Raw genomic sequence first — 55,733 nt, forward strand, 5'->3', positions numbered from 1 at the left:
GATGCCTGATTTAATGGCTGATTTTCTTCAATTACAACCACAAGCACATTTGCAACTTCAAGTGGGCAATACGCGTCAAATGATTGAAGCTGTTAATCAATTCCAACTTGATTTAGCACTTATCGAGGGGTCATGTCATTTACCTCAATTACAATCGATCCACTGGCGTGATGATGAGCTTGCTGTGTGTTGCTCACCAGATCATCCCTTGGCGAAATTAGACCGCCCTCTGACCATTGAAGACTTTAAACAGGCTGAATGGATTTTACGTGAAGAAGGTTCAGGAACTCGTGAAGTCTTTGACAACGCAATCCTTCAAGACTTACCGAATGCCAATATTCGTTTAACTTTGGGTCATAATGAAGCTATTTTGAAAATTGTTGCTGGTGGTTTAGGCATGTCATGTATTTCAAAATTAGCTATTGAACCATTAAGAGAAAAACAGCAACTGGTGATTTTAGAAACGCCGTTCTGGCAACTCACACGGCCTTTATTTATGTTAGTACACCGTCAAAAATATCAGGGACCTGGTTTAAAAGCCTTTATGAAATTCTGTGATGCTTAATTAAAAAAAGCTCCTCATCGGAGCTTTTTTTATTTCTCAGCTTCTTTCTTTTGTTCTTTGATAATGTGTTCTTGTTCTACCGCATAAATTTTTGCTTTTGCGTCTTGCTCTTCTCTGTATTGCTCATATTTTTGAAATCCCCAAACACCCAGATTAATGAACACTAAAATAGGGACAATACTTGCAAATATCCATGGATTAAATTGCTTGTTTGGATCTTTTATCTTCTTGGCTTTTTTCTTAGATTTTTTATCAGCTCCGAATTCATCAACACGCGAACTCGTAATGAATTTTTGCGCATTAAATTTTAATTGAAAATGCGTTTTAACATCAGGGACTTCTTTACGTACAACTTTTGGTGGGCGCCCTTTTGCATGGGTTGGCTCGGGTAAATGATCATCTACGTTCTCTTCAGGCGCACTCTCATTCAAAGGTTGAACTTTCGTGAGTGGTACGACAGCTGACTCATCTAAGACTGGCACACGGCGACTTGGCTTTGATTCGAGCATTTCTTTAATTTGCTCTTCCTCAAGAGGTTCACCTAAAGAAATTTTAGTTGCTGGATCTGAAACTTGATCTGCATGATGTTCAGCACCAGAACCATCTAGCACGATTGATTCTTTGCTCAGCGTATTGAAATTTAGTTCAAAATCTTGGATTTCTGTTGGTGAGTCAAGCGTATTTTCCTGATCTGCAAGACGCTTTTCGATCAGCTCATCTAGCTCTTGTTCAAACTTCTTAGACTCACCTTCTAAATCTTCGTGCGCACGATAAAAAAGTTGATTCAAGGGTTGCTCGACCCGTGCATGTTTATTGTCTAACCGCACGATAAATTTTGCATGACGTTGGTCGTCTTTATCGACCACGATACATTTCACACGCTCACCAATTTGAGGCGCGATACTGGAATTTGCCATGTCATTCAATACGAAATGTACATCAAAATCATGATCATTGATTTTGATAATTCCTGCTTTTAATGCAGGGTCGTACGAATGTAAAACACCCCTGTAAAACATGTTATTTCCCCAGCATAAAAAAGATTGATTCTTAGTAATTAGTTTTTTTAAATTTATCGATGAATCAAAATCTTAATAAAAAAGGAGGCCTTAGCCTCCTCTATAATTTAATCAAATTTTAATCTTTTTGTACAGAACCAAAAATTTTATCGCCAGCATCCCCAAGACCAGGAACGATATAACCATTCTCGTTTAAACCGTTATCCACAGCTGCGGTAAAAATGACAACATCAGGGTGTGCTTCTTCCACACGTTTAATGCCTTCTGGTGCTGCAACCAAAACCATCACTCGGATATCTTTACAACCACTCGCTTTAAGCACATCAATAGCAGCAACCAATGATGAACCAGTCGCAAGCATTGGATCAATAATCATCGCTATACGGTTTTGTACGTCAGGTACCAATTTCTTATAGTAAGTACGTGCTTCTAATGTTTCCTCATCACGCTCTAAACCAAGAACAGAAACTTTTGCACTAGGAATAAGATTTAAGAAACCATCAAGCATACCAATGCCAGCACGTAAAATTGGTACAACAGTAATTTTTTTACCTGCAATACGCTGTGTTGTCACCGGGCCATTCCAGCCATTAATTTCGTGATCTACAACAGGTAAATCTTTGGTTGCTTCGTAAGTCAGTAACATTGTGACCTCTTGCGCTAACTCACGGAAGTTCTTCGTGCTGATATCTGCACGGCGTAATAAACCTAATTTATGACGAATGAGCGGATGACGAATTTCTTGGATTGGCACGGGAGAACACCTGAAGCATAAATGTAAATTCTGTCTATTATAAATGTTTTTAATATAAGAAATAAGAAAAGCCCTCAATGAATGAGGGCTTTTTTTGTTAACAACAATAGTTTTTTTAGATTAATCGATCAACTATTGAAGAACGATATGTAATGGCGCGATCAATTGTGCTTGATTTGCCATCGCAATGACTGGATCTGGATATACACCGATTACAAGCACTGCAAGCGCAGCAAGCAATACCATAATACCACCCACTTTTTGACCCCAATGTTTATCAGCATCAATACGTGGAGTGTCTGGTGGCGTCATATACATGACGATCATGACACGTAGGTAATAGTATAGACCAATACCAGAACCCACAATAATCATCGCAGCGAAGAACCAATGTGCTTCAGACACAACTGTCATGATCAGCATGAATTTACCGATGAAGCCTGCAGTTAACGGAATACCTGCAAGAGATAGCATCATCACAGTCAGTGTTGCCGTCAATACTGGACGACGCCAGAATAGACCACGGTAGTCTGCAAGTGATTCTGCTTCGTCATTGTTGTTGTATGGGCTAGACATCAACGCTACAGCACCAAACGCGCCAATCGTCGTTAATACATACGTTAATACATATAAACTTACTGACGTTAAGCTTAAGAAAGATGTCGTAACAACAGCAAGGAATAAGTAACCAAAATGCGCAATTGACGAGTATGCCAAAATACGTTTTAAGTTCACTTGTTTCACTGCAAGCATGTTACCAATCAAGATTGATAACACTGCAATGACGATCAAAATCGTTTTGATCGATTCGATACCAATTACTCCTGAAGACAGTAAGTAACGTACGAATAAACCAATCATTGCGACTTTAGCTACAGTAGCAAGGAATGTTGCAATTGGTGCTGGAGCACCTGCATACACATCTGGCGTCCATTTATGGAATGGCGCTAAAGACAATTTAAATGCAACAGCTGCGATGATTAAACCAAGACCTAAGATTCCAAATACAGTGGTAAGTTTCTCACCAAATTGAGGAATATAAGCTTGCAGCGCCATCATCAATTGAGGATCTTGAGACTTAGTTAACGCCCAGAACATATCATCCACTTGACCCGCAAATGATAATGAACCTAGAACTGAGTAAACATAAGCCATACCCATCAACAACATTGCAGAAGCAGTTGCTGAAAGTACAAGATATTTAATACCCGCTTCGAGTGACTTACCGCGTTGGTAGGTATAAGCAATCAGACCGTACACTGGAATCGACATTAACTCTAAGCTAATGAAGAATGATGCAAAGTGTGAACTTGTTACCATTAACATTGCCCCTGAAACAGAGATCAACATTAATAGATAAAGTTCTTCACGATTATCTTTATAGGTTTCGATATATGCATGTGACAGTGTGCAACAAGCCAATGCAGCAATCAAAATAATCACTTGATAGAACAGACCAAAAGCATCAACCATAAATAGGTTCATGACATTTGGTGAGATCTGAGAACCTGTAAACAACGTGAATAGAATATTCAACAATGCAAGGTTAAGACCGATAACAGATACTGTCGCAATTAAATTATGATTACGTTTGATTGCAGTCAAAATCATTACGATGATTGCTGTTAAAGCAACAATCATCACAGGAGCTAATGGCATTAGCTCAGAAAATGATAGTGTGAAGTTCATGACTTATTGCATCTCCACATTTTCGAGTTGAGTTGTGGCTTGTTCAACCACTTCAACTACTTCTTGTACTGGAATGTAGCTATTCGCAATCCAAGCCAAACTTGATTCTGAAATATCAAGGAAGCTTTGTGGATACAAACCAAGCCATAACAGACCGAACGCACAAATTAACAAAATACCAAGCTCACGCGCATTAAGATCTTTTAATGGGTTCGCATAGTGTTGTTTTTGCTCTTCGTTTGGCACACCAAATAACGCTTTATGAATCAGGATTAAACCATATAGACCCGCAAATACTAAGCTGATCGCAGCAATAATCGTGAATGTAGGGAATTGAGCAAATGCACCCATCAAGATGAGGAACTCACCAATGAAGTTACCTAAGCCAGGGATACCTACAAGCGCAGCAATAAAGAACATCAAAAAGAATGGTAAATACTGGAATTGACCACGAATACCACCCATCAAGCGTAAATCACGTGTGTGAAGACGCTCATACACTTGACCACACATAATGAATAATGCTGCTGACGATAAACCGTGAGCCAACATCATGATCATCAGACCTTGGAAAGTCAGGATGTTACCTGCGTAGATTGCAAGTAAAACAAAGCCCATGTGTGAAATCGACGTATACGCCAACAAACGTTTCATATCGGTTTGCTGGAAAGCACACCAAGCACCGTAGAAGATACCGATTAAACCGAAAATGATTGCTACATCAGCAAACTGTGCTGAAGCAACTGGGAAGAATGGAATGACGAAACGAAGTAAACCGTAAGCCGCTGTCTTAATTAAGATACCCGCAAGGTCTACAGAACCTGCTGTAGGTGCTTGTGCGTGCGCGTCTGGTAACCAACCATGCAATGGGAATACTGGAAGTTTGACCGCAAAACCAATAAACAAACAAATCATAAATGCAAAGGCAATTGATGACGTTTGTGGGTTAGCATCCAATGTATTCGCAACAGCGAGTAAATGGTTATAACTGAAGCTGATTGTATCTGTCATCATGAAACCGTAGATCACAAGACCTAAGATACCAATCAACATGATCAGACCAGCCACCTGCGTGTAAATAAAGAATTTAGTCGCAGCGTAAACACGAGATTTACCAGAAGCACCTTTGTGGCCCCAGAGTGCAATCAAGAAGTAGATTGGAACGAGCATCATCTCCCAGAAGAAGAAGAACAAGAACAAATCAACAGCCAAGAATACACCGATCACGCCACCTAAAGACCATAAAAGGTTTAAGTGGAAGAAACCAACGTTCTTCTGAATTTCACCCCAAGAACAGCCAACCGCCAATACACCTAGTAAAGCAGTTAAACCGACCATTAGAAGTGAAAGACCATCCACCGCTAAGTGGATGTTAATGCCAAGGGTTTGAATCCAAGGTACATAGAACTCTGCAGACCAAGTCGGTACAGTTTCACCAATTTGGTAGCTGTAGGTACCTGATTGCCATAAAGCAACGGTGATGCCCAAAGTAATGAGCATACCCACAAGTGCGATATAACGTGGTAGGTGTTGATCTAATTTATCAACGACCCAACAAATAAAACCAGCAATGAACGGAATGAGGATCAGCGCGGGTAAATACCAGTTATTGATGTTTTCCATCTTATTTCCCCACGATCTGAGTCACGATCAGAATCATGATAATCACCACGATACCGAACGCCATGCTCGATGCGTACTCACGCAAAGAACCTGTTTGACGTGAACTAGTGAAGCTATGACCACCTTTAACAATCGCTGGCAATACAAGCCATACGCCATCAATCGGGTCACGACCAATCATTTTTGCAATAAATAAGTAAGGTTTTACAAACACAAGGCCATATAACGCATCGAAACCAAGCGCATTACGACAGATATTTGCAAGTCCAGCACCCAATGAAGTGCGAGCAAAACCTTGAACTGCTTTATAAGCAAAAGCAAATAAGACAACACCAACCGCTAAACCAGCAAGTGCGATTGCAATAGCGACATATTCTGCACCATGCGCACCAGCTTCTAGCGCTTCAGGAATAACAAATGCAGGGATTTGTGCAGCATCAAGAATACTCATGACTGGTGCTTTAAGTACGATTGCCAAACCTGTAGAAAGGACAGCAAGAATCGCTAAAGGAGCCCAGTAAGTTGCACCTTTGATTTCGTGATATGGCGTTTTCTCTTCGCCAAAGAACACAATCCAAATTAAACGGAAAGTATAGATTGATGTTAAGAATGCACCAGCAACACCGACCCAATACAATGTATTGAATACAGGTAAGCCTGCGATATGACTTTGTGTCCACACAGCCGCCAAGATTGCGTCTTTTGAGAAGAAACCAATCGTTAAGAATGGAATCGCTGCTAAGGCACCGCCACCGATCGCGAAACAAGCAAATAAGAATTTATTACGCTTGAACAAACCACCCATTTTGAAAATGTTTTGTTCGTGATGGTATGCAAGAATCACCGCACCTGATGACAAGAACAACAACGCTTTGAAGAATGCGTGTGTCAACATGTGGAATAGACCAGCTTGGTATGCTTCAGCACCTACAGCCATAAACATATAACCCAACTGACTCATGGTTGAGTAAGCAAGAATACGTTTGATGTCGGTTTGAACCAGTGCAGCAAAACCTGCAACTAATAATGTCACCGCTCCTGTGATTGAGATAAACACCATGACTTCTGGTGCCATTTCAAATACAGAGAACATACGGCAGCATAGGTAAACACCTGCTGTAACCATGGTTGCAGCATGGATTAATGCAGATACTGGTGTAGGACCCGCCATCGCGTCTGCTAACCATGTTTGTAATGGGATTTGCGCAGATTTACCTGCAGCACCCAAGAACAACATTAACGCAGTCCAAATGGTTAACGATGAGCTTTGTGTCATTACCACAGGCGCAGCAGCAACGATTTCAGCAATATTCAATGTTCCAAATTGTTGGAAAATTAAGAATAATGCGATGAGTAAGAAAACGTCACCGATACGTGTCACGGTGAATGCTTTAATTGCAGCAGCACCATTTGCTGGATTTTGGTAATAATAACCAATCAGCAAGTATGAGCACAGACCAACACCTTCCCAACCTAAGAATAACAACGCAAGGTTGTCACCCAACACAAGCAATAACATACTTGCAACGAATAGGTTGAAATAAGAGAAGAAACGTGCAAAGTCTTCTTCACCACGCATATACCATGATGCAAAGATATGAATTAAGAAACCCACACCCGTAATCATGCCAAGCATAAGTAAAGATAAACCATCTAAGTGCAAGCTAATGCCTGGTTCAAAACCACCCACACTGAACCAAGTCCAAAGGTGAGTCACTTGAGATGTTTCACCGCTGTTGATGAAATTCATACCAGCCAATAATGCACATAGTGCTGAAAGACCAACTGAACCCACACCAATAATGGCAGCTACAATTTCAGGAAGCTTATTACGCCCTGCCGCTAAAAGGATAAAACCAATGAGCGGAAATAATATGGTTAATGCTAATAAACTCATCCGCGCATCTCACTAGCAGCATCTACATCCAAATGATGGAAGCGATGATAGAACTGAAGGACGATCGCAAGCCCGATACACGCTTCTGCCGCAGCAAGCGTTAAGATCAAGATAAACATGATCTGACCATCTGGTTGCACCCATGCACTACCAGCGAGGACGAATGCAAGCGCTGCTGCATTCATCATGATCTCAAGGCTCATTAACATAAATAAAAGGTTGCGTCGCACCATTACACCGTAGAAACCGAGTGCAAAAAGAATGGTTGCAACAATCAAACCATGCTCTAAAGGGATATTACCCATTATTCTTTTTCCTCTTCTGCACTTGGTTCACGTTTGCCTAAGTGGAATGCAGCAACTAACGCAGCAAGCAATAACATTGCGGCAACTTCAACCAATAATAAATATTGTGTAAAGAGTGCTTGACCAACTTCTTTAGGGCCTACAACTTCTGTACCCATTAAAGGACCAGAAATGCTGTGCTCTGAAGTCATTGTCCAAACTAAAACCAGACCCATTAAAAAGCTCATCAATGCAGGGTAAGCCCAAGCATCAGATGTTAACCATTTACGTTCTTGTTCAACTGTTTGAGAACCAAGGTTCAACATCATCACAACGAAGACGAAAAGAACCATAATTGCACCAGCGTAAACAATAATCTCAAGTGCACCTGCAAATGGTGCACCCACGATCATGAACATACCAGCAACTGCAAGTAACGAAACGATTAAGCTTAAAAGTGCGTGTACTGGATTCGCATTAGTCACAACACGAACCGTAGAAACGATGGCCACAAGTGCCATCAAATAAAATGGCCACATCATGGTAATAAGCTCCGTACATCGACAGGTGCGCTTTCACGCTGAGCCTGACCTTTGTCTTTACCAGCTACAGCCATACCAGTTACACGGTAGAAGTTATAGTCTGGATATTTACCAGGACCAGAAATGAGTAAGTTTTCTTTCTCATAAACTAAGTCTTGACGAACGTATTCACTGAGTTCGAAATCAGGTGTCATCTGAATAGCAGTTGTAGGACATGCTTCTTCACACATACCGCAGAAAATACAACGAGAGAAATTGATACGGAAAAATTCCGGATACCAACGACCATCTTCTTTTTCAGCTTTCTGTAATGAAATACAGCCAACAGGGCAAGCTACAGCACACAAGTTACAAGCTACACAGCGCTCTTCACCATCTGGGTCACGTGTCAATACGATACGGCCACGGAATCGTGGTGGAACGATTTCTTCAGCTTTAACTTCAGGGTATAAAATAGTGTCACGTTTACGTGTTGCGTGGCTAAATACCATCCACAACGAACGTACAATTGACCCAAACCCAGCTAGAATTTTATACATAATGTTCTCCCTGCTGTCCTAGGCCTGATTCATCAGAATCACAGCACCAGTCACCAACAAGTTGACCAACGCTAAAGGCAAACAAATCTTCCAACCAAAGTTCATCACTTGGTCATAACGTGGACGCATTAATGAACCACGTGCCAAGACAAACATCATCACAAAGAATGCTGTTTTAATCATGAACCAGAATGCTGGAGGTAGGAAATCTAGACCAAATGGTGCTAACCAACCACCGAAGAATAAGGTTACGATCAAAGCTGAGATCAGGACAACGTTGACGTATTCCGCAACGAAGAACATCCCCCACTTCATACCACCATATTCGACATGGTAACCTTCCGCCAATTCTTGTTCCGCTTCTGGTTGGTCAAATGGGTGACGATGCGTTACCGCAACACCTGCAACCACGAAGATGAGGAAACCTAAGAATTGTGGAATAACAAACCATACATCTTTTTGAGCTTCTACGATTTCACGCATGTTGAATGAGCCTGCAATTGCAACCACACCCATCAACGAAATACCTAAGAAGACCTCATAAGAAATCGTTTGCGCTGCTGAACGAAGACCACCGAGTAATGCATATTTGTTGTTTGATGACCAACCACCAAATAAAACTGCATACACTGCAATACCCGCCATTGCCATAAAGAACAATAGACCGATACTCATGTCTGCAACACCTAAATAAGGTGATACAGGGATAACCATGAACGATAACACCGCAGTTGCCATCGCAACTGCTGGAGCTAAACGGAAAGTCAATTTATCTGCAAACTTTGGTGTCCAGTCTTCTTTGAACATGATCTTCAGCATGTCGGCAACAATCTGGAACATACCCCCAGGACCTACACGGTTTGGACCGTAACGGTCTTGCCATAAGCCAAGTAAACGACGTTCAATGAAAGACATCAACGCAGCAATCAAAACTACAACGAGTAAGATCACAATCGCTTGAACTACAGAGTAGGCAATTGGCCAGTTCTCAGCCCAAAGCGGCGTTTGACGGATTAATTCTTGTTCCATGAATTATGCTCCTACCGCGACTGATACAGGCTCAGCTAACGATACCGTTGGCGCGAGACCAATTGGGTAACCAATATAACCTGTAGGTAAATATTCAATGACTTGAACAGGAAGAACGATCGAAGCCTCACCTGCTTTCACAGTAATGTTTTGGCCGTCTTTCACATTCAAGCGCGCTGCATCTTGCTCACCCACTGCAAATACCGCCTCTGGAATACGGGACTCCATTGCAGGTGTTTTCACTGTGAATTCACCAGAACCAAAAATATGATGCATTGGAACAAGGCGGAAACTCTCAGCATTTACAAGAACTGGTGCTGGTGCAACGTATGTGCGTGCTGGTAATTTCGCAAGGCGATCAAATAAACGAATACCTGAATCACCGCCTTTTAAAGAACCACCCACTGATTCTTGAAACTTATTCCAAGCTTGTGGTGAGTTCCACCCTGCTGACCACGCAAATGGAACTAACGCTGACGGCGTTTGGTTCCCGACATAACCTTCCATAGAGAATGTTAATGCAGAGTCTTGATCTGTTGGTTGTTTAGGCTCATGAACAGACAACGGCGCACGAAGTGAAGTACGACCAGAGTAACGACGTGGTTCACGTGCCACTTTAAGACCATGGACACGGAAACCAGCATCTGGTGCTACATCTTGAATCGCTTCAAGCGCAGGTACATTCTTGGCAACTGATTCGATGACATCATCAAGCACAGTCCAAGAAATTGCTTTGCCTTTCACGCCAGTTTCAATGGCATGTAACCAACGCCAAGATTCTTTGATCGCAAGTTCTGGTTTGTAGTAACTTGGGTCATATACTTGATAGAAACGTTGTGCACGGCCTTCTTGAGATACCACAGTACCGTCACCTTCAGCAAAGCTCGCTGCAGAAAGAACGATATTCGCTTTTTTCACCGTTTCAGTTTCTGAATGGTCAAGCACGATCACGTCTTTACCAGACAAAGCAGCATCTACTTGCGCCGCAGGTAAACGACGATAAAGGTCGTTTTCTACAATCACGACAGTGTCATAGTCTTGTGCAAATGCTTGCTCAAGGCTGTTACCACCAAAGATTGCTAAGCCCATTGAGTTCACTTCAGGAACAGTCAATGTTAGACCCGCATTGCCCAGATTCTGTGCAACTTGTGCAGCAGCTTCCATAATTGCAGCTTCTTGCAAGCTTGTACCAGAGATAATCAATGGTTTTTTTGCAGCTTTTAAAGTGTCAGCAATGGTTTGAGCAAATGCTTTTGCATCTTCTTCTAAACCAGTAATACTTTCACCTTTCACCGCCGCAGCAACAGCGAAACCTAAACGTGCGATATCATTTGGAGAAGCAACGACTTCACCAGTAGCTACGTCAGATAAACGTGTTTGAGTCGCAGCCAAGATATAAATCGGTGATTTTTCGTCTTGAGCAATACGTTGTACTGGCTCAGCCAACCATTCTTGTGTACGGCGTTCTGCAGCCATTTCTTTGGCTTTGTTCTTCGCAGCTTGGCGTACAGACAATGCCATGCGTGGTGCAGTTTGTGTTAAATCTTCACCGAGAATTAAGACAGCATCGTAACTTTCAATTTCACGCATACCTGGGTTATATACACCCTCGGTTTGCATAATAGATGCAGCAAGTTCAACCAAGTTTTGCTCTTTTTGAGACATACCTGTTGAATAGTTTGCTTGTCCAACCAATTCACGAAGCGCAAAGTTAGACTCAAGAGATGCACGTGGAGAACCAATACCCAACACTTTTTTGCCTTGGATTTTCTCAATCACGGTGTCTAGCGCTGTATCAACTGAAACAGTTTCAACATTTGAACCTGAACGGAATTGCGGTTGACGTGGACGGTCTTCACGGTTCACATAACCCGTACCGAAACGGCCTTTATCGCACAGGAAGTATTGGTTGACTTCACCGTTAAAACGGTTTTCTACACGGCGTAATTCACCATAACGCTCACCCGGAGAGATGTTACAACCTGAAGAACAGCCTTGGCAGACGCTTGGCGCATACTGCATGTCCCATTTACGGTTATAACGTGCAGAGTGTGTTTTGTCTGTGAATACGCCCGTCGGACATACTTCAGTTAAGTTACCCGAGAATTCAGACTCTAAAGTACCTGATTCTGGACGACCAAAATAAACACGTGAAGCGTTTGCATACACACCGAAGTCTGTACCACCTGCGTAGTCTTTATAGTAACGAACACAACGGTAACATGCGATACAACGGTTCATCTCGTGTGCAATGAACGAACCAAGTTCTTGGTTGTAATGCGTACGTTTCGTGAAACGGTAACGACGACGGTCATGTTGTGTCATCACAGTCATATCTTGGAGGTGACAGTGACCACCTTCCTCACAGACTGGACAGTCATGTGGGTGGTTCGTCATCAAGAATTCAACAATAGACGCACGGAAATCTTTTGCTTCTTTGTCTTCAATCGAGATGTAGGTATTGTCAGCTGCAGGTGTCATACATGACATAACTAAACGACCGCGAGTATCTTCTGGATTCGCGTATTGAGTTACAGCACATTGACGGCAAGAACCGACAGAACCTAAGGATGGATGCCAACAAAAGTACGGGATATCAATACCCAAAGACAAGCATGCTTGTAGCAAGTTCTCTGAGCCATTGACTTCATACGATTTGCCATCGACATGAATTGTAGCCATAGTCGAATTCCTTAAGCTTGTTCTACGTTGCTAACTTGAGCAGCGGCATTCACCACTTTCGCTTCAAATTCGCCACGGAAATATTTGAGTGCACCCATGAGTGGTTCCATAGCACCAGGAGCGTGAGCACAGAAAGTCTTACCAATCCAAAGCTTACGTGTAAGCTCTTGCAAATGATCGATGTCTTCTTTCTTGCCTGTACCATCTTCAAGTGCTTTAAGCGCTTTAACCGCCCAAGGTAAACCATCACGACATGGTGTACAGAAACCACATGATTCACGCGCAAAGAATTCTTCTAAGTTACGTGTTGCTGAAACCATACATTGAGTTTCATCAACCACCATGAGCAAACACGTACCTAAACGCGAACCTGCTTTCATGATGCTTTCCGCATCCATTGGAAGATCGATGTGTTCAGCTGCCAAAAAGTCAGTTGATGCACCACCTGGTAACCATGCTTTAAGCTTTAAGCCATCACGCATACCACCCGCATGATCCTCAATCACTTCACGTGCAGTTGTACCGAATGGAAGCTCCCATAGACCTGGGAATTTCACTTTACCTGATGCACCATAAATTTTAGTGCCAGGATCTTTCGACTTACCTGCAGATAAATTGATATACCACTCAGGACCACGCAGCATAATTGCTGGTAAGTTATTGTAGGTTTCTACGTTGTTAACAATCGTAGGACGACCCCAAGCACCTGCAACTTGTGGGAATGGTGGTTTTGTACGTGGATTTGCACGGCGACCTTCAAGCGAGTTGATCAATGCAGTTTCTTCACCACAGATATAACGACCCGCACCAGTGTGCACATGTAGTTCAAAGTTCCAGCCAGAACCAAGGATGTTTTCACCCAAGTAACCTTTGGCACGAATTTGCTCTAAAGCTTGGTTCAAATACTTCGCAGCTTCGATGTATTCACCACGGATAAAAATATAACCATGGGTTGCTTCGAGTGTATAACCTGCAATTAACATCCCTTCGATCAATTGATGAGGAAGTTTTTCCATCAACAAACGGTCTTTGAATGTACCTGGTTCCATCTCATCGGCATTACAAATCAAGTAACGAGGACCTGAATTGTCATTTGGCGCCATGAGCGACCATTTAATCCCTGCAGGGAAACCAGCACCACCACGACCTTTAACAGTCGCTGCTTTAATGATTTCCAATACATCTTTAGGCGGCATTGTGAGTGCTTTCTTGAAACCCTCATACCCTTCAAGAGATTCATAGTCTTCTACACTATGAACAAATTCTTGCTTGCTCAAACGCCATGTTAATGGGTGAGTTTCTGGGTTACCGTCGCCATAAATCGGTTTTGGTTCAGTATTCATACATACTTCTCCAATAACTGTTTCACTGAAGAAACTTCTACTAGACCGTGAGTATCTTCATTAATCATCAAGGTTGGACCCTTATCACAGTTTCCTAAACAGCAAATCGGGAGCAAAGTAAAACGACCATCAGCAGTCGTTTGACCAAATGAAATCCCGAGTTCGCGTTGGAATGCTTCTGCTAAAGTTTCTGCACCCATCAAGAAGCAAGCAATAGAATCACAAAGCAAAATTACGTTGCGACCTACTGGCTGGCGGTAAATACGGTTATAGAATGTTGCCACACCTTCCAAATCAGCGAGGCTCATTGACAACATCTGCGCAATCGCATTCATTTGCGCATCATCCACCCAACCATTACGACGTTGAACGCATTTAAGCGCATCTAAACATGCCGCACGTGGGTATGGGTAATGACCAATGTGATGCTCGATTTCGTGGATTTCTTCCGCAGTTAAAATCCCTTCGACATTCACACGTGGCTTTTTATCAGTCAAAATCATCATAATGCGTACCCCTTAGCGATCCACGTCAGCCATTACGACATCAATCGTCGCTAAATAAATGATTAAGTCAGATACAAGACTGCCGTTAATTACAGAAGGAATTTGCTGTAAGTGCGTGAAGGTTGGTGTACGAATACGGGTACGGTAACTCATCGTTGACTTGTCTGAAGTCAAGTAGTAGTTAGATGCACCTTTTACCACTTCCGCCATAACAGATGCTTCACCTGCTGGCATGACAGGACCCCATGACACGCTTAAGAAGTGCGTAATCAAAGTTTCAATGTCTTGTAGTGTCTTATCTTTCGGTGGTGGAACAGCCAATGGGTGATCCGCTTTATAAGGACCAGATGGCATGTTATCCAAGCACTGCTTGATGATTTTTAAAGATTGTTCGATTTCACGGTAGTGAACGATCACACGTGCATATGCATCGCCTTCGTACTCTACAGGCACTTCGAAGTCGTAATTTTCATAACCGCTATATGGACGATATTTACGTACGTCAAAATCAATACCTGTTGCACGTAAACCTGTACCTGTTACACCCCATGCCAATGCAGATTTTGCATCGTATTGAGCAACATTACGGGTACGACCTTCAAATACCGAGTTTTTCAGTGCTGCAGTATGATATTCCTTCAAACGTTTAGGCATCCAATCCAAAATTTCACGGATCAAATGTTGCCAATTGTTTGGAAGATCATGTGCTGTACCACCGATACGGAACCATGCTGGGTGCATACGGTAACCAGTGATTGCTTCAATCGCGTCATATATCTTTTGACGATCGGCGAACATATAGAATACAGGGGTCATACCGCCGGCATCCTGAATCGCTGTACCGATGTAAAGCAAGTGGTTATTAATACGGAATAGTTCCGACATCATGACACGAATACATTGTGCACGTTCTGGCACAGTGATCCCTGCCATCTGCTCCACACCCATCACATAAGGCATGTTTTGCGCACAACCACCTAAGTAGTCAACACGGTCTGTATACGGAATGAATGAATGCCAAGTTTGACGTTCAGCCATCTTTTCCACACCACGGTGGTGATAACCGATATCTGGCACACAGTCTTTCACTTCTTCGCCATCTAACTGCAAGATCACACGGAATGCACCATGCGCAGATGGATGGTTAGGACCCAAGTTCAGGAACATGAAGTCTTCATCAGCATTACCGCGTTTTAGACCCCAATCTTCAGGCACAAAACGTAAATGCTCTTGTTCGAAATCTTGTTTCGCTTGGTTCTGACGATAAGGTGTGTATTCAGTCGCACGTGCAGAATATTCTTTACGCAACGGATGACCTTCCCAATACGTTGGCAATAAAATACGACGGAGCATTGGATGCCCTTCGAAGTTAATGCCGAACATATCGTAAGCTTCACGTTCGTACCAGTTGGCATTTGGCCAAATGTTGGTTGCTGTTGGAATATTGAGATCAGACTCATTCAACGCAACTTTAATACGAATATCCGTATTACGCTCTAGTGACAACAAGTGATAGAACACAGTGAAGTCAGACGCAGGTAACCCATCGCGGTGAGTACGTAAACGCTCATCTACCGCTGACAAGTCAAACAACATCACGTAAGGACGTGACACTGTACGCAAGAACATTAATACGTCTTGTACACGTGAGCGCTCAACCCAGACTGTTGGAAAGTCTTCAAAAGTCGTTTGCACGTAGAAATTCTCACCAAACTTGGTTTTGAGCTCTTCTACAATTGCAAATGCTGGGCGTGAATCAACTGGAGTTGATTCTGGCATAGCAATGTCAGTTTCAGCCATTGGCTTGGCTTCCTATTTAATACAAATTCATTCAACCAAAACGACAATTACACCCAAGCGGGTGCATCAATATTATTTGCCGTTAAGATTATTTAATTTCATCCATAGAGCGTAAGTGTTTTACTGCAATACGTTCAGCATTCTTACGGTCACGTTCAGGCTGCATCTTTGGCTTATAAACTGGCTTAAGATCATCACCGATCACCGCAGAAAGCGGACGACGCTCTAATTGAATTTGGTCTTGCAATAACATCAACGCTTGGATTAATGCTTCAGGACGCGGTGGGCAACCTGGAATATACACATCCACTGGAATGATTTTATCGACACCTTGTACAACCGAGTAAATGTCATACATACCGCCAGAGTTTGCGCATGCACCCATTGAGATCACCCATTTAGGTTCTAACATTTGCTCATAAAGGCGTTGAATTACAGGTGCCATCTTGACGAAGCATGTACCCGCTACAATCATCAAGTCCGCTTGACGTGGTGAAGCACGAATTACTTCGGCACCAAAACGTGACAAGTCATGCACGCCTGTTAAAGTCGTTGCATACTCTACGTAGCAGCAAGATGTACCAAAGTTGAACGGCCAAACTGAGTTTTTACGACCCCAGTTTACTGCTGTATGCGCCAAATCCTCTAAACGAGTCATGAACACATTCTTATTCACTTCTTCTTGTAGAAGCGGATCTTCTACAACGATACGCTCTTGAAGTGGATACTGATCAGCATCCGGATTCGCACGGGTTAATGTATATTTCATCCCGTATTACTCCTTATCAGATGATGTAGTCGTTGGCGAAGCTTTTACACGACCAGATGATTGCGCTGGAATTTGACCTGTAGGGTCAACCACCAACTCCTCAATTGAGTTGAAGCGAGTAATTTCTGCGAGATCCATATTTGGCGAACCAATTTTAGGTTTAATCCCTGCTGCTTTACGCTTATCAGATGGCGCCCAATTTAATGCACCAGTAGACAACTCATAAATCAAGCCAACGAGTAAAACTAAAATAAATACAGCTGCTGCTGCAAAACCGATCCAACCCACTTCACGAACTGACGTAGCCCATGCATAGAGATAGAGCGCTTCTAAGTCAAACACAACGAAGAAGATTGCAACCAAATAGAATTTTGCAGATAGACGAATTCGTGCTCCACCAGCACTAACTACGCCTGACTCGAACTGCTCTTGCTTAGCACGTCCCCACGATTTACCCCCTAGGAGTAGCGGGACAGTGAGCATAAAGACGCATAAAAATGTAACGCCGATCACGAAGGCAATTATTGCCCAATCGTATGGAGTAATGGCACTCATGCGGGGATAACTCCTGGCAGGCCTATTTATTAACAAAGAATGTATGTATTGGCCTTCAAATACACCAAACACAAAATTAATCCCGCCAATTGTACCTGATTTATGATTTCTGTTGCTAGCCAATCCCTCTAAGTCTTTAGGATGAATTTTGCCCTTTTTCCAGATTTGATGGTGATTAAAGTCAATAAAACCTTATTTAATCGTAGAAAGTTATCAAGGTGATAATACTGATTATTTTTTCCGAATAATCATTCAAAAAATTCAAGCGGCCTCAATCCACCTACTATTACTTTCTTAGTTTTACCATTCGTGTTAGGTCAGCTTTTTTTGCACCAATATGGCTCAATTATTTTTGATTTATTCTATTTTAAAAGTTTTAAATTTTAATTGCTTACAATGTTTTAATTAACTTTATACAAATCGTGCTGATTTTCGTTATATGCTCAATTAAATAATAAGGAGAAGATCTATGAGTCTAGAATTCACACACAAACCTAACTATTTTTTATTTGCTCAGTTGATCGTCCATCATTTAGACAGCTATATCAAAAAACATCCTGATGCAACGAATGCTATTTTTGATTTACGCGATATTTATCAAATTTTCCGCCAAGACCTCGCCTCTACAACCACTAATCTTGATGCTATTCTCAATATCGCAGATGAATATACAGTTGAGACCATTCACGGGGATCAAAAACTGATTAGCAATTATCATATTGATGCAACCAATAACAGTTTACTGATCGATTTCAATGCCGATGCCTTAAATGCACTTAAACAAGGAAAACGCATCATTGAACCGAATGCCAATAATTACCAATAAAAAGCAATATAAAATATAAAAAAAGCGCTTAATCGCGCTTTTTTAATTCTTGCTTTATTCTGATGTTTGACTGGTTTGAACAATCTTCTTCTTTTTAAATCTTTTAGCTGGCCATTGCATAGTAAATCGTGCACCGCCCATTTTAGGACTTTGATCCACTTGAATCGAACCGCCAAACCAATAAGCGATTCGACTTACAATAGACAAACCTAAACCATATCCGCCTGAGGCACGTGTACGACTATCATCCAAGCGAGCAAAAGCTTCAAAGACTCGCTTACGATCCTCTTCTGGAATCCCCGGACCATCATCTTCAACTGAAATATACGCCATTCCCTGCGCATCAATCCCACCAGTGATCAGCACTGTATCATCGCAGTATCGGATCGCATTTCCGACTAAGTTTTGTACTACACGATGTAAATAACGGCGTTCAGCATCCACCACCAAAGCTTGTGATGGCAAATGTAATTGAATATTTTTATTGGTTTTTAATGCTTTAGTTTCAATAGCGACTTGCTCAAGCACTTCGTATAGTCGAATTTCCTCAAAATCAATAGAAGGCATGCCTTGCTCAAGCTTAGCATAGGTCATGATTTCATCAATGAGGGTATTTAAAGCCTCAATGTCTTTATCAATCATTTCTACTTGTTGCTGACGATACTCATAATCCTCTTCATCAACCAACATTTCCATACCAAAGCGAATACGTGCTACTGGCGTTCGCAGCTCATGTGATACAGCTCTCATTAACTCTCGCTGAGCTTCGATCAAACGCTGTATATGATCTGACATACTGTTATAGCTGGCTGCCAAATGTGCTAACTCATCATATCCTTCGACAGGAACGCGAACGGACATATCCCCTTTTTGCATAACATTTAAGGCTGAGTTAACTTGCTTCAACTTGCGTTGCATTGGGACAATCAGACCATACACACCAAGCGACAAAATAAACATACTCAGCAAAGTAATCCCTGCCGCCAATTGGAATGGCATCCAATTGAACATTGGCACTGGTCCCATCACCAAGACATCACCAGACGAATTCGTCATTGGAGAAATGACAGAAATCGTAGTACCACGAATGCTAGCGCTATCCTGATACAGGATAACCCCTTGATCCGCACGTAAACGACCAATTTGCTCGGAATCTAAATTGAGATCAGAAAGATTTTGAATGCTTAAATCATAAGAAAAGTGTTGCTTAATTTTTGCAAGATATTCCCTTTCCTGCCCTGGATAATAAACCAAGTATTCCCATACAAAAATTGGCAAGGCCTTCATTTGACGCTCACCAATATTATCCACTTTCACATAAAGTAAATGCTCAGGGTCATCTATTAAACCAATAATGACATAAGCAATACTTTCTTTGGCGTCATACCGCACCACTGCTTTGCGCTTTTCTAAACGATATTTTTCGGTGCGTGAAAGTTCGACTTTATCAGATTCTAGATAATAGATTGGAAGTTCGAGCAAATCAGATGCATCTGATATCCAATCCATTCTTTGTTGCATGGTTTGTTGTCTTGAAACACCCTCGCTAATGACGTACGAAATCCCATCAGTCAATGACTCACGGTATTCCTGCGCGCGTTGATAGTTGATGATTTGCACAAGCAAATAACCAAATATGGCAACCAGCACCACCAAAATGACGAGACCTGCGTAGATACGCAGGAATATACTGTGTTTAGACACTAAGGTATGACCTTCTGAGGAGTGAGGGCATTACCGCGGGGATGTGATTACATCCCGTTGGTTTCTTTAACGAATAAATATCCTTTACTACGCACGGTTTTAATACGTTTAGGATTTTCAGGATCATCACCAATTTTTGGACGGATACGAGAAATACGAACATCAATTGAGCGGTCTTGACCATCATATTCAATACCACGTAGACGCTCAAAAATGTCTTCACGTGAAAGGATACGACCAGCATTAGATGCCAACAACCATAATAAGTCATATTCTGCACTTGTGAAATCTACAAGCTCACCGTTTAAGGTTACAGAACGACCACCATTATCAATCACTAAATCATCAAATTCGATACGTTGAGCAACTTCATCCTCTGGTGTTTTGTCTGTACGACGAAGCAAAGCACGAATACGCGCTAATAGAACGCGTGGCTGAACTGGTTTCGCAACATAATCGTCTGCACCCATTTCAAGACCCAATACTTGATCCATGTCTTCAGTACGAGCAGTCAACATTAAAATCGGTTGATGATAATGTGGACGAACCTCACGACAAACAGTTAGACCATCAGCACCAGGAAGCATAACATCCAGCACCACCATATCCGGTTGCTCTGCGATAATACGACGGATTGCACGATTACCGTCTGGTTCTACCCCAACTTCTAATCCATTACGAATTAAATACTCTTGCGTTAAACGCGCAAGACGCTCGTCATCTTCAACGATCAAAATCTTTGGTAACTTTTCTTCTTGGCTCATAGAATGCCCCTATATTGTTACGATATCTGCTGATTAAACTTCACAGATTTACATCGATATGTTTTGCAATATACACACGTTTACATTGTAAACAAGAGCCTGTTCACGAAACTGATACACGAGCGTAGTCTTTTGTTATCTTTTTATTAACTATTGATAAATAGATAGTTTTGCCAAGTCGATCAATATTTTCAATCAACTTTAAACTTTCAAACACAAATCAATTTGATGATATTTTAAACAAAATATTTCAAAAAAATTATTTTCGAGAAGCAATTTGCACTTTCAGAGTTATCCACAAACTTATCTATAAGCACTCTAAAAAGTCTCTGTTATGCTTAGCACCCTGTGACGCTGACTACATAACAAAATGGCTGAACATGGAAAAAGTATAGGGAAATTTGAGTGTTAAACTCAGAAAAAAAATTATCAAAATGTCAATATTGATCTACCCTGAAATTTACCGTATCTTGTGTCTTAATTTACATTAAACCACTAAGTCTTGTGTTTACCCTCAAATATCGCGATAGCTCATTTTTTGAGTTTGTATCCGATTCAAATGGTCCATAAGCATAAAAATGATGAGAATGGAGCGACGCTGAAATGAGCGCTAATACAACCCCTGGTCAACTTCAAGTGATTAAACGCACTGGTGATGTTGCCACTTTTGATGCAGATAAAATCTCTGTAGCAATTGGTAAAGCATTTTTGGCTGTTGAAGGTCAACCAAGTGCAGATTCGAGCAGAATTCACGATCGTATTACTCAGCTGACTGAGATGGTGATGAACACGTTTAAGCGTCGTTTACCTTCAGGTGGCACGATTCATATTGAAGAAATTCAAGATCAAGTTGAATTAGCTTTAATGCGCACAGGTGAACAAAAAGTGGCACGTGCATACGTGATCTATCGTGAACAACGTGCTGAAGCGCGTAAAGAGTTAGGTGCTCATCATCACCCTACTCTTCAGATCACAGGTCAAAATGGTCAGCTCCAACCATTAGATTTGAGTCGTTTACAAGCGAAGATTGAAAAAGCTAGCGAAGGCTTAGAAGGCATTGATGTTCAAGCGATCATCGATGAAACTGTAAAAAACCTATACAACGGTGTTAAAGCATCAGACATCTCTACAACGATGATGATGGCGACACGTACACGTATTGAACAAGAACCAAACTATACGTATGTCACTGCACGTTTGTTGCGTGACAACTTAGTTGCAACCGGTCTTGAGTTTCTTGGCCTATCTAAAGACACGCTTGAAAATGATGCGCTTGAAACCTTCTTGAAAAAAGGTGTTGAGCTAGAGCTTCTTTCTCCAGAATTATTAAATTTTGATCTTGTAAAATTAGCGGCTGCGATTAAACCAGAACGCTCTAATCAATTTACATATTTAGGTCTTCAAACATTATTTGATCGTTACTTCATCCACTCTGATGGCGTACGTTTCGAATTACCACAATTATTCTTCATGCGTGTTTCTATGGGCTTGTCGCTCAATGAAGACAACCGTGAAGATCGTGCAATCGAATTCTATGACTTACTTTCTAGCTTCGATTACATGGCATCTACGCCGACTCTATTTAACTCAGGTACATTACGTCCTCAGTTATCAAGCTGTTATTTAACAACGATTGATGATGACTTGTTCGATATTTATGGCGCTATGCGTGATAACGCAATGTTGTCTAAATGGGCAGGCGGTTTAGGTAATGACTGGACACCAGTTCGTGCCTTGAACTCATACATCAAAGGTACTAACGGAAAATCGCAAGGTGTTGTTCCATTCCTTAAAGTAGCGAACGATACAGCCGTTGCAGTTAACCAAGGTGGTAAGCGTAAAGGTGCGGTATGTGCATATCTTGAAACTTGGCACTTGGATATCGAAGAATTCCTAGAGCTTCGTAAGAACACGGGTGATGACCGCCGTCGTACACACGATATGAACACTGCAAACTGGGTTCCAGATTTGTTCATGCAACGTGTATTTGAAGATGCTGAATGGACACTCTTCACCCCGTCTGAAACACCAGATCTTCACGATTTAACGGGTGCTGAATTCGCAGAACGTTATGCTTACTATGAAAGCATCGCGAAAGAAACAGACATGTTGCATAAGAAAGTCCGTGCGAAAGACTTATGGCGCAAAATGTTATCAATGTTATTTGAAACAGGTCATCCTTGGATCACATTCAAAGACGTATGTAACTTACGTTCACCGCAACAACACGTAGGTGTGGTGCACTCTTCTAACTTGTGTACTGAAATTACATTGAACACAAGCAAAGATGAAATTGCGGTATGTAACTTGGGTTCAATCAACCTTGTTCAACACGTTCAAGGTGGTCAATTAGACCGTGAGAAACTTGCTCGCACGATTAAAACTGCAGTTCGTATGCTCGATAACGTCATCGACATTAACTACTATGCAGTTCCACAAGCGCGCAATTCAAACTTGAAACACCGTCCAGTGGGTATGGGTATCATGGGCTTCCAAGATGCACTATACGAAATGAAAATTGCTTACGGTTCTGATGCTGCGGTTGAGTTTGCAGATGAGTCTATGGAAGTGATTTCTTACTACGCGATTCAAACTTCAAGCGATTTGGCGGTTGAACGTGGTACGTATGAAACATTTAAAGGTTCATTGTGGGATCAAGGTATTTTACCAATTGATTCTCTTGAGCTGGTTGCAAAATCTCGCCCAGAACGTATGTTTGAAGTCGATCGCACACAACGTTTGGATTGGGACACGTTACGTGCCAAAGTCCAAAAAGATGGTATGCGTAACTCGAACGTGATGGCCATTGCACCAACTGCAACCATTTCAAATATTTGTGGTGTATCTCAATCTATTGAGCCAACATTCCAAAACTTATATGTGAAATCGAACTTGTCTGGTGAGTTCACTGTCATCAACCCTTACCTCGTTCGTGCATTAAAAGAACGTGGTCTTTGGGATTCTGTGATGGTCAATGACCTGAAACATTTCGAAGGTTCAGTACAAAAAATTGCGCGTATTCCTGAAGAGTTAAAAGCAATTTTCGCGACAGCATTTGAAGTTGAAGCACGCTGGATTGTTGATGCTGCATCACGTCGTCAAAAATGGATCGACCAAGCACAATCTCTTAACCTTTACATCTCTGGTGCAAACGGTAAGAAATTGGACATCACGTATAAGATGGCATGGTTACGTGGTCTTAAGACGACTTATTATCTTCGTGCATTGGGTGCGACATCTGCTGAGAAATCTACGATTAACACAGGTGCATTAAACGCAGTTAAACCTGCGACAGTTGCAGCAGCAGTTGCTCAAGAAGCTAAACCTGAAGCAGCAGCGTCAGAAGAAGGCTTCGAACAAGCAGCGCCAGTACCAATGGCATGTTCAATTGACAATCCTGATTGTGAGGCTTGTCAATAAGTTAACCGAATTAGGAATCAACCGAGATTTATCTCTTAATTGCGAATTAGCAATGGTTGATTCTTATGAGCGGTTAGCATAAGAATTCACTTTTGCTAATTCGTTATGAACGATTCCTTAAAAGGAATAGAACATGTCGAAAAAGCTTAAAGAATTTAAAAAGAAAGTTCGCATTGTACGCAAGGAAATTCAGATTTTTTGCTTCACATGCTTATTACCTTGCTCAGTTGCAATATTGGTTTCAATTAACCAAGCGAATGAACAAAAGATTGAAGATATTAAGCCAATTACTCAGGTAGTTGCTTGATACAAATCCCCCTACATCCCCCTTTTTCAAAGGGGGACCTCCGTGGAAGCAAAAGAATTCACGGAAAACCCCTCCTTTAATAAAGGAGGGGTTTGGGGAGGATTTAATTTTTTCTAACAAAAGGAAACCACCATGCACCATATGACCCATAACTATATGTTAGGACTAGCAGTGCTGGTGTTTGCCTTTATTTTCTTTTACACGCCGATGGTCTATGCATTTTTAGCCATTCGCAAACAACAGAAGCGTAAGCAAAATAAGTAGTGCGGAAATTCAATCTACTCAAACGAACAAATTGAGTACATTCATCGGCAAAACTTAATTTTGCTTACACAATATAAGCGTATAGTAGGATGTCTCACGTTGAGATGTCTGAATAAAAAGATATAAGCAACGTAGAGAGAATTGATATGTCTATCCTCAGTTGGGACGATTTCGAAGATGATGAACCGAAACAAACTGCACAAGCACAGCAGTCTGCGCCCATCGAACCGCAAAAAGCGCCTAATCCACAAGTGGTATCTGATGCACGCAACGAACCGACGCGTGTGGCAGCTGCACAACCCGCTCGAACCAGTTCAAACGGAACAACAAATTCAGCCGATCCGTTGGCAAGAGCATCTAACGCCTTAGAACATTTGGACGTTGCTCCAGGTCTTGAAGAGTTAGAAATGGGCGCTCAACGTGTTCAAGTTGATGATAAAGCAATGATCAACTGTCGCGCTGACTTGAACCAACTTGTACCATTTAAATATGAATGGGCTTGGCAAAAATATCTAGATGGTTGTGCAAACCACTGGATGCCACAAGAAGTTAACATGAACCACGATATCGCACTTTGGAAGTCAGAAGATGGCTTAACTGAAGATGAGCGTACCATCGTGATGCGTTCTTTAGGCTTCTTCTCTACTGCCGATTCGTTGGTTGCGAATAATTTGGTTCTTGCGATTTACCGACACATTACTAACCCAGAATGCCGTCAGTATATCTTGCGTCAATCATTTGAAGAAGCGATTCACACGCATGCTTATCAATACTGCATCGAATCTTTAGGTATGGATGAAGGCGAAGTCTTCAACATGTACCGCGAAGTTCCATCAGTTGCGCGTAAAGCTGCATGGGGCTTGAAGTACACTCAAGAATTGAGTGATCCAACATTCAAAACAGGCACCCCTGAAACAGATCAAATCTTGCTTCGCAACTTGATCGCATTCTACTGTGTTCTTGAAGGTATTTTCTTCTACTGTGGTTTCTCTCAAATCTTGTCAATGGGTCGTCGTAACAAGATGAATGGTGTTGCTGAGCAATTCCAGTACATCTTACGTGATGAGTCAATGCACTTGAACTTTGGTATCGATATGATTAACCAAATCAAGATTGAGAACCCTCATTTGTGGACTGCTGAGTTCCAAGAAGAAATCATTCAAATGATTCTTGAAGGTACGATGCTTGAAATCGAATATGCACGTGACACCATGCCACGCGGTGTATTAGGTATGAATGCTGCAATGATGGAAGAATACTTGAAGTTCATCGCAAACCGTCGTTTAGCTCAATTAGGTTTACCTGAACAATTTGCTGGTGTGAACAATCCATTCCAGTGGATGTCAGAAATGATGGACTTACGTAAAGAGAAGAACTTCTTCGAAACCCGCGTAACAGACTATCAAACTGGTGGTGCGTTAAGCTGGTAATAGATCCGTCACGCGACACATAAGTTGTCATTTGCGACACATAAAATGTCATTGCGCGACACATAAGTTGTCATTGAGAAACCGCCATTCATGGCGGTTTTTTCTTTAATCTAAATTGAATTTTGGTAACATGAGTTAATCTAATTTAACTATTTGATCACTTTTCCAGACATAAACTTGTTTATGTAAGTGTTGATTAGTTCTGAAATATTCATGTATCTCTTCATTCCCTTTATAGTTTTGTCCTCTTTCTCCCCATAAGATCCATATAAAAGTTTGTCCAGTTTCTGTCAGATATTTTTGGAAAAGATCTTTTCTCAAATATGATAAATGACCTTTCAGATTCCCAACATCGGTCTTGAATGTTCTGAAAATAGACGCGACTCCATGAATATCATATAAGTCTGGATCGCCATTATGATATTTTAAATTTAGTCTTTGACATAACTCAGGATTTGGAAAGTCAATTCCCCCTGCTTGATTCAATGAACTATGATAAGACTCCCAAGAATAAGACTGCACAGGCACTTCTATTAAGAAGCTTGATTCATCCCATTCATCAAATCTTACTCGACTACTTACATCTTGATTCAGATTTAAAAATGTATTGCCCAAAACCATTTCGCCTGCATATTTGTAATAGTTTTCAGGAATTTGTGGCAATGCATTATTACCAAGATAATCCGTATTTCTTACAAATTCACGTATTATAGATATATATTCATTTGCAACAAAAAAACCTCTCATAAATGTAAATATTTCACGATAATCTGTTTTTGAATCTTCTTGTATAAATCCGTTAAGTAAAATCCAACTATCACCTTGAGTAAACTGCTGAGTCTCCAAAAGATTAAAATAATCAGGGATTGGTCCATGTAAAATCCACTCACCAATATCATTTGGAGAATTAGTAAATATATCTGTAAGTTCTGGATTCCAAGAATTATCAATTTTAGGGAACGTTGGATCGATGCTCACATCGCTACATCTTTCATTGTCCCGCCATTCATCTAAAAGATCTCTATCAGACCGCCATCCATACATTTCGTAGAAAGCAATCCAACTATATTTTTTACCATATCTATCAATTTTTTTATCATTCTGATAGCGAGAGTTTGAGCTTGAGGATATATTTCTATCTATTTCTTGAAATTTTGCTGGAACATAACCAAGTTGTGCCATTCTTCTCAATATAGTCTTTCGTGTTTGGATGTAACCAGGATGTGAATCATCATAATTTCCCCGTTCAGGCACCAATCTACCAATAGTGTAGTTATTAAAATCCATACGTAAGGCTGATTCCTTTATAGCCTGAATTTCTTCATCACTTATATCAGGAAGACTATCGAACAGATCTGGTAAATGCTTATAAGGCTTTTGACAATAATCTAAATATTCTTGACTGACAAAATTTTGATTTACCGTTGAAGCATAATTAATAATACCTAGGAAATATTCTCTTAGAATTGTATGAGTAGTTGAGAATTTTGCATCTGGCTCAAAACAACATTCAATTATTCGTGTCGCAAAATCACAAATATTACTACTTATTTTTTCGCCATCAATAAAATCAGCACTTAAAATAGCCCCATACGCTGCAGCAAAAGTTCTTTCTGGCACATATGGATCGGTAATATCTAATGAATTAATTGCCATCTCAAAGAATGCTCTTGGATCTTTTTTAGCATATATAGAAAGTACTTTTGTTGCTTGATCTCTTAGATCTCTATGGTTAGTTGTTAATAACCATTGGACCCATATAGCTCGACCTTTTTCATTAGAACCAATTTGTATTTCAGACCATCTTTTTTCAAGGACCTCTAAGTCATTTTTAAGTTCTCTAGAATTTCTTCTTATCCATTCAGACCATGTTAAATCACGATATGTGTTTCCCATCGCTCTTAAAGCTTTGTCTAAAAAGTTTGCATCAAAGGGATGAGCATATGCTGACCGAGTTGTTTTCAGTTTTGTAAATGCTTCAAATGCAAACCTCTCTGAGGATAATAAATATTCCTGGAACTTCTCGATTGTTTCTCTATTGATAAGAGCCGCTTGCTCTTGAGTTGTTTGTAAAAGAGCTTTCTCTCTAAAAGCCCCTTCCAGTAATTGCCAAAATTGTTTTCTAGAATAATAATTAGGATATAAGCCAACTAATGAGTTAAAAACATCATAAGCCAAACTATTTGAATCTGGTTGATGATATTGAATTTTATTTATATTTTGTATAATCCAGCTATTAAAATCACCTTTCAATAAGTATTCAGCTATTTTAAAGCCAGCCATTAAATCATAAGCAAAACCTATCTCTTGATTACCATTTTGTGATCTATACTTTAATAATATACCCTCGGATTCAAGGTTTTTTATTAAGCTGCTTCCTGACCTCACGACTTCATTAGCAATACTACGAGCCTGATTAAAATCTAATGTCCTACGATTTTCTGTCCATAAAACTTCAGCAATTTTCAATAAAGTATCTTCAATATCTTCATGATATAACCTTTGATTTGACGGAGATAAATCTACAATATGATCAATTGCTTTTTCAAAATATTTCTCAAATATAGCAACTTGAGAACGGGGTAATGCTTCTACACCTACAACTATTCTTCTTTCTGAATTTGCTGATTCACAGTAAAGTCTTAATGTTAAAGGATGTGAAAGTAGTTCGATTGGTATATCTGCATCTAAAGCATCTATTTTGTAATGTTCAAAATAACAATGTATCGCTGCAATTGGATCATCTACAAACCCATTCAACTCAAAAGTTAGAATTTGTTCTGGAATACAATCTCTATAAAACTCCCCTCTTAAAGTTAACACTAGTAATATATTTGGATAGTTTTCTAGTAATACATTTGCTTTAGCTACTTCATTTCTCCAATTTCTTGGATCTTCAGATTCACTTAACCCATCAATTACAATTGGAATACGTTTACAAAGACGTTGACCTGCTGCATCTACAGCTTCAAAAAGATCCTCAAATGTATTAACAGGTCGTCCATATATCTTAAAACTTTTGACTAAATGATCTAAAGTTTCGCCTGCATTTAAATCTTTTCCTAAAAAAAGAACTCCAGCATTAATGCTATCTCTTGGTCTACATATGTCTAAAGCAAGATCTGTTTTACCATCGCCAGCCTTACCAACGATAGTAATGACCTTGGTATTTAAAGCATTCCTTACCCTTTTTATTTCTTGTGAAAAAGCATAAAAATCTGCTAACAAATTTGCTGCAAACATAGCAGTATGGCTTCTGTTAGCTCGTAATCGAGCTATCGTTTTCCTATATTTAGACCCATCACAACTTAAATCTTCAACCAAAAGCTCTTTTGCTTTTTCAAAATTTCCTACTGCCAACTCTGAAAATAAAGAATTTAAAAAATCACTCAATCTTTCCCCATCTGCTATAAAATCGGGCAAGGTTGTTTTGACATAGCTATCATCAAGATTAACTGCATCTTTGACTATTTTTAAATTATTGTTTATAGATTTTTCAAGGCTATCTAGTGAGTCCCAAGAAGAGTGTCTTCCTAAACATTTTTCAATTATCTTTTCAGCTTTAACCGTTTGGTGCACTTCCGGTTGAAACTTCTTACTATGAGTAGATGCTATGATTTGGTAATGTTGATTTAGTACTTGTTCATCAATTACCAACTCACCAAAATAAGCCTCTCGCAACGCTAATGCAGGCCCAATCAATAAACTTTCAATGTCATCACAAGTTTGAAGATGAAGTTTAAATGGATAGCTAGCTTGCAATCCGTAAAACCACTCTTGATCAACTTTAGTTAAAATATTTTTCGTCCATAGAACCCAATCGGTTAGTTCCTTCAAGGAATTTTTAGATTTTTCAATTGCATCAACAATTTGAGATCGTCTTGCTGCCCCAATATTGGTTGCTTTAGCGATCTCATACCATTTGCATTGCCATCCATACCATCTCGTTGAATCCCCCAATTCACACTCTTTATCTAACTTTAGATGGAACTCAACCCCAGCCTGATTAGCAAGCTCTTTGAAGGAACCATATTGACCATAGTGTCTTTTTATTAATGATCTACAAAGTTTTTCAAAATTAACATCAGCAGCACCAGATAAATTTTCAAATTTATTCCAATCAAGTTGAGACATTCTATTTTTCCTCAACTTGCTCAGGATTCTCAGGATAAAAATGCTTGGAGTAAACTTCTACTTTTGCACCAGCATCCACAAAAATTTTAATAAATGCAGAGATATCAATCTCTTCTGTATCAATCGTTATCTTATTTCCATCTCGTTCTAGATAATAATCAGAATTAAACTGATCTATTTCTAAAGGTGACAAATGATAAATTTTATGTTTTTTAAGAACCTCTAAAACTTCTTTAGAAAATCGATGATTTTCTGGAGGCTCACCAGATAAATAATAGCTTTCATGTTCAGAAATCTTTTGTAAACTCTTCACTAAATTTTCTACATTTTCAGCATCTTTAGCCTGAACAAATGAACCTATTAACACCAAATTCATTGAATGCTCTGAACCATAACTATTCCAAATTTTCATACTTATCCCTTACTTATCTTCTTTTAATAACTTAAGTGTATCTAAAATACTTTTGTCACCAATTTGCTGACCAATATTTGAATATGAGCTACTTTTTAATAAGCCTAGAGCATCTATATGAGCATAAGCATTAAGCCCAGTTTCCATCAAAAGTGGGTTACATATAAAATTTGACTCAAGACCGATATCACTTATAGTTAAGCGAGTTTCTCCACTATAGCCTGTTATCCAAATCTTCATTTTTTCATAAGAATCTTTTGATAAACCTTTGACATTTTGAGTGGCTTGCTGAGGTAAGAGTAGAACTTCAGATATATCAAACTTCCTTGCAATTTCCGTGACCTGATCAAGATTCTGTATTGTTGAATCATTAATTACAATATTAAAACCTAATGAACTGATTTCCCTTGCTCTTTCAATGCGCTCTATTAATTTATCAAATTTACGACCTCGAAAGCCCTCATAGGTCTGCCCCACTCCGTCAATACTGATCCTTATAAAATGTACATTTCCCTTCAAATTAGATAGTAACGTGTCTGTTAAACGATGCCCATGTGTTGTAAATGTCACCGCCAACTCTGTTTCATTTGCCGTATATTTACAAATTTCTGAAAAATGGGGATATAAAGTTGGCTCTCCTCCTCCAAATCCAATACCAAGAGTACCCAGTTGATCTAGCTCTTTGATCCACCTCTTTAATTGATCTAATTGGAGTGAAGCCTTTACTTTTGGCGCATAGCAAAATTCACAATGCAAATCACATACATTTGTGAGAGCAACAGAAACTTGCCTTGGAGCTTGTGACCACTCATTTTCAGGAGGTATAACTTCATCGATTAAAATATTTAAACCTGTGAATCTATCAAAAAAATGAATCCCATCTGGTCCTATTCTTTTTTTCATTTTAAATTTATAAAGTCATTAAGATAAAAGTATTCTAGCTTCAATTGTTAAGTTGACTAATAAATTCTATAGTTTTTTTATCTAAAGCATTAAGCCAATCTATTAATTCAATTACATCTATACGTCTTTCTAAAATTTCTACTTTAGATACATAAGACTGCGGCTTTACCAAACGACGCGCAAGCTCGACCTGAGTCACATTTTTTGACTCACGAAGTTCTATAAGTTTCTTAATAAGGTCTTGATACCTAGGGTCGTGTATTGAGCGCATGGCTCAATATCAGTTACAATTCAAAATATCCCAAAATAGGATATTTTCATTTAACCCTATCTGTTTATTGATGTTTTTATTTTGGATAATGATTGAACGATAGTTTAGGAACTCAATGTGAAGCAAAAATTTTCTGTAACTCAAATCAATAGCATTGTTAAGAAACATTTAGCAGGTGCTACTATCGAACAGGTTTGTCAGGAATATCAAATTAGTGTGGCAACATTCTATCGCTGGAAAGCAAACTATCTAGACATAAGTGAGCAAATTCTCACTCGTTTAGATAAACTAGAACAGGAAAATCTAGTTTTAAAACAAATGTATGCAGAAGAAAAACTTTCTAAACGATTAGATGTATGAATTAAGTATCATAGTAAGACTTACCATCCAAAGACTCTATACGAGTCTTTGAGGATCCAACCCTATTTTTACCATTATTCTTCTCTTCCAAATGTTGAGAAGCAACTTTTAAATCATTAGACCAATAGTTATCTCTGAAAGCTCGCCAAAAAACAACCATATCGAGCCTTATATTCGGTGCTAAAAAAACATGATTTTTAAAAGTAGAATCAATAAAGTCAAATAGGTCTGGATGTACTTTAAAATACAATGGATGCGCTGCGATCTTAGGTGTCAGCCCAAAGTATAAATTTAAAGCTAACTGCCTTAAGTCTGGTGAACACAAGTGTGTCGATTCATGTAACATCAGAATCGCAACAACTAAGCAGTCTACTTCACCTCTATTGATTAGAACTTCAATAATCTCATCGTTAAATGGTCTTCTTTTTACACCAAAATTTTCAACAGCTCTGACCAATAAAAAGTAAATTTCAGGTTTCATTAAACCAATATATTGATCAATTTTTTCATAGGTCATCCCATCTTGGACTAGAACATCCCAAAGAACATGGTTATATAAATCTCTTGATCCAGGGAATTTTTGATTTACAAAATCAATATATTCAGGTTTAGGTGAATGAAGTCCATTTTGGTATTTATCCCAACGATATAATTTTTCTAATGGTTCTATAGGTTTGTCTCTCAGAATTAGCTCGACTGAATATGTTGAAGCATCCACCGATTGTTTAATGTATTCAACCCAAACCCTTGTCTTCAGACTTTCTATCGGATGCCTAAGCTTGCGACCTCTTTTTTTTGGTTCAGTCATTATTATCTCTGTCAACACTGCAAGAAATTCAGCTATTTCGTGCAGTGTTGTAACACATATATGAGGGGCTAATATAGTGACAGTGCGCTACTAAGAATTATCAACATGCGAATTGAAAATCAAAGAGACGAAAAAGTTATTGAATTAAAAGAAAGATATGGAGAATTGATAGGAGGTTACGATTTAGCAAAATTAATGGGCTATAGATCAACTGCTTCATTTAGGCAAGCACTTTCTAGAAATCAAATATCAATACCTATTTTCTCAATTGAGAATCGTAAAGGAAAATTTGCCTACACAAGCGATGTAGCTAAGTGGCTTAAAGATTTAAATCATAAGGAAAAAATATGAAAATTATATAATTGCAATAAAAAACGGACCCTAAAAGGATCCGTTGGTGGCTCTATACAAAAAGTACAAAGACGTGGTAATCAAAGTATCTTCCGTATTCAGTCACCAGTCAAGCCTTGTAGCTTAATTTTAAGCAACAAGTAATTTCACTCACCCTAAATTTAGGGTGCTCCGAAATACTGGATACACATTTATGTACCTTAACCTAAACTATGAGCAGACAAAATCTGAACATTATATTTTCGAACAAATAAAAACGGCCTTTGCAACTGAGCCAAATATTGCAGCAACCATTCATGGACAACGTAAAATTTTCCAAGGCTGCTATGGACGTAGAACTGCCCTATTCCCAAGTAAAAAATGCAGTGGTGCTATTCCTACAGAAAGTCGCCTAGAGCTAGCTCATGCTATCTGCCTAGAAAGAAACCCCTGTGTAATCAACTATAGATCCCAAGCTTTAAAAATCAAACTCTCCCATGAACAATACTCCTATCCAGATTTTCTAATTCAAACGAGTGATGGTTGCTATGAAGTTCATGAGGTAAAACCATCAATAGCATCATTAGCTTTAGATGAATATGTCCGTTTTGATCGTCTTGCGACATTACTCACTTCAGTTGGAATTACATTCAAACTCATCGATCAAACTGAACTTCCTACAGAAAAACATCTTCAGCAACTTCTTTACTGGTATCAAAGAGGGCATCGTTTTGATTGGAGCAAATTTGAAATTGAATACGCTTTAGACCATTTAAAAACTAAGCAACCTTCAAGTCCAATTCAAGTCTACAAAGAACTTCAATCTATCGGTTTTAAACAAGAACTAGGGGATTACCTTTTTTTCCACAATAAATTTACAGAATTTCCCCCTAAATATAATCATCAAGGAATATTTTAATATGGAAACTCCTCTTTTTATCCCTCAATCAGGATATCGCTTTTATTTTGCAGAGCATCCAGATTATATTTTTGAAATAGCATCAATTGCATTAAACACAATTCGTTATGCCGCAATAATAGGAGGAAAAATATGCACCCTGGATCTAAATGAATTTGAAAATCGCTATAAATCTGGTGAAATCATTTGTAGTTTTGCACCTGAGAAGCTTGTTCTAAATCCTCAATGTAGTCAGGATATCCATAGAAAGGAACGTTATGTTTTATCTGCACTTCAGCAGTTAGAATACCCTACAAGCCTTAACCAACTCTCACCATTTATTCAAGAAATTGCGACTTTGATAGATGATAAATCTCCTCCTTCGCCTAGAACAGTTGCAAGATGGATTTTTAAATACAAAAGTTATTCTCATAATAAACTTTTTCTAAAAAACGAACGTAAGGGTAATAACTCATTACGTTTTAGCCCTGAAATTTATCAGATTATCAATCAAACCATAGAGGAAGTTTATCTAAAGCCCGAATTTCGAACGAGTAAAGATGTTCATGCAACCATGTTAGGTAAATTAGTAGAAAAAGGAATTTCTTTAGATCAATTACCTAGCCGCAGATGCATACAAAGGTATATTAAAAAGCTTGACCCATATCTAATCGTAAAAGCTAAGAATGGAAATCGAACTGCAAAAAAAACTTTTCAAGCTTCAGGTAGAGGTCTTCTCAGTCCTTTTGCTTTATATATGGTTGAAATTGATACGCACTATCTTGATGTTATTGTGATAGATCCAAAAACAAATGTCGCTCTTGGTCGCCCTTTTTTAGCTTGTGCAATTGATACACATACTCGGGCAATTGTAGGCACTTATATAAGTATGTATCCACCGAGTGCAACAACAACGCTAGCAGTCATCAAAGATATGATCACTCGACCGAATCAAAATTTACCAGGCGGTATTCCGAGCATTATCATTCCAGATAACGGAGTGGAATTTAAAAATAATTCCCTGGCAAGAGTCTGTGATCAGTTAAAAATTACTTTAACACCTTCTCAAATTGGTACTCCAAACAACAAGCCTCATATTGAAAGGTTTTTTAGCACCCTTACTCACGGCATTATTCAAAAACTGCCTGGAACAACTTTTTCAAATCCATCAACTAGAGGAAGCTACAATTCCACAAAAAACGTTCAATTTACGATAGAGCAACTTCAAAAATATATCGATATGTGGATCAGTGATGTCTATCATTGCTCAATTCATAGTATGACTGGTCGCTCACCATCTGTTATGTGGCAAGATGCTATTACCGATATTAAACCGAGCGATATTTCTGAAGTTGATGCGAAAATTTTATGTCGAAGACCAATCGAACGTACAATCCATCAGGGCCAAGTTAAAGTTGATGGCTTAAGTTATTTTTCTCATGCCTTAACTACTTTACAAATAAAAGGCATTAAGAAAGTCACCGTACTCATTGATGATCTTGACTTAAATGAAGTTTATATCGTTGATCCAAATGATATGAATACCGTAATACAAGCGAATTCTACCAACCAAGACTACACTTCTGGATTATCAAGGACAATTCATCTAGAGGCTCAAAAAAGAAAAAAACAGCTGTCTGAACAAGATCAACAAAAATTAGGAAAGTTTTCAGACTTATTTGGCCTCTACAAACTTTTACATGAAATTCAATCAGATTTAATTAGGAACAGACCAAAGTTAAAACCAATAAAACTTGAGCTTCCCCTCATACTTCAAAATATCGAAAAGAATTTATCACCTATCGTAGAGATTCACGAGAAACCGAATATTGAAGCCTCTTGTGATAACAAAAAGAATAATTTGAGTTTTGGATCATTTGAGGTGATGAAAAATGGAAAAATTTGATAAATATTTTGAACAAATTAACTCGATCAATAACATCGTAGTCACTTCAGATGAGTTTATGACAGCCTTTCAAGGAATACAAAATTGTGTAAAGAGAAGCATAGCCTATAAAGAGCCTATAGGAAGCATGCTTCTTGCGAAGGGAGGTTTAGGGAAAACGACTTTGTGTAAAACAATAGTCAGCCAAATGCCTAAATCTACTAAAATTGAAGAAGATCATAAAAAAACAATTATTCCAGCATTTTATGTTGAAGTTCCTTCTCCAGCCACTGTTAAATCACTCGCAATCACAATGCTGCAAGAACTAGGTGATCCAACTTATAACAGTGGTACAACATCCTACTTGACTGACAGATTAAGTTATTTACTCAGTATGTGTGAAACTAAGCTCGTATTTCTAGACGAATTTCATCATTTATTCGAGCGTAAACAATCATATACACGAATGAACGTAACCATAGGAAATTGGCTAAAAACACTTGTTAACCGAACAGGCATCAGTTTTTGCTTAGTCGGTCTTCCAGAATTTGCAGAAATATTACAAGTCGATAGCCAAATTGCCCGAAGATTTCCATTTATCTATACATTAAATCCTCTTTACATCGAATCCTCTCAAGGACATGGCACAATTTACGCATTTTTAAGTGAAATTTCTCGTAAAATGGCACAAAAAAATATTTCATTTTCACCACCTCTCGACAATCCACTCATGGGTATGCAAATTTACACGGCTACTAAAGGTTATCACTCTTATATTATTGGTTTAATTAGAGAAAGTATCGTTAATGCATTAAATGAAGGTCGAACCATCGTCAATAACCATGATTTTAGTGAGGCATGGAAACTTGGAATTACTGACTATATTTCTAAACTCAACACTGACCCTTTTAAAATGTCATTATCACAATTGACCACTCACGCAAGAAGTCAAATATGAATACAAACAAACGACTTCTTATTGAAGCAACACCTTATCCTGATGAATCAGCTACGAGTTACTTAATAAGAACTGTTAAATTAAATGGTCACACATCAGTCTATCAATTATTTGGCAAAGAAAAATTTAGTTTTTTGACTAAATTAGCACCTAATTACACTTTTTTAGACCAAAAACGCTTTAAATATGTATTAGAAAACTTAAGCCTTAACCCTGATTATATTACCCTCGCCTTTGATCGAAATAAATTAACCAGTAGATCACCCAGAATTTATAGGAATGTGATCATCGATCTTCGTTTGTTCAAAACTAAAGGCCATTCATATTGTCCACAATGCTTAAAGGAACAACCATACTTCAGAAAACTCTGGCTTTTAAGACCTGTATACTCTTGCCCTATACATTCCATTTTACTCTTAGACAGCTGTTACATGTGCGGTTATAAGATCAGCTTACAATCAGGCTCTATTGTAAAATGTTCAAAATGCTTAGCAGACTTAAGAGAGGCTCAACAAATTCACTATTCGGAAAATTTTTTAATTCATTGGTTTATCTATATTTTAAATCAAAATTCAAATGAGCTATTTCAAGAATTTACATCTTTTTGGTTTGCATTAGAAAAATTTGCAGCATTAGATGAACCACGCTCAGATAAAGATTACTTAAGAATAGTCTACGAATATTTCGTAGATACTCCCCATTCAATAATCACCATGAGTAATTGGATTAACAATAGAATTCAATTAGCTCATCCAAGAGTTCAACTATTACCATTTTACAAAGAAGATAAAACTGTTAGGTTTAAAGAGAATTATCTCTCAAATATTGAGAATAATTGTATTTCTTATCGACATAATACTAAAAGTAAAAATATCCACTTAACACTCGAAGAGTCAAGGCTTTTACTTGGAATTGGACGACTAAAACTAACAAACCTCCTAGCTTCTAACCGACTAGAATTCGTAGAGAATAATGATGGTAAACAACTTTTATCAAGCACTGATATCGAGATGTTTTTAACCGGAGAAAAGAGTTTAGAAATAGTAAATCGCCCCATTTCTACTTCCAACATGCAAAATGGATTACTTACAGTAGAGATAAAATTGGCAGCTGAAATACTGAATACAAATTCAGATACGATAAGAAAGTTAGCAAAATCCCATTGGCTCAATTATGATGAAAAAAAGAGCAATTTTCCGCTACAAATTCCTTTACATAAACTAGAAAGTTTTCATAAAAAATATGTAATCGCCTCTACTCTTGCAAAAACATTGAATGTTAATCGAGGAAATTTTGTAGAAAAAATGATAAGTATTGGAATCAAACCTATTAGTGGCCCTCATATTGATAAACTACCTGTAAATATTTTTTTTAGGGATTCTATTAAATATATTACTAAAGAACACATAGACCAGGTAAAAGAATACTCGACAAAAACTGGTCGAAAAAGAACAAATTTTAAAAGAAAAATGAATGATGATTCTTATTCACTGAATGAAGCATCAGTAATCTTAAAAATTAGTCCCAACCAAGTCATTACGTTAACACACTTAAAGATTTTAGAGCGGGAGAACGAGTTTTTAACCCCTATTAAAATTAAACGTATTTCTCTGGATAAACTAAAAAACATAATCGAAAGTGAAGACTATATTTCGACTAAGGATGCTTCAGAAAAGCTCAATTGTAGAATGAACTGGTTCAGTCAATATTGGTGTAAAACAGGCTTTTTAGACATTAAGGATTTAACTTATTGGAAACTTGTAAAGAAGAGTCAACTAGATGAAATCATTAAATTAAAAGAAGAGTATTTAACAGGAGCTGAAGCTAGCTCAATGTTGGGAATGCGCCATTCACATATTACAAATCTACAAACACAAGGGCTTATAACACCTTACTATTTTGGTAAAAATGATGAAAAGATTAGGCTTTTTAAGAAATCTGATGTCTTAATATTAAAAGCATAATATTATTTACAACTAGGAAAAAATTTATTAAAAATTGAACAATTAATTTTCAATTTAATTTTATTAAAATCTTGCTAAATTATTGGTTTTGAAAACTTAAAAAAATCATAAAAAAGTGCGATTACTCAAGCTTTCCTACAAAAAGCTCATATCCATTTTCTTGTTCTTTTAATGTCGAATATACGCCATTTTCATGTAATTTAAGCTTAACGTTTTTATCCATTTTTTCAAAATTCTTTAAATATGATGGCATGTATTGATAATCTGTTTGATAAGCAATAGCTCGAACATATTGAGGGGCATTTTGACGATAGTAAGACATAATTTTATCATGACTAGATGCAAATAAATAAATTGTGATCAGAGCACCAACGAAATGAAATATAGAAAAACTTTCAAAAAATTTTGGTTTAAAAAATATTGATAAAACAGCATAAATAATCATAAAAATAAAAAATGTTGCCACTCCAAGCCCTGTAGAAATAAATAAAAAAGCTGGCAGGTAACATAAAAAAGTAAAAAAGCTTACAGTATAATTAAAGTCAGATGAAGGTAATCCTAATCCGTAACTAACAACTTTGCTTGAGTATACAGTAGCTAACCACAACACTCCCAAATGAAAAAACAACCAGAAAAATTTAAAATATTTTAATTTTATGTATTTCTTTGAATTGGCATAAATCCAAATAATAAATCCAATTTCAAATAAGATCATTGAGATATAGGTCATTCCAAAAAAAATATTTGGTTTTTCCTGGCCTACAATAACTAACGCTGTTAAAAAAATAATTATCGCTACTATATAGATTTTAATTGATAAATCTTGCTGCTTGAAGTGAAGCCAAAACTTTAGAATCATTTTCTTCTTTTACCTTACGAGAATGACATTTTATAGATTGTCAGACGAACATTTAACATTGTTCAACACACAAGTTGTAAGTGAAAAATTTATTTTGCATATTGCTTTGCTTTTGCGACACATACCACTACTTGTAACCAAAACACCTTCAGCAATCATATATCCTAAAGGAAAATATTGGGAACGCTATGATGAGAATTGGAAATGCCCTGGTTGTTTTAGGAAGAAATATGAATGTGTAAGACCTTCAAATAAAAGTAAATGGGTTCTCGAAATAAAAAGTGCACCATTTTTTGATGAGATTTTAGATGTAAATAATCAAGCTGAGCCAATGTGCATAGATTGTATGAATACAGTAATAGAACTAGGTCGGGAAGTAATTAAACAAACTGGAGAATATTTTGACTTCCCTAGTTCTGCTGTCAGTCTAGAGAAGTTAAGACAAGTTGTAATCCCTAGACCTCATTCAAAACATTTGTTTAGAATTGAAATTATTAATCAAATTATTCCAAGTATGACAAACAGGTTTAAGGAATTTTTAGAACAAAGTAAAATTAAATAACTACCTGATTATCATATTCTAGATATATAACCCTGATCCTCTTATTCCTTAACTTTAAAACTAAGACAGTTTTTAGGCATTTCAACTTACATAAGAGATCTATATTACTTGAACAGTAACTTTGTTGAAATTTCTTTGAATTCTAAGGTTATATTTTGTTTATTCGGGATATGCCCATAAAAATATTCATCTTTTTTCTGAAAAAATAAATCAAAGCTTTGACTCATCATTGAGTCAACTTGGCTCTGCTTTTGATAGATAGGTGCAATACGGTTAATGTAGTAATTCATCCAGTCAGTTTGATTCGTAAAAGATGCATAGTCTTTTAGGTCAGCATAAAGGTTTTGTAGGTCTTCAGAAATGGCTTCAATATTTGGGTGAAACAACCAAACCGTGATATTCATTGGCTTTATTGCTGTAAGCTCATAAGGCTCCAATGGAGAAAAACGTTGAATGGTATAAAGTTGTGCACCATATTCACTGTAACTTGAACAAAGTAATTTTGTGTTTTCGACCTGAAAGTAGCCTCTACCTAATTCTAGTTCTCTGATTTGCCGTGATATTTCTAAACATTGAGGAAGCTTATTCATGTCTGATTGAGTAAGTTTCTTAAATAACTCAATGGCTCGACTAATCACATAGTTTTCGCCCGTTCCAGTGATAATCCCTTTATCCCATGATTGAGTTTTAGCAATTTTTTTAGTATCAAATTGAGCTTCGCCTGTCTCTTTTAAAATAATTTTCTTATTGTCTGTAGTGACAATAATGCTATCATTTAACTGAATTGCTATGATAAATGTCATACTTTTAGAAAAATTAGTGAATTAACAACATTTATATTATGCCAAATTAAGGTTGAATTTTATAAACTTATAATAAATAGGTAAATCTATGGCTGGTGGCTCTCAGATCATCATAAATCAAGCTGGAATAACTATCATTACGCCTGCAAAGTTTGAGGCTAAAGCAGGACAACATCTTTTTCAGTCAGGTGCTCAAGTTCCAATGCTTAAAAATGTTCTACCTGAACCTATCTGCATTGAATGTCTTGTGAAAGCAGCGAGAGAAGGTTTAGGGATAGTTAGAAGATGAATTTACAAAATTATAATCTAGATCAATTAATTAATAATCAAATTATTAAAGATTCATTTTTCTTATTAGTTGATGGGGCACAAATTGATCGTACTGGGATACACAATATTTCCTACACATATGGGGATGGTATTTATTTATTCAAAGGAACATATGAAGAGGAAGCCCATGAATATGGACCGATATTGTTTGATTTATCAAAACTAAGACAGGATCAAATAAGTAATCACATAAAACTTATGAAAGCTAAAGACTCTATGATTTTGATCAGAAGTTTTTTGGATACAAAACAATTAAAAAATAAACTATTAGAAAAACTCTATCTTGAATTGGAGGATGGTGGAATTGGAATTCTTAGATATTACGACCCTCGTGTAATAAATCGTTTTTCTTTGATTTTTACAAATGAACAAAAAAAACAATTCATGGAGGGTTTGGAATCAATTTCTTATTTACTTAACCACCTTATATACGAGATAAAAAACGATGCTTAAGTTAAATAAAAATCAAATAGATAGCTTAGAAAAAGTAAAAAATAGAGAAGAGTTATGTGAAAAAATTTATCATTATCTCTTAGATAACAAACAATCTTTTTTTGAGTATCAAGTCAATTATGAAAAGTTAAGGCCAGCAATTTATGAAAGTTTTGATTTATTGATTTCATTGTTATTAACAGATAACGAAGTAATTTCACAACTTATTGTATGGAATACCATCATAAGAAAAGATCTGCTCCAGGATGTAGATGTACAGAAATTTATATATGCGTCAAATCTTAGAGGAAAAGATCTATTGTCGACCTTAGAATTTCATGAATTAAGGGAGAGTTAAAATGGCATGGGGTTTACTTTTAAGATTAGCTACAGCTGGTGGTAGAAGTGCATCAGTTGGAGGTAGAGTTGCAACAACTGGAGCAAAAGAAGTAGTTTTGACACAAGGTGGAAAAACTATTGGTATTGAAGCGACTAAAGGAATGGCTGCTGTTGTTTTAGCTAAAGAGGTCACTAAAGATAGAACCAAGCAAGAGCGATGCAATAAGTGTGAAGCCTATCAGTTAGGTAATAAACATCTGATTAAGCGTTCAATGGGCGCCGAAGTTAATACAGAGTATCAAATAAAAATATCAAATTTATCTAGTTATCCCTTAACATTTAACTCCTATACGCCATATATAGCAGATGGAAATACAAAGGCTACTACTCCAATCGAAGAGTGGAATTTGGTTGGTACATCATTTGATGGGCTATGGCCAATGGAATGTATTTTGGTCGAAGCAAAAGGACAATATTCACAATTTTTAGACCCTAAAAAACCTAGATTTCTAAAAATGGATGTTTTTAATGGGTTAGTTTTAGAAGCCAGAAGGCAAAAAACTGTAATTACTCCATATAAAACAACAAAACTTACTTGGTATTTTTATGAGAGAGAAGCAAAAACATTCTTTGATAGTAATGGAGGGCTTATTGTGACCTCTATATACATGCCATTATAAATAGGATCGAACATGAGCGAATTTTTTCTTAATACTCGTTTTTTTAAACGACTACCATCATCAAGCAGTGATATTCAATCACAGTTGAACACATTAAAAGAAATCGTAAAAAAAATTGTTGTAATCGATCCTATTTTTTCTACATGGTATATTAATAATCCAACTGGGAAAAACCCTCCTCTTGATTATCCATTTCCTTCAGAAAAAGCGGATAATTTTTTAATAACATTAAGAGAAAATGATCCATTTCAAAGTTTTTCCTTATGGAATGGCGAAGATAACTCAAATTTCGGAAGTATTAATTTTGATACTTTTGACTTCAGAATGAACTTTGAAAAAATAATGACATATGAGCAAGTAGTGGAAATTCTGAAAGTTCTACTTGAACATATCCAATTTAAATATATGTACCTAAGTAATAATTTTTTTTCAGAGATAAATGTATACCCTCATAGACTTGTAACCACTTCAATTTGTTATGTATCTAAAACTATTGATATAGACTCTATTCCTCATTTATATAAAAATATTGAAATAGATAATGATTTAAATAAAGGTAATATCCTTGTTTTTGATAAAAATTGGACAAGTGAATTAGATGAAATGAAGAGAAAAGTACAAGAAAACTCTTTAGCCTTAGTTGAACTTGGAGTGATTCCTGAAGCTGAATTACCTGAAGATTTTTTTGAGCAATAGCAATTCCTAAAATCAAAGTAATAGGTGTTATAGACAATTATTTTCATTTATTAGTTTAAATCACACTCTTATGACACAACGAAAAAACCCGATCATTTCTAATCGGGCTTTTTTGTCGTAGCCTTCCGTGATTTCTTTTTAAAGACTGTTACACGGTTTTATGTGGTCTATCATAACTTGCAAGTGGCCAAACTCCCACTTTGACTAAAATAGTTATTATTTTCATAACTTTCTTAAGATGTTTAACTACATTCACGATATTCACACTTCATATAAATCAATTATCTAGAGGTATTTTTAATAATACCTTTAAAACCCTGTATTTATCAAAATGACACAGGTTGTGTCGTTTTATCCAAAAAATGACATAGGTTGTGTCGCTAAAAATGTCATTATGTGTCGCAACGATCGTTAACTTATTGATTTACACTTAGCAAAATGACAACTTATGTGTCGCGTGAGGAGATCACGCTATCGTTAAATGACAGTTGATATGAGATTTTTGACACATATTTCAAGATTGTTACCTTAAGATGTTTCAAACTTGTTACATTAACCCTTAAAAAAAATAGAGCCTAGATGGCTCTATTTTTTTACATATATTTAAATAATCAAATAGCACTAGTAAAATGTTACATTACTATTTAACACTACAAAGATAGATATTAAAAAATTCAAACAAAGATACTATGGTAAAAACAACACCTAAAATAGAAGTAAATAAAAAGGTAGAATTAAATAACACTCTATACGAATATTTTTTTGTAAAACTACCAAGATTAGTATTACTTTGTGCAAATTCCACATCTTCATTACTAAATAAATAATATTTAGCATCATATTCTTTTTCTAAATTTTTTAATACTCTTTCAGCCTGTTTAATTAAAAAAGCTGTTCTTTGATCAAGTTTCCAAAATATGTATGAAACAAAAACTAGAAACAAACCTAAAAATACCCCTAATAAACTTTGATTTTTATTTTGAAGTATATAAGTCAAAGCAGATCCACTTGCTGCAATAATTACTAAATAGAAATTAAATAATTTAATACGCTGATCAGAATGGATTTCAAAATATTTCCAAGCATGATCAAGAAGGGTTTGATTTATTTCGAGCCTATTCATATTTTACCTTAAGAGTTTAAGTAAATTTTTTTTAAAGTATAAATCCAAAGTAAACGCACTATTTTTTGCAGCATACTCTTGAAAATTATCATTTTTTTCAGAATCAGCAAAATCACAAACACCTTTAATTGCAAAATAATAAACGTTCTCAAAATGATAATAGCAAGCACTGTACAGACCAAAAACTTCCATATCAATGCCTAATAAGTTTCGATTTTGGGTACTTACAATGGTCGTTAGAGTATCATTATCTGCTAAAACTGTAGAACTTGAAGCCATCGGACCGATGCGCAATTTAGGAGAATAAGAAATACCTTTAATTTCATTTTTTAAACTTTCAAAAGCATTTTCTTGAGAAAGATTTTGAAAGTCACGTTTAATAGGATCTTGAAGTGGAATATATTTCGGTGAATATTTAAATACAACCCCATCCGTAGAAAGTTCCCTTTTACCACTTTGATGATCCCATGATGTAGAAGCAACAATTACATCACCTAACTTTACTTCATTGGAATTGCCAGCACATATACCAGTCATACAAACAACTTGAGGTTTTAATACCTGAAAAAGTTGTGTTGTTAAAATTGCTGTTGGAACCATTCCCATTTCTGTAGCATGAATAGCTGCAATTTTAACTGTATTGTTCTCAATAGTAATATCACCACTATGAATTAAAAGCCCATTGTCTGAAATTACTATTTTTTTCCAATTCCAAGGCAACTCTAAAATAGCAGTTAATTCAGGCTCGAGAAGTGCATTAACAATTAATACAGCATGATGATAATTATTCTCTACACTTTGATTTTTATGAATTAAATAATTAATATAAGCCAATAATGTTTTTAACCATTCATCATTGGAATCCGAATATTCAATAATCTGCCAAGTAAAAGCTTGAAACTTTGATTGGGTATTTTCTAAAATTGATTTATCAGAGGTTATTCCTATAATTTTTTCTGGTTTTTGAGTACATTCATCACTATGTAAATAGTCAAAAAAATCTAAAGAGACTTGTTTATCTGCATCCCCATAATTGTAATAAGGAATTAAAATATCCAAAACAATTAAATCATAATAATTAGATTTAATTAAATTTTCTGCAGTATTTACACAATCAACGATTTTATAATCATCCTTAGCTAAACCTAAATTATCTAGTTGAGTAGCCAGCTCAGAATATCTACGAGGGTTATCATCAATAATAAGAATTTTCATAACTTAATTAGATCTTCGATAGAGTTTTTAAGTTTAATTTTCCAAGTATCATATGTTGAATTAAAATGTAAAACATCAATAATATATTCAGGATATTTAACAAGAAGATCAGCTTTTATCGTATTAATATCTACAGGTTTAGAGTTCTTTTTACTAAAAGCTTCATAACCAGTGATAATTAATGTTTTACAAATTATTTTATCAATCTTTAAATTTTTTAACACCTCAATTCCTCCAAAACCTTGAGGATTACCACCAAATTCTTTTTTTTCTAGGTTAATATCAAAAGTTGGAAGTGACATATCTAGAATCAGTAAGTCAGGAACTACTTCTTCAATACGATCTAAAGCAGAATTTACTGAACATGCAAACTCAATACTGTATTCATGTTGAAATTCAATAAAAATTGTCTCAATAAAAGATTTAAGATGTTCTTTTTTAGGAATTTCATCCTCTACAAGCAAAATTTTCATTATTCCTCCTCTAAATCAAATTGTTTAACTACAAATGAAAGTACTAAATCAACTTTGAACTTAGTATCTCCAATATAATCAAATGTGATTGAACTTTGCTTAGACTGAGAAGCTAAATTTGCTAATTTAATTAAGCCACTTTTACCTTCTAAACGTGTTCTAGATGAGAAGTTATTACTTTCTATAAGTTGTCTAATTTCATTAACAATTGATATATTTTTTGACTTAGATTTAGGACTACAAGTATTTTGCATTGATATATTTAATGTTTTCAAATATTCATCAAATGAAATAACACAATCGATTTCAGGATTTTCTAAATATGAATGACGAAGTACATTATTTAATAATGTAAATAGTACATCATTAATAAATGGAAGATTAGAAAAAGGAATACTAAGTTGATTAGTTGATTTAGAAGTATCTACATTATAATTTAGATTATTTAATGGTTTATCTAAACATTTTTTAGCAGTATCAAATGCTAATTGTATTATTTCGTCCGGCGAAAGATATTTTGTATGTGCTTCTAAATCACTTCTTGTAAACCAACCCCCTACTTCTACCAAAGCTCCTTGAACATCTCCACCACATTCAGTTATCTTTAAATCAAAATCGTAGAACTCAGATTCAATATGAGGTAACTCTCTTTTTACTTGTGCTTTTAACTTATCGAATTGCAACCCTATCTGTTTACTTATTGTGGCAGTAATATATTCTCTTGTGGTCATTAATGACGTATTAATCGAGGCCCATAATAAGTCAATAAATGTATCTAATGAATCACTTAAAGAAGAATCAAAATATACTTTTAAAATCTCAATTAAATTACTAGAAAAAGATGATTGAATTAAACCTGCTGGTTTTTCATCTGAACGTAATTGAAGTTTTTCATCTTTGAGATTTATCAGACATTCATCAAAAGATTTTGAAAAATCATTAAAAATTGGGCGCAGTTTTTCTCTACAACTATTATCTGAATTGCAAAGGTTATCTAACCAATATTCATTATCTCGATAACTACCATTCTCAGTAGTTTTAGTTGTTATTAATTGGCTTTTTTCAAGTGGAGCACGTAGTTTCCCAATAAATGATTGGTGTCTAATCCTTTTACTTAAAAAGAAATCTAACCCGAAACTCGAATTAAATAAGAATGCATTTTGAAGTTTTCTAACAATATTCATCAATAATGCATCAGCATCACTTGTAGGTTTGAACGAAGATTCAGACGGGCCACCATCAATCATATTCTGAAGAATTTCAGAATAGTCTGTATTTTGGATATTTCCTTCAATCTTTAATAAATCAAGATATCGTTCAAAGTCTTCACTAACTTCATCTATAGCCCATTTTTTAAAACCTTCTGTATCAACATGTATTCTTGAAGCAGCAACTAACCGTTGTCCTTCATCCAATAGCATTCGATATCTAATTTTCATAATTTCTTGTTGATAAATCTCACTGTACTTTTTATCTACTACTGTCAGATTTTCTAATATTTTAATACGTTCTTTATTAACCTCCTCAGTACTAGATAAAATCTTAATACGTGAAAGTTCTAAATTACTAGGGATACAAACATTACTTAAAAAATTAATTAATTCTTCATCCTTATCAGAAATATTTTTTATTTCTGATGGTAGATTTACTCTATAAAAATTACACACTTCTTTTATACATCTTCTAGTATAAGTCGATAAATCATCATTACTAAGTAATATGGAAGCAAAATGCAAAAGATTAACCTTTTTCAGAGGATTACCTATTTCAATATAATGCTCTTCAGTAAATTCATTTAATAATATTTTCAAATATGAGCTTCTATCCTTATATTCAGTAATAATATTTTTATCTAGAATAAGCCGAAGAATATCATCAATATTATTATTTAAGAAATAATTATTAATAAGTATCTCATCCTTAAGATTATTAATAATAATTGATTCAGTAGATATCGAATCCAAAATTTTTATGGATTTTGGATAATCAAGATTTTTAGCTTGCACTGTTGATTCAATTAAGTTTGATATATCAATAGCTTTTTGAGGATCAGTACTTAAAGTTTTATAATTCCATACCCTACTAGCAAGTGATTCATAATCATAATCACACCCTTCCTCAATACCTATAAGAGGACTATTGAGGGAAATTTTTTTAATTTCATAATTATTACTAGGTCTATCACTATAAAATTGATCTAAAAAGTTCCTTAAGTCCTTTACTGACTTAAGTAAATTGAAATTTATAGAAGTTTTAATTAAATCATTATGTGTTTTACTCTTGTTCTTTGTAGAACTTAAAAAAACAAATAGATTTTTACTCAATATATCAATTAGGCTATCTTCTTCCTTATTATCTTTTTTAATTAGGCTTAAATATAAATTCAACCAAATATCACTATAATACCTATTAGATATAATTTTATTTTTTTGCTCACTATAATATTCCTCTATATCATTAAAAATACTGTGAAAGATAGAGTTATCTCTTTCCTGAATATCATGAAACGACATAATTTTACTTTTTTTGCCATTTAGGAAAATTTTAATTTTCTCTAATCTATGATCTTTAATTCCATCAAAATGGATCAAGCTATTATCAATTAAATTATAAAATTCTGTTTTATTTTCATAAATACATTTTTGAAAAAAACTTATTGTAGTTTCATATATATCTATAATAGAGTTTGTTTGCTCTACCATAAAAATATCAGAAATTTCATCGATATTATTTGGCCAAATATTACCCAACCTATATAACAAATAATTTTGTGTCCATCTTGTCTTTTTATAATATAAATGATTATTAACTCTTTCTTTAATATCATCCAAATATTTTGAAAAAATAGTTTTATCTTCGTTTCTTACACTTGTAAAGTAAGTAATAAAGGATAATAAACCTTGTTTATGTTTAGTTCTTATTTGATTTGAATATGTTTTTTGTGCTTGAAGACCATTAAAAAAATGTTCAACAGCGATTCTGAATTGTATAGTTGTAAGTGATGCTCCATGCTCTAAATCAAATTTTTCTAATAATTTAACCGTAAGAGCATAATCGTTATTAAATATATAATTTTCTAATTCAGAATTTACCTCAATAAAAGCATTAATCTTATCTTTATTATTTTTTATCAAATAACTGATCCATTCAACTTCTTGATGTAAAGGCAATTTTTCCATTTTTTTATAAAGACCTGCCGCATCACAATATGTCGTAGTTGAATAATCATTGTAATCCTTGACTTGTGACGTTACTTGGGTATATGTCCAATTAATAAAGTAATTCCACTTATTTGGTGGTACTGCAAGTCTTGCATTAAATAAAGTTTCAGAGACATCACGTCTTAATTTTTCATTTAAGAGATCTACATTCTTACCTTTATAAGTTTTAGAAGAGTCCTTTCTAGTAGCAATATGCCCTCGAATTTTATTTTGAAATTTAATAAGTCTCTGATCTTGCATAATTTTCTTAAAATAAATAATGTTCTTTTTATAGTATATGTAATTTTATGTATAAGAGACAATTAATATATTTCTAAATCACTCAACTTTATGATTTTCAGTTTATTAGGGCTTTGTTGAACAAAGATTTAAAAAATAGAGTTTTCCTAATCTACTCAAATTTAAGTGACAACTTGGGTATGAGCTCAGCCTAGTTCCGTAAATTTATTTAATACTGCCACACGTGCATGAATCTCTTTCACTTTGCTTTAAAAGTTCCTAGCACTAAGTTTATCTCCCAATAATTTGATGCAATGCATCTTGGTTTCTACTAAGCTTCGGCGATGATACCCAGACCACTTTTTCCAAATGGTTATTCCTAGGTGCTTGAGCGTTTTCAATAATTCATTTCTCTCTAAAGATCTCAGCTTTTTGTCTTTCCAAGGCTTCGCATTTTTTCTTGATGGAATCACCGCATATGCCTATCGATCTGAAATGACTTTTCTGTAATGTTTCGTGTCATAAGCCCCATCTGTATAGACAGAATCAATCCGCTCATCAAGTGAAATTTGATCAAATAAATCCCCGAGTACTTGTAAATCACTGACATTATTTATCGTGAGCTGAACTGCCCTTATTTGCAGCGTTTCAGCATCTATACCAATGTGAAATTTACGCAATTGGTGACGATATTGAGGCTGATGTTTTTTTACATTTACATTCACCTAAAAACTTCAAGCCAGTAGAGTCGACGAGTAGGTGGAGACCATCACGACTTTTTTAATAGCTAATTGCAATATCAATATGCTTTTGTCTTCTACAAATAGTTGAATACGAATATCACTGAATTCGGGGCTGCTAATCCACAAAGTTTAATGAGGCTCTGAACAAAGCCAGTGATCATGCATAAAATAGAGATTTAATAATAAGACAGCATTGAACAGCGGCATCGGAATAGGTTTAATTTCTACCATGTTTGCCTTTTGATTGTGCATACCATTGAGTAGTCGGATCAAATCAGATCGAGAGGTTTCCTCGATTTATTAAAGCTCGGTTGTAAGAAAACCAATTGGTTGTACGATAGGTTTTAGGAGTAGGTTTATTCATTTTGAAATTATAGGACTGAATAAATCTTCTAGGCTAGGTTTGTGCAACAAAGCCTATTCTATTTAATAACGTTTAAAAAACAGGTCTAAATATAGAGATGAAAATCTCTTTGGAGTAGGAATTTAATTTTTTGAATCATTACTATTTTTTATTATCAATAAATCCTAAACAACATTTTTTTATGATTAGGTCTACCCCTGATAACTAACACATAAAGCTCTATAAAATGGTGCTTGGATATGATTTTTTTGTTGCAATCGCGTCTCCATAATGAATTTTCTTTTATTAGAATATTTTCCAAATGACGAAATAACAAATAAAATGTTTGTTCTTCAAAAATTAAGTTATTCAAATTATTAGTATTTTATTTTTTTATACCAATTACTTTTGATTTCACATTTTTTAAAAATAAAAAGAGGTCTCGAAAGACCTCTTTTCATTTGTTTAATTAAATTTGATTATATTTTAACAGTTCATCGATCGCATAAAGACTGCTATCTGTATTTTGCAGAACAATAAGCTCAGTTGGGTTATATTTCGTTTTAGCCCCATCAGTATCAACACTAATCACCGTATTTGCACCATCTTGTTTGATCGTTACAAATTCACCAATGTTAGACGATGTAACATTCTGATCTTTTAATAAAGCAGAAATATCAACTCGATCACCTTCAGCTTGATTAAAGTCAGTCCAAATATCTGGACTTTCGGTATGTTGAGCTTGATTGAGCACATCATAAAGGACTGTATCAGCACCTTCACCAAGAGTAAAAGTATCGATTGAAGCAGATGCTTGTACGGTATCTGCCTCATCACTTCCAGTTAACGTCATCGAAACATTAATTTCAAGTGTTGCAGATTGTGATGTTCCCGCTTTAGAAACTGTTGTATAGGTGAATGTTTCCAGACCTCCACTTAAACCTGATGGTTGATACTCATAGGTGCCATCTTTGAACACAGTAAGGACACCGTGCTTACCTTGAACTGTGAACTCTTGACCACCTTTAGCTGGATCATTTACATAAAGCTCTTTAGATCCAATTTTCAGAATATCAATTTGGTCGATAGCTGTATCATTTTCAAATAAATCACCCTCAATCAATGGTGTATCAGTTGGAGTAATATTATTGATCATTATTCCAGTAATTGATGCACTAGATACATTCACTGAATTAAATGTACCACTCGTTGTGTTAATTGAAATAACATAATCACCTGCATCGAGCACTTTGCCATCATCTAAAATAATTTCTGAAGCATAAGTCGTTGATGTCGAAGGATTAAATGTTGTTCCAGCTGGCCATGTAATACTAACATTTCCGGTATAAACTTGTTCAAGCACTTGTTGTTCAACGCCGTTGACAAGCTGAGTAGTCACCTTATTAATCACAACACTCATTGAAGGATTATCATTAGTTAAAGTACGAGTGATATTCCCTTGGAGATCTAAGCTACTAATATAAGATCCTTCTTCAACTTTAAATTCTAATGTACGACTTGCAGATCCAATAATTCCAGACTCTACAGATTCATTGAGCGTTGAATAGTTTGCAGCTTGAACGTCTACAACTTCTGCATCGTTAGCTACTGTATTGGTATCAATCTTAATATTGAGAACTTCAATGTAAGTTGTGCCATCTGCTCGTTCCACTACAACCTCAAAACGATCAATCTCACCATATGGTGGAGTCCAACCTACTGTACTTTGTGGAACTGTAACATTGTATGTATAAGTACCGTCAGTATTAATATTGAGTGAGCCATATTGACCCTGTACAACTAAAACTTCTCCTTCCACTACATCAGTGTTATTCACCAATATTAATTTATCTGTCGTAATCGGGGTTGCATCACCTTGAACTGATCCAGTTATCGTTTCTGGGTTTGCATAATCATAAATATTGACATCTGTAACTTGAGCCGATGCTCCTCCAATTACGTTTACACCACTAGTTTGTTTGATAATACCAACGTAAGTACCCTCACCAAAACTCAATGTTACCGGAGTTGAAACACCACCGCCGATGATCACTTGAACAAAATTCGGAATTTCATGTACTTGAACCAACTGTTCAGTATTCTCATCTAAACGATAGATAACCAAACTAAATGTTGAAAGTAGCGTTACCCCGCCCGCGGAACCAGTAAAGGTCATTTCTTGGAAAGTACCGTCTTCAACAGTAAAGTCCATGACACCTTCCGTACCAATTACACTTGCAGACAACACATCACCAGCAATACCTAGATCAAGTAAATTCAATGCGACTGCATTTGAAATACCTAATGCTTCGCCTGTGGTTTCAGTTAAATCAGGAGTAACATCAAGTAATACTGTATTATCAATGATGGCATTTTCATCTGTGGCAACACGCACTAATTCAATATTTAATTCAGCTGTGCGTTTTTCACCATTTGGTGCCGTTACCTCATATACAAAACGATCAACTTCACCGTAATCTCTAAATGATGGATCTACTGTATATGTATATTGTCCATTTTCAGAGATAGTTAAAGTGCCATACTCCCCTTTAATTGTTGCAATACCATCTGTAAATTGATTAATGGTATCTTCACCATGAGTAACTCCACTGATTTTACTACCCTCTGGGACGACATCTGTACCATTTTGATAATCCTGATCCGTAATCACATTACCGTTTATTGTTCCTGTCACAGCTTCTGGATTATTAAAATCACGTACAGCATCTGATTCAAATCTTAATGTATACCCCGTAACAGCTGACAACCCTTGGCCGTTACCTAATACAATGAGCCACTCTCCTTCATCTAAAGAACGACTTATCGTTTCTGACACACCACCTAATACAACGAGATACCAATTATCAATTTTTTCTTTTAATTCATATTCACCAGTTGACTCATTTAACTTATACATAAATAAGTTCATCGTCCCTGCTGTAAGACCACCAGCATCAGCATAGAAACTAATATCTCTTTCGGTGCCTTCTTCGACTGAAAGGGAAACTGAAGAGCTAAATACGCTTTCAAGCACACTTGCATTTAACACTGGACCTAAGCCAACAGAACCCACTGTAAATCCTGTTGAGTTAAGCTCTGTTGGTGTTTCATTAACATCTACAGTCGGTGTGATATCCAATACCAATTGCACATCATTATTCGCTGTTGCAAATGGCTCAGGTACCTCAATATCTACGAGATCATCTATTCTTTCTTGCAATAGAGCTTTTGCAGCTTCAATCGCGTCTGAAGTTTGATCAATATTGTCTAATGCTTGTTGTGCAAGAGTTTTTGCTGCCTGAGCAGCTTCTAGGGACTCTTGCAATTTATCAGCCTCTGCCTGTGTTACAGTACCGTCTTGCAAGGCGTCAGCTAAATCCTCTTCAGCCGTTGTATAAGCTTCTTCAGCACTTTCTATTAAAGCTTCGACCCCCGCTAGTAAAGTATCAATATCATCAGAAATATCATTTTCATTTTGATCATTTACTGTTGGTAAAGTGATATCAACCAGATCATTTAAACGACCTTGTAGCGCATCTTTTTCTGCTTGTACTGCCTCAGGTAACGCTGTCACTTTTGTTTGTGCTTCTGTTTTCGCAGCAAGTGCATCATCACGTGCTTGAGTCAGTGCAGTAAGTTCTGTTGGGGTGATGAGGCCATTGGCATTTGCATCGATCAGCGCTTGTTCTGCCGCAGCGTATGCTGCTTCAGCCGCCTCTACTGCTGCTTCAGCATCTGCCAATACTTGTTCGTACTCATCTGCTATGCCATCTTCGTTTTCATCATTTACAGCTGGTAAGGTGATATCGACTAGATCATCTAAGCGTGCATCCAATGCGTCTTTGTCTGCTCCTTCTGGAAGTGCATCAACTTTCGCTTGTGCATCTTCTTTAGCAGTAAGCGCATCATCACGTGCTTGAGTCAGCTCAGCAAGTTCTGTTGGCGTGATTAAACCATCTGCTTCGGCATCTGCTAGTGCTTGCTCTGCCTCAGCATATGCTGCTTCAGCCGCCTCTACTGCCTCTGTCGCTTCTTCAAGTGCTGCAACTGCATCATCCACACCATCTTCGTTTTCATCATTTACTGCTGGTAAGGTGATGTCGACTAGATCATCTAAGCGTGCATCCAGTGCGTCTTTGTCTGTTCCTTCTGGAAGTGCATCAACTTTCGCTTGTGCATCTTCTTTAGCAGTAAGAGCATCATCACGTGCTTGAGTCAGCTCAGCAAGTTCTGTTGGCGTGATTAAACCATCTGCTTCGGCATCTGCTAGTGCTTGCTCTGACTCAGCATATGCTGCTTCAGCCGCCTCTACTGCTTCTGTCGCTTCTTCAAGTGCTGCAACGGCATCATCCACACCATCTTCGTTTTCATCATTTACTGTTGGTAAAGTGATATCAACCAGATCATTTAAACGACCTTGTAGCGCATCTTTTTCTGCTTGTACTGCCTCAGGTAACGCTG

The 55,733-nt window shown here is 36.8% G+C and carries 47 protein-coding genes and 1 pseudogene (1 of these 48 only partly in view); 18 read left to right on the top strand and 30 right to left on the bottom strand.

Annotated features, from left to right (window positions below; genetic code table 11):
• Positions 1 to 565 carry the 3' portion of a LysR family transcriptional regulator GigC gene (gigC, locus tag AC1M9P_RS08280; protein ID WP_481587293.1) on the top strand. Its footprint begins 314 nt before the window's first position, so 565 of the gene's 879 nt are visible here — the last part of the coding sequence; its start codon lies beyond the left edge, outside the window; the stop codon is at positions 563 to 565.
• Positions 566 to 594: 29 nt separating this feature from the next.
• Here the strand turns inward: gigC and AC1M9P_RS08285 are convergent, their stop codons facing one another.
• The 15 genes from AC1M9P_RS08285 to AC1M9P_RS08355 form a co-directional block, all read right to left on the bottom strand.
• Positions 595 to 1,584, bottom strand: coding sequence for a hypothetical protein (locus tag AC1M9P_RS08285; RefSeq protein WP_481587294.1), 990 nt, complete (start codon positions 1,582 to 1,584; stop codon positions 595 to 597).
• A 118-nt stretch (positions 1,585 to 1,702) separates the two neighbouring features.
• Entirely contained in the window at positions 1,703 to 2,338 is a 636-nt protein-coding gene (upp, locus tag AC1M9P_RS08290) for a uracil phosphoribosyltransferase (protein WP_035267277.1), read from the bottom strand.
• 132 nt (positions 2,339 to 2,470) lie between these two features.
• Positions 2,471 to 4,027: an NADH-quinone oxidoreductase subunit NuoN gene (gene nuoN, locus AC1M9P_RS08295; protein ID WP_035267275.1), complete on the bottom strand. Its 1,557-nt coding sequence runs from the start codon at positions 4,025 to 4,027 to the stop codon at positions 2,471 to 2,473.
• A gap of 3 nt (positions 4,028 to 4,030) precedes the next feature.
• Complete coding sequence (gene nuoM / locus AC1M9P_RS08300) at positions 4,031 to 5,650, bottom strand: NADH-quinone oxidoreductase subunit M (protein ID WP_481587295.1); 1,620 nt, start codon at positions 5,648 to 5,650, stop codon at positions 4,031 to 4,033.
• 1 nt (position 5,651) lies between these two features.
• Positions 5,652 to 7,547, bottom strand: coding sequence for an NADH-quinone oxidoreductase subunit L (gene nuoL, locus AC1M9P_RS08305; RefSeq protein WP_481587296.1), 1,896 nt, complete (start codon positions 7,545 to 7,547; stop codon positions 5,652 to 5,654).
• Complete coding sequence (gene nuoK, locus AC1M9P_RS08310; protein ID WP_004695395.1) at positions 7,544 to 7,852, bottom strand: NADH-quinone oxidoreductase subunit NuoK; 309 nt, start codon at positions 7,850 to 7,852, stop codon at positions 7,544 to 7,546. Before nuoK ends, nuoL begins: the two co-directional genes overlap by 4 nt.
• Positions 7,852 to 8,370: an NADH-quinone oxidoreductase subunit J gene (nuoJ, locus tag AC1M9P_RS08315; protein ID WP_171076777.1), complete on the bottom strand. Its 519-nt coding sequence runs from the start codon at positions 8,368 to 8,370 to the stop codon at positions 7,852 to 7,854. The genes nuoK and nuoJ overlap by 1 nt, the downstream gene beginning before the upstream one ends.
• A complete protein-coding gene (nuoI, locus tag AC1M9P_RS08320) occupies positions 8,370 to 8,912 on the bottom strand; it encodes an NADH-quinone oxidoreductase subunit NuoI (RefSeq protein ID WP_035267267.1) in 543 nt (180 codons plus the stop codon). The genes nuoJ and nuoI overlap by 1 nt, the downstream gene beginning before the upstream one ends.
• Positions 8,913 to 8,930: 18 nt before the next feature.
• Positions 8,931 to 9,941: an NADH-quinone oxidoreductase subunit NuoH gene (gene nuoH, locus AC1M9P_RS08325; protein WP_035267266.1), complete on the bottom strand. Its 1,011-nt coding sequence runs from the start codon at positions 9,939 to 9,941 to the stop codon at positions 8,931 to 8,933.
• Positions 9,942 to 9,944: 3 nt separating this feature from the next.
• The gene (gene nuoG / locus AC1M9P_RS08330; protein ID WP_481587297.1) at positions 9,945 to 12,623 is read right to left on the bottom strand and encodes an NADH-quinone oxidoreductase subunit NuoG; all 2,679 of its coding nucleotides are present in this window, start codon (positions 12,621 to 12,623) and stop codon (positions 9,945 to 9,947) included.
• Between the two features lie 11 nt (positions 12,624 to 12,634).
• Entirely contained in the window at positions 12,635 to 13,966 is a 1,332-nt protein-coding gene (nuoF, locus tag AC1M9P_RS08335) for an NADH-quinone oxidoreductase subunit NuoF (RefSeq protein ID WP_481587298.1), read from the bottom strand.
• The gene (gene nuoE, locus AC1M9P_RS08340) at positions 13,963 to 14,472 is read right to left on the bottom strand and encodes an NADH-quinone oxidoreductase subunit NuoE (RefSeq protein ID WP_035267260.1); all 510 of its coding nucleotides are present in this window, start codon (positions 14,470 to 14,472) and stop codon (positions 13,963 to 13,965) included. The genes nuoF and nuoE overlap by 4 nt, the downstream gene beginning before the upstream one ends.
• 12 nt (positions 14,473 to 14,484) lie before the next feature.
• Positions 14,485 to 16,272 (bottom strand): NADH-quinone oxidoreductase subunit C/D, encoded by a 1,788-nt coding sequence (gene nuoC / locus AC1M9P_RS08345; RefSeq protein ID WP_035267259.1) that lies wholly within the window; start codon positions 16,270 to 16,272, stop codon positions 14,485 to 14,487.
• An 88-nt stretch (positions 16,273 to 16,360) separates the two neighbouring features.
• Entirely contained in the window at positions 16,361 to 17,041 is a 681-nt protein-coding gene (locus AC1M9P_RS08350) for a NuoB/complex I 20 kDa subunit family protein (RefSeq protein WP_035267257.1), read from the bottom strand.
• A 6-nt stretch (positions 17,042 to 17,047) separates the two neighbouring features.
• Entirely contained in the window at positions 17,048 to 17,596 is a 549-nt protein-coding gene (locus AC1M9P_RS08355) for an NADH-quinone oxidoreductase subunit A (RefSeq protein ID WP_481587299.1), read from the bottom strand.
• 469 nt (positions 17,597 to 18,065) lie between these two features.
• On the opposite strand from AC1M9P_RS08355, the gene AC1M9P_RS08360 reads away from it, so the two are divergent.
• Complete coding sequence (locus tag AC1M9P_RS08360; protein ID WP_092766947.1) at positions 18,066 to 18,422, top strand: hypothetical protein; 357 nt, start codon at positions 18,066 to 18,068, stop codon at positions 18,420 to 18,422.
• Between the two features lie 54 nt (positions 18,423 to 18,476).
• Here the strand turns inward: AC1M9P_RS08360 and bfmS are convergent, their stop codons facing one another.
• Entirely contained in the window at positions 18,477 to 20,126 is a 1,650-nt protein-coding gene (gene bfmS / locus AC1M9P_RS08365; RefSeq protein WP_092766946.1) for a sensor histidine kinase BfmS, read from the bottom strand.
• A gap of 47 nt (positions 20,127 to 20,173) precedes the next feature.
• The gene (gene bfmR, locus AC1M9P_RS08370) at positions 20,174 to 20,890 is read right to left on the bottom strand and encodes a response regulator transcription factor BfmR (RefSeq protein WP_035267251.1); all 717 of its coding nucleotides are present in this window, start codon (positions 20,888 to 20,890) and stop codon (positions 20,174 to 20,176) included.
• A 603-nt stretch (positions 20,891 to 21,493) separates the two neighbouring features.
• Between bfmR and AC1M9P_RS08375 the strand changes: the two genes are divergently transcribed.
• The 4 genes from AC1M9P_RS08375 (at position 21,494) to AC1M9P_RS08390 (ending at position 26,311) form a co-directional block, all read left to right on the top strand.
• Positions 21,494 to 24,310, top strand: a complete 2,817-nt coding sequence (locus AC1M9P_RS08375; RefSeq protein ID WP_481587300.1) for a ribonucleoside-diphosphate reductase subunit alpha — start codon at positions 21,494 to 21,496, stop codon at positions 24,308 to 24,310.
• 133 nt (positions 24,311 to 24,443) lie between these two features.
• Complete coding sequence (locus AC1M9P_RS08380; RefSeq protein ID WP_481587301.1) at positions 24,444 to 24,617, top strand: hypothetical protein; 174 nt, start codon at positions 24,444 to 24,446, stop codon at positions 24,615 to 24,617.
• Positions 24,618 to 24,749: 132 nt separating this feature from the next.
• The gene (locus AC1M9P_RS08385) at positions 24,750 to 24,881 is read left to right on the top strand and encodes a preprotein translocase subunit YajC (protein WP_481587302.1); all 132 of its coding nucleotides are present in this window, start codon (positions 24,750 to 24,752) and stop codon (positions 24,879 to 24,881) included.
• Positions 24,882 to 25,027: 146 nt separating this feature from the next.
• Positions 25,028 to 26,311 (top strand): ribonucleotide-diphosphate reductase subunit beta, encoded by a 1,284-nt coding sequence (locus AC1M9P_RS08390; protein WP_035267248.1) that lies wholly within the window; start codon positions 25,028 to 25,030, stop codon positions 26,309 to 26,311.
• Positions 26,312 to 26,446: 135 nt separating this feature from the next.
• Here the strand turns inward: AC1M9P_RS08390 and AC1M9P_RS08395 are convergent, their stop codons facing one another.
• From AC1M9P_RS08395 to AC1M9P_RS08410, 4 genes are read right to left on the bottom strand one after another with little or no spacing between them, the layout of a single operon-like run.
• The gene (locus AC1M9P_RS08395; RefSeq protein WP_481587303.1) at positions 26,447 to 30,445 is read right to left on the bottom strand and encodes an NACHT domain-containing protein; all 3,999 of its coding nucleotides are present in this window, start codon (positions 30,443 to 30,445) and stop codon (positions 26,447 to 26,449) included.
• 1 nt (position 30,446) lies between these two features.
• Positions 30,447 to 30,857 carry a DUF6375 family protein gene (locus AC1M9P_RS08400; RefSeq protein ID WP_481587304.1) on the bottom strand — a complete coding sequence of 137 codons (411 nt, stop codon included), beginning with the start codon at positions 30,855 to 30,857 and terminating at the stop codon, positions 30,447 to 30,449.
• Between the two features lie 9 nt (positions 30,858 to 30,866).
• Positions 30,867 to 31,760 (bottom strand): radical SAM protein, encoded by an 894-nt coding sequence (locus AC1M9P_RS08405; RefSeq protein ID WP_481587305.1) that lies wholly within the window; start codon positions 31,758 to 31,760, stop codon positions 30,867 to 30,869.
• Positions 31,761 to 31,800: 40 nt separating this feature from the next.
• Entirely contained in the window at positions 31,801 to 32,031 is a 231-nt protein-coding gene (locus AC1M9P_RS08410; protein WP_004638035.1) for a helix-turn-helix domain-containing protein, read from the bottom strand.
• Positions 32,032 to 32,148: 117 nt separating this feature from the next.
• Here AC1M9P_RS08410 and AC1M9P_RS08415 point away from each other — a divergent pair, with 117 nt between their 5' ends.
• Positions 32,149 to 32,391 (top strand): transposase, encoded by a 243-nt coding sequence (locus AC1M9P_RS08415; protein WP_481587306.1) that lies wholly within the window; start codon positions 32,149 to 32,151, stop codon positions 32,389 to 32,391.
• Position 32,392: 1 nt separating this feature from the next.
• On the opposite strand, the gene AC1M9P_RS08420 is transcribed toward AC1M9P_RS08415, so the two are convergent.
• Complete coding sequence (locus tag AC1M9P_RS08420; RefSeq protein WP_481587307.1) at positions 32,393 to 33,199, bottom strand: hypothetical protein; 807 nt, start codon at positions 33,197 to 33,199, stop codon at positions 32,393 to 32,395.
• A 105-nt stretch (positions 33,200 to 33,304) separates the two neighbouring features.
• On the opposite strand from AC1M9P_RS08420, the gene AC1M9P_RS08425 reads away from it, so the two are divergent.
• The 5 genes from AC1M9P_RS08425 to AC1M9P_RS08445 all read left to right on the top strand — a co-directional run bounded on the left by AC1M9P_RS08425 (position 33,305) and on the right by AC1M9P_RS08445 (position 39,234).
• Positions 33,305 to 33,550 (top strand): hypothetical protein, encoded by a 246-nt coding sequence (locus tag AC1M9P_RS08425; RefSeq protein WP_481587308.1) that lies wholly within the window; start codon positions 33,305 to 33,307, stop codon positions 33,548 to 33,550.
• 193 nt (positions 33,551 to 33,743) lie between these two features.
• Positions 33,744 to 34,448 (top strand): PDDEXK family nuclease, encoded by a 705-nt coding sequence (locus AC1M9P_RS08430; protein ID WP_481587309.1) that lies wholly within the window; start codon positions 33,744 to 33,746, stop codon positions 34,446 to 34,448.
• Position 34,449: 1 nt separating this feature from the next.
• Positions 34,450 to 36,333, top strand: a complete 1,884-nt coding sequence (locus AC1M9P_RS08435) for a Mu transposase C-terminal domain-containing protein (RefSeq protein ID WP_481587310.1) — start codon at positions 34,450 to 34,452, stop codon at positions 36,331 to 36,333.
• Positions 36,320 to 37,270 (top strand): TniB family NTP-binding protein, encoded by a 951-nt coding sequence (locus AC1M9P_RS08440; RefSeq protein WP_481587311.1) that lies wholly within the window; start codon positions 36,320 to 36,322, stop codon positions 37,268 to 37,270. Before AC1M9P_RS08435 ends, AC1M9P_RS08440 begins: the two co-directional genes overlap by 14 nt.
• A complete protein-coding gene (locus AC1M9P_RS08445) occupies positions 37,267 to 39,234 on the top strand; it encodes a TniQ family protein (protein WP_481587312.1) in 1,968 nt (655 codons plus the stop codon). Before AC1M9P_RS08440 ends, AC1M9P_RS08445 begins: the two co-directional genes overlap by 4 nt.
• A 121-nt stretch (positions 39,235 to 39,355) precedes the next feature.
• Here AC1M9P_RS08445 and AC1M9P_RS08450 read toward each other — a convergent pair whose 3' ends face one another.
• Positions 39,356 to 40,093, bottom strand: a complete 738-nt coding sequence (locus tag AC1M9P_RS08450; RefSeq protein ID WP_481587313.1) for a hypothetical protein — start codon at positions 40,091 to 40,093, stop codon at positions 39,356 to 39,358.
• A 37-nt stretch (positions 40,094 to 40,130) separates the two neighbouring features.
• Between AC1M9P_RS08450 and AC1M9P_RS08455 the strand changes: the two genes are divergently transcribed.
• Positions 40,131 to 40,655, top strand: a complete 525-nt coding sequence (locus AC1M9P_RS08455; RefSeq protein ID WP_481587314.1) for a hypothetical protein — start codon at positions 40,131 to 40,133, stop codon at positions 40,653 to 40,655.
• A gap of 104 nt (positions 40,656 to 40,759) precedes the next feature.
• Here AC1M9P_RS08455 and AC1M9P_RS08460 read toward each other — a convergent pair whose 3' ends face one another.
• A complete protein-coding gene (locus AC1M9P_RS08460; protein ID WP_481587315.1) occupies positions 40,760 to 41,458 on the bottom strand; it encodes a hypothetical protein in 699 nt (232 codons plus the stop codon).
• Between the two features lie 88 nt (positions 41,459 to 41,546).
• Here AC1M9P_RS08460 and AC1M9P_RS08465 point away from each other — a divergent pair, with 88 nt between their 5' ends.
• The 5 genes from AC1M9P_RS08465 to AC1M9P_RS08485 are packed head-to-tail and all read left to right on the top strand — an operon-like array spanning position 41,547 to position 43,935.
• Positions 41,547 to 41,747: a hypothetical protein gene (locus tag AC1M9P_RS08465; RefSeq protein WP_481587327.1), complete on the top strand. Its 201-nt coding sequence runs from the start codon at positions 41,547 to 41,549 to the stop codon at positions 41,745 to 41,747.
• Positions 41,744 to 42,241 carry a DUF4123 domain-containing protein gene (locus AC1M9P_RS08470; RefSeq protein ID WP_481587316.1) on the top strand — a complete coding sequence of 166 codons (498 nt, stop codon included), beginning with the start codon at positions 41,744 to 41,746 and terminating at the stop codon, positions 42,239 to 42,241. Before AC1M9P_RS08465 ends, AC1M9P_RS08470 begins: the two co-directional genes overlap by 4 nt.
• Positions 42,234 to 42,578 (top strand): hypothetical protein, encoded by a 345-nt coding sequence (locus AC1M9P_RS08475; RefSeq protein ID WP_481587317.1) that lies wholly within the window; start codon positions 42,234 to 42,236, stop codon positions 42,576 to 42,578. The genes AC1M9P_RS08470 and AC1M9P_RS08475 overlap by 8 nt, the downstream gene beginning before the upstream one ends.
• A gap of 1 nt (position 42,579) precedes the next feature.
• On the top strand, positions 42,580 to 43,239 hold the full coding sequence (locus tag AC1M9P_RS08480; protein ID WP_481587318.1) for a Tox-REase-5 domain-containing protein: 660 nt from the start codon (positions 42,580 to 42,582) through the stop codon (positions 43,237 to 43,239).
• A 12-nt stretch (positions 43,240 to 43,251) separates the two neighbouring features.
• Complete coding sequence (locus AC1M9P_RS08485; RefSeq protein ID WP_481587319.1) at positions 43,252 to 43,935, top strand: hypothetical protein; 684 nt, start codon at positions 43,252 to 43,254, stop codon at positions 43,933 to 43,935.
• A gap of 640 nt (positions 43,936 to 44,575) precedes the next feature.
• On the opposite strand, the gene AC1M9P_RS08490 is transcribed toward AC1M9P_RS08485, so the two are convergent.
• The 6 genes and pseudogenes from AC1M9P_RS08490 to AC1M9P_RS08515 all read right to left on the bottom strand — a co-directional run.
• Entirely contained in the window at positions 44,576 to 45,058 is a 483-nt protein-coding gene (locus AC1M9P_RS08490; protein ID WP_481587320.1) for a RipA family octameric membrane protein, read from the bottom strand.
• A 3-nt stretch (positions 45,059 to 45,061) separates the two neighbouring features.
• Positions 45,062 to 46,273, bottom strand: coding sequence for a 5'-methylthioadenosine/S-adenosylhomocysteine nucleosidase family protein (locus AC1M9P_RS08495; protein ID WP_481587321.1), 1,212 nt, complete (start codon positions 46,271 to 46,273; stop codon positions 45,062 to 45,064).
• On the bottom strand, positions 46,270 to 46,746 hold the full coding sequence (locus AC1M9P_RS08500; protein WP_481587322.1) for a PleD family two-component system response regulator: 477 nt from the start codon (positions 46,744 to 46,746) through the stop codon (positions 46,270 to 46,272). Before AC1M9P_RS08500 ends, AC1M9P_RS08495 begins: the two co-directional genes overlap by 4 nt.
• Entirely contained in the window at positions 46,746 to 50,207 is a 3,462-nt protein-coding gene (locus tag AC1M9P_RS08505; protein ID WP_481587323.1) for a hypothetical protein, read from the bottom strand. The genes AC1M9P_RS08500 and AC1M9P_RS08505 overlap by 1 nt, the downstream gene beginning before the upstream one ends.
• 185 nt (positions 50,208 to 50,392) lie before the next feature.
• A pseudogene (locus tag AC1M9P_RS08510) lies at positions 50,393 to 51,293 on the bottom strand (IS5 family transposase).
• Between the two features lie 448 nt (positions 51,294 to 51,741).
• On the bottom strand, positions 51,742 to 55,733 hold a 3,992-nt coding region (locus AC1M9P_RS08515; RefSeq protein WP_481587324.1), incomplete at its 5' end, for a BapA/Bap/LapF family large adhesin.

It is taken from the genome of Acinetobacter sp. 25-47-122, assembly GCF_056779695.1.

Coding starts and splice junctions, on each gene's coding strand:
- AC1M9P_RS08285 (WP_481587294.1), bottom strand. CDS start 1,584: ATGTTTTACAGGGGTGTTTTACATTCGTACGACCCTGCATTAAAAGCA.
- AC1M9P_RS08450 (WP_481587313.1), bottom strand. CDS start 40,093: ATGATTCTAAAGTTTTGGCTTCACTTCAAGCAGCAAGATTTATCAATT.
- AC1M9P_RS08425 (WP_481587308.1), top strand. CDS start 33,305: ATGCGAATTGAAAATCAAAGAGACGAAAAAGTTATTGAATTAAAAGAA.
- AC1M9P_RS08440 (WP_481587311.1), top strand. CDS start 36,320: ATGGAAAAATTTGATAAATATTTTGAACAAATTAACTCGATCAATAAC.
- AC1M9P_RS08420 (WP_481587307.1), bottom strand. CDS start 33,199: ATGACTGAACCAAAAAAAAGAGGTCGCAAGCTTAGGCATCCGATAGAA.
- nuoG (WP_481587297.1), bottom strand. CDS start 12,623: ATGGCTACAATTCATGTCGATGGCAAATCGTATGAAGTCAATGGCTCA.
- AC1M9P_RS08445 (WP_481587312.1), top strand. CDS start 37,267: ATGAATACAAACAAACGACTTCTTATTGAAGCAACACCTTATCCTGAT.
- nuoH (WP_035267266.1), bottom strand. CDS start 9,941: ATGGAACAAGAATTAATCCGTCAAACGCCGCTTTGGGCTGAGAACTGG.
- AC1M9P_RS08405 (WP_481587305.1), bottom strand. CDS start 31,760: ATGAAAAAAAGAATAGGACCAGATGGGATTCATTTTTTTGATAGATTC.
- AC1M9P_RS08390 (WP_035267248.1), top strand. CDS start 25,028: ATGTCTATCCTCAGTTGGGACGATTTCGAAGATGATGAACCGAAACAA.
- AC1M9P_RS08350 (WP_035267257.1), bottom strand. CDS start 17,041: ATGAAATATACATTAACCCGTGCGAATCCGGATGCTGATCAGTATCCA.
- nuoF (WP_481587298.1), bottom strand. CDS start 13,966: ATGAATACTGAACCAAAACCGATTTATGGCGACGGTAACCCAGAAACT.
- AC1M9P_RS08485 (WP_481587319.1), top strand. CDS start 43,252: ATGAGCGAATTTTTTCTTAATACTCGTTTTTTTAAACGACTACCATCA.
- AC1M9P_RS08355 (WP_481587299.1), bottom strand. CDS start 17,596: ATGAGTGCCATTACTCCATACGATTGGGCAATAATTGCCTTCGTGATC.
- AC1M9P_RS08495 (WP_481587321.1), bottom strand. CDS start 46,273: ATGAAAATTCTTATTATTGATGATAACCCTCGTAGATATTCTGAGCTG.
- nuoL (WP_481587296.1), bottom strand. CDS start 7,547: ATGAGTTTATTAGCATTAACCATATTATTTCCGCTCATTGGTTTTATC.
- AC1M9P_RS08470 (WP_481587316.1), top strand. CDS start 41,744: ATGAATTTACAAAATTATAATCTAGATCAATTAATTAATAATCAAATT.
- AC1M9P_RS08460 (WP_481587315.1), bottom strand. CDS start 41,458: ATGACATTTATCATAGCAATTCAGTTAAATGATAGCATTATTGTCACT.
- AC1M9P_RS08435 (WP_481587310.1), top strand. CDS start 34,450: ATGGAAACTCCTCTTTTTATCCCTCAATCAGGATATCGCTTTTATTTT.
- AC1M9P_RS08465 (WP_481587327.1), top strand. CDS start 41,547: ATGGCTGGTGGCTCTCAGATCATCATAAATCAAGCTGGAATAACTATC.
- AC1M9P_RS08395 (WP_481587303.1), bottom strand. CDS start 30,445: ATGTCTCAACTTGATTGGAATAAATTTGAAAATTTATCTGGTGCTGCT.
- nuoJ (WP_171076777.1), bottom strand. CDS start 8,370: ATGTGGCCATTTTATTTGATGGCACTTGTGGCCATCGTTTCTACGGTT.
- AC1M9P_RS08380 (WP_481587301.1), top strand. CDS start 24,444: ATGTCGAAAAAGCTTAAAGAATTTAAAAAGAAAGTTCGCATTGTACGC.
- AC1M9P_RS08500 (WP_481587322.1), bottom strand. CDS start 46,746: ATGAAAATTTTGCTTGTAGAGGATGAAATTCCTAAAAAAGAACATCTT.
- nuoM (WP_481587295.1), bottom strand. CDS start 5,650: ATGGAAAACATCAATAACTGGTATTTACCCGCGCTGATCCTCATTCCG.
- AC1M9P_RS08385 (WP_481587302.1), top strand. CDS start 24,750: ATGCACCATATGACCCATAACTATATGTTAGGACTAGCAGTGCTGGTG.
- nuoC (WP_035267259.1), bottom strand. CDS start 16,272: ATGGCTGAAACTGACATTGCTATGCCAGAATCAACTCCAGTTGATTCA.
- AC1M9P_RS08400 (WP_481587304.1), bottom strand. CDS start 30,857: ATGAAAATTTGGAATAGTTATGGTTCAGAGCATTCAATGAATTTGGTG.
- AC1M9P_RS08475 (WP_481587317.1), top strand. CDS start 42,234: ATGCTTAAGTTAAATAAAAATCAAATAGATAGCTTAGAAAAAGTAAAA.
- nuoK (WP_004695395.1), bottom strand. CDS start 7,852: ATGGGTAATATCCCTTTAGAGCATGGTTTGATTGTTGCAACCATTCTT.
- AC1M9P_RS08480 (WP_481587318.1), top strand. CDS start 42,580: ATGGCATGGGGTTTACTTTTAAGATTAGCTACAGCTGGTGGTAGAAGT.
- AC1M9P_RS08430 (WP_481587309.1), top strand. CDS start 33,744: ATGTACCTTAACCTAAACTATGAGCAGACAAAATCTGAACATTATATT.
- nuoN (WP_035267275.1), bottom strand. CDS start 4,027: ATGAACTTCACACTATCATTTTCTGAGCTAATGCCATTAGCTCCTGTG.
- bfmR (WP_035267251.1), bottom strand. CDS start 20,890: ATGAGCCAAGAAGAAAAGTTACCAAAGATTTTGATCGTTGAAGATGAC.
- AC1M9P_RS08410 (WP_004638035.1), bottom strand. CDS start 32,031: ATGCGCTCAATACACGACCCTAGGTATCAAGACCTTATTAAGAAACTT.
- nuoI (WP_035267267.1), bottom strand. CDS start 8,912: ATGTATAAAATTCTAGCTGGGTTTGGGTCAATTGTACGTTCGTTGTGG.
- AC1M9P_RS08360 (WP_092766947.1), top strand. CDS start 18,066: ATGAGTCTAGAATTCACACACAAACCTAACTATTTTTTATTTGCTCAG.
- AC1M9P_RS08375 (WP_481587300.1), top strand. CDS start 21,494: ATGAGCGCTAATACAACCCCTGGTCAACTTCAAGTGATTAAACGCACT.
- nuoE (WP_035267260.1), bottom strand. CDS start 14,472: ATGATGATTTTGACTGATAAAAAGCCACGTGTGAATGTCGAAGGGATT.
- AC1M9P_RS08490 (WP_481587320.1), bottom strand. CDS start 45,058: ATGAATAGGCTCGAAATAAATCAAACCCTTCTTGATCATGCTTGGAAA.
- AC1M9P_RS08505 (WP_481587323.1), bottom strand. CDS start 50,207: ATGCAAGATCAGAGACTTATTAAATTTCAAAATAAAATTCGAGGGCAT.